Raw genomic sequence first — 57,671 nt, 5'->3', positions numbered from 1 at the left:
TATTTGCTTGTGGACCTTCGCCAATGCTTCGTGCGCTTGAAAGTTATCCAGCAAAGAAAGGTGTTTACTTGTCTCTTGAACAACGAATGGGGTGTGGCATTGGAGCGTGCCTCGCCTGCGTTTGTCATGTTCAAGGAGATGAAACAGGACTCGCTTATCGCAAAGTGTGCAGTGATGGCCCTGTATTCCGAGCAGGGGAGGTCGTTCTATGAGTCGATTACAGATTGAGCTTCCAGGTCTTCAGTTAAGAAACCCAATCATGCCTGCTTCTGGTTGCTTTGGATTCGGTCGTGAATACAGTCAGTTCTATAAGTTGGATCAGCTTGGCGCTATTATGGTGAAAGCAACTACAGCAGAACCCCGTTTCGGTAATCCGACACCGCGTGTAGCAGAGACCACATCAGGCATGCTTAACGCCATTGGTCTTCAGAATCCGGGACTTGAGAAAGTGATGAATGAGGAACTGCCCTGGCTCTCGCAGTATGATGTGCCAATCATTGCAAACGTTGCCGGATCAACGATTGATGACTATGTTTCAGTAGCAAAACGAATCTCAACCGCACCGAACGTTCATGCACTTGAATTAAATATTTCTTGCCCGAATGTGAAAGAGGGAGGGCTAGCGTTTGGAACTGTTCCAGAAACGGCTTATGAAGTGACGAAAGCGGTGAAGGATGTATCAAGTGTCCCTGTCTATGTGAAGCTTTCACCGAATGTAACGGATATCGTTCAGATGGCAAAAGTTGTTGAGAAAGCGGGAGCTGATGGACTTACAATGATTAATACGCTGCTTGGCATGCGGATTGATTTGAAAACGGGAAAGCCTATCCTTGCTAATGGTGCAGGTGGGTTATCAGGTCCAGCCATTAAACCTGTTGCCATTCGAATGATTCATCAGGTTAGTCAGCAGGTGAATATACCTATCATTGGCATGGGTGGAGTTCAGACAGCTGAAGATGTTGTAGAGTATTTCCTTGCTGGAGCAAGTGCAGTTGCAGTGGGTACAGCGAACTTTGTAGATCCATTCGTTTGTCCAACAATTATTGAAGCCTTACCTGCACTTCTTAATGAACTAGGTGTAGATCATATTTCAGAACTAACAGGAAGGAGCTGGAAAAAAGAATGGAACCTTCAATCATCCTCGCATTAGATTTCTCGAAAAGACAGGAGTTAGATCACTTACTATCAGCCGTTAAAGATGAAGAGCTTTTTGTAAAGGTAGGTATGGAGGCGTTCTATCTGTATGGACCTAAGCTAGTTGATGAATTGAAACAACGAGGTCATAGCGTTTTTCTAGATTTAAAGCTACACGATATACCAAATACCGTTAATAAAGCCATGAGGGGCCTTGCAGGACTAGGTGTTGATCTGATCAATGTTCACGCAAGCGGAGGCTCGCGCATGATGGCTGCAGCGATAGAAGGCTTAGAAGCAGGAACAAGTGCAGGAGAGAAGCGTCCAATGTGTATCGGTGTAACACAGCTAACGAGCACATCAGAAGAAATGCTTCGAAAAGAATTGCAAATTTCTTTGAACATGAAGGATAGTGTTGTCACGCTTGCAAATCTTGCGAAAAATAGTGGCCTTGATGGCGTCGTAAGCTCTGCCTTAGAAGTACCGATGATTAAAGATGCATGTGGCGACGAATTCTTAACTGTAACGCCAGGCATCAGACTTGAAGGCGATCTAGCAGGTGATCAGAATCGCGTCTGTTCACCAACAAAAGCTCGTGCACTAGGTAGTGATTACATTGTTGTCGGCCGCAGCATTACCGCTTCACCTGATCCATTAGCAGCCTACGTAAAACTCAAAACAGAATGGGGGATGACTCATGAAATCCATCGCTAAAGCACTACTTGATATCGAAGCCGTTAGCCTTCAGCCAAGGAAACCATATACGTGGTCATCAGGTCTTTTATCACCTATTTATTGTGACAATCGATTAACGCTTTCCTATCCAAGGGTGAGAAAAGAAATTGCTGAAGGACTCGTGGCGATTATTAGAAATCATTATCCTGAAGCAGAAGTCATTGCTGGAACGGCTACGGCAGGTATTCCCCATGCAGCATGGGTTAGTGATCACCTTGATTTACCAATGGTATACGTGAGAGGGAGCGCTAAAGGGCATGGGAAAGGAAATGTAATTGAAGGAAAAGTATCAAAGGGACAAAAAGTTGTAGTGATTGAAGATCTCATATCAACAGGTGGAAGTGCAATTGATGCAGTTAAGCAATTACAATCTGCTGGTGCAGAAGTGCTTGGCGTAGCTGCAATCTTTACATACGGAATGGAAAAAGGAAGAGAGCAGTTTGCGACAGAGCAAATTGCGTGGCAAACGCTAACCAATTTCGATGAATTGTTAACAAGCGCTGTTGAAACAGGTATGATTGAACAAAGAGAGGTTCAATCACTGCTTAACTGGCGTGACAATCCTGCTTCGACAGAATGGCTTGAGCAGCTGAAAAACCTCTCCGTTTAGGAGGGCTATGATGAGGAAAATGCAAGGAGAAGAGTTTGATTCGCTCGTATCCTTTTTTGATGATATGGCGAGAACAGAATGGCTTGGTGGTGTACACGATGAATTAAAGAAAGCTTCCGGTTCATGGGAAGATTTATCCGTTCTCGACGTTGGATGTGGAACAGGAAGACTATTGCTTCGCGGAGTAGAGGAAGCGAAACAGCTTTCAGGTATTGATCTATCTTCTGAAATGGTGAAGGCAAGCAAACAGAACTTTTTCTTTATTAATCGATCAAACAAAAGTCATTTTTCAGAGGGGGATGCTTGTAATCTCTCTTTTGAAGACAATACGTTCGATTTGTCATTGTCTACTTGTGTCATGTTTCTCTTACCAGAGCCTGAGGCAGGGATGAAGGAAATGATCCGCGTTACAAAAGATGGTGGAAGGGTTATCATGTTAAATCCATCTCTTCAAATGGATCAAATGGCTGCTTTTAAGTATGCAAAAAAGCATCAGATGAGCGGTTTTGAGCAAACATCGCTGTTAAAGTGGTCAAACGTATCAACGAAAAGACATCGCTATACACCAGAACAACTTAGCGAGAAACTAAAAGGACTTGGTGCTAAGGAAACGAAGCACATAGAAGTGCTTGATGGATTAGCGATTATTACGGTTGCAGAATTATAATAGATAAAAGAGGCTGGGACATAAGTAAATAACCATGAGAAAGACCCGAACAATTCATTTGAATCAGATCGGGTCTTTCGTAATTTACAGATAGGAAACAACCGCTTCGCCAACATACTTCGCTTTCCGCGGGCACGGCCTCAGTCTCCTCAGAAAGCAAAAAACGCTTTCCTGCGGGGTCTCTCGTGCTGTTNAGGAGTCTACGTATGTTGGCTACGCTAAGGTCTTACTCTTAACATTCAATATTCGCGATTTCCTTCATGTATTTTAGTTTTGTCACAGCCTCTTTTTGTTGGGAGAATTAACTCTCTCTAATAGTAACAATATCTACGAAAAGAACATAAAAAAGAGGGGCTTATCGCTACACAATAGCGATAAGCCCCTCTTTGATAAAAGCTATTTTTTCATTTTGAAAATAAGATCTTGATCTGGTGTTACATAGAGCGTGTTTTGCTGGTCATATGTGACAAACCCTGGTTTTGCTCCATTAGGCTTTTTCACGTGACGAACTTCTGTGTAATCGACCGGTACAGAACCAGACTCACGTGCCTTACTGAAATAAGCTGCTAAGTTCGCTGCTTCTTTCAGCGTTTGTTCTGAGTATTCTTTGCTTCGAATAACAACGTGAGACCCAGGAATATCCTTCGTATGAAGCCACGTTTCACTTCTAGCAGCGAGTTTATTTGTTAAATACTCATTCTGCTTGTTGTTTTTCCCTACAAGAATTTCAGTTCCATCTGTTGACTCATAAAGATCGAGCTGAGGTTTCGTTGGTTTGGATTTCTTCTTTTTGCGGCGTTTCTTAATATACCCTTCCTCTTCAAGCTCCTCGCGAATTTCTTCAATATCACGTGGAGAAGCAGCCGTTAGCTGCTGAATAAGCTGGTCAAGGTAAGCAATTTCTTGATGAGCCATTTCAATTTGTTCTTCTAGTACAGAGATGGAATTCTTCGCTTTGTTGTACTTCTTAAAATAAGCTTGAGCATTTTCAGATGGTGATTTTTGAGGATTTAATTCAATCTCAATCATTCCACCATCTTCATCATAATAGTTCTGTACGGACACCTGTTTATCACCGCGTTTTACCATATGCATGTTCGCAGTTAAAAGCTCACCGAGCAATTGGAATGTATCTGCTTCCTGTGCCTGTTTAATAGTGCGTGACAACTTTTCGATTTTCTTCTCATTTTTCTTTAGTTCATTCGAAAGAAAACGTTCAAGGTCATTCGACTGTTGTTTCACACGATCGCGATCAGCTTTGCCGTAATAAAAGCGATCAAGAAGTTCACTGCTTGAGTCGAACGTACGTGACTCGCCGCTTAAATGCGTTAGTGGCACAACAGAGAAATATTCTTTCGACGCAGTTACCATTTGTGGCGTGTAGTGGTGATCACCTAGCTGATTGAACACATCGAAAAAGGCTTGTGGAAGTGTAGTGCGATTTGCAAGACCGGCTCGATGAATTACTTCATTCGCAATAAGTGGTGACACCCCTCCAAATGCTTGGACAAGTTGCTTACTAAGTTTACCGGCATTAAAGTCAATCTGTCTTAGAAAGTCATCTGTACTTAATCCGAATGGTGATACTTTATTCTGTGCTGGTGGCGAGACATAGTCCTGTCCAGGAAGCACTGTCCTATGTCGGTTAACAGATGGAGAAAGATGTTTAATGCTATCAAGGATCATGTTTGATTCATTTAATAGAATAACGTTACTATGACGACCCATAATTTCAGCGACCAATGTTCTTGTCGTTAAATCGCCTAAATCATTGCGAGCTTTAAACGTCACATGAATAATTCGTTCGTTATCGATTTGTTTGATTTCTTCAATAATGCTTCCTTCAAGATGTTTTCTAAGGAGCATGCAAAACATTGGAGGTTCCTTCGGGTTTGCATAGGATTCCTTCGTTATTTGTATTCTTGCATAAGATGGATTTGCTGAAAGAAGGAACTGATGGTTTTTTCCTCCAGAGCGAATGACGAGCAATAAATCAGTCCCATAAGGCTGATAGATTTTCGTCACTCGTCCACCTTTTAACAATTCATTTGTTTCGTGTGCAACGGCTCTCATAACCATTCCGTCAAAAGACATATTGTTCACCTACATTCCTATCAATAGACATCGTTCTTAGTATAGCATTTTTTTAAGCTTGTCTGAATATAGATGAACTAAAAGCGAGATAACGTGCAGGATCGGGGTGTAATTCATGAACTGGTATAACATGACGACAAAGGAAGTAGCCGAAGAATTAGAAACAGATCGTGAGAATGGCATACGTTCAGACGAGGCGGTCAAGAGAAGAAAGGTCTTTGGACCAAATCAATTGGACGAGGCAGAACGACCGTCGATGATTCTAATGTTTCTAGCACAGTTTAAGGATTTCATGGTTGTTGTATTGCTAGCAGCAACGCTTATTTCAGGTTTGCTTGGGGAATACCTGGATGCGATTGCGATCATTCTAATTATTCTTGTGAATGGAGTGCTCGGATTCGTACAAGAACGTAAAGCTGAAAAGTCACTACAAGCGCTGAAACAATTATCCTCACCCAAAATGAAAGTATTGCGAAATGCTCAGTGGATCACAGTACCCGCAAAAGAAGCTGTCATTGGTGACGTAGTAAGGATTGAAAGTGGAGACCGTATTGGAGCGGATGTACGCTTCCTTACATGTCAGGATTTATTAATTGAGGAGTCCGCTCTTACAGGTGAGTCTTTACCAGTAAATAAACACCCAGAACCGATAGGAGATGATCACCTAGGACCGGGTGATCAACATAACATGGGATTTATGGGGACCCTTGTAACGAAGGGAAAAGGAACGGCTATTGTAACTGCAACCGGCATGAAAACGGAGATGGGAAAGATTGCCCATTTGATTCAATCGGCAGATACGATGGAGACTCCATTACAGCATCGTCTTGAGCAGCTAGGTAAAATTCTTATAGCTGCGGCATTATTATTAACCGCGTTAGTCGTAGTGCTTGGTATTATTCAGGGGCGTGATGTATATAGCATGTTCTTAGCGGGAGTGTCACTCGCTGTTGCAGCGATTCCTGAAGGGTTACCCGCGATCGTAACGATTGCGCTCGCGATCGGAATGCAAAAGATGAGTAAGCGGAAAGCGATTGTAAGAAAGCTCCCATCAGTAGAAACACTAGGCTGTGCGACGGTGATCTGTTCAGACAAAACCGGTACATTAACTCAGAACAAAATGATGGTAACGAAGCTATGGGCAGGTGGTGAAACGTGGGACGTCACTGGATCAGGTTACGAGCCATACGGAGATTTTTTTAAGGGGAATACGCGCGTCTATTCAGATGAAGAACGTTCATTAAAACAGCTTCTAACATTTGGTCTCCTTTGTAGCAATGCAAGAATTGTTGAACAGAAAGGTGACTATGTATTAGACGGTGATCCAACAGAAGGCGCTCTCGTTGCTGCTGCGATGAAGGCTGGATTGACAGATGAAGTAAGGGAAGAAGAATTTAAAATCATTCAAGAGTTCCCTTTTGACTCGAATCGAAAAATGATGAGTATGATTGTGGAAGACACACTTGGAAAAAGGTATGTAATTGCAAAAGGGGCTCCAGATATCGTTCTTAAACAATGTGAATCTCTTCTTTGGAACGAGAAGAAAGCACCTCTTCGTAAAAGCTACGAGCGGCAAATACAAGAGCAGCTTACCAACTTTGGAGAATCTGCTCTCAGAACGATTGCTGTGGCATTTAAACCGATCCAGAATGAAGAAAAGATGCTTCACAGCGTACAAGCTGAATCGAGATTAACTTTTGTTGGTTTAGAAGGGATGATCGATCCACCGAGAGAAGAAGTTAAGCAAGCTGTAGCTGACTGTAAAACAGCCGGCATTAAAACAATCATGATTACAGGAGATCACGTGACAACAGCGACAGCGATAGCTCTTGATCTAGGTATTCTTCCTGAAGGTGGGAGAGTGATAGAAGGAAATAAACTTTCCTCCATGACAGTTGAAGAGCTTGAGAGTCAGGTGGAAGAGATTTATGTATTTGCTAGAGTGTCACCTGAACACAAATTAAAGATTGTCAAAGCTCTCCAAAATAGAGGACATATTGTTGCAATGACTGGTGATGGCGTAAATGATGCACCAGCCATTAAAGCATCAAATATTGGAATTTCGATGGGGCAGTCTGGCACGGATGTATCAAAAGAAGCTTCCTCTCTGATCCTTAGTGATGATAATTTCGCTACAATTCGAGCAGCAGTCGAAGAAGGGCGAAACATCTATGAAAATATAAGGAAATTTATTCGTTACCTGCTCGCTTCAAATGTAGGTGAGATACTAGTGATGCTGTTTGCCATTCTGTTAATGCTCCCACTCCCGCTTGTACCTATCCAAATTCTCTGGGTGAACCTTGTGACAGATGGACTTCCAGCTATGGCGCTCGGGCTTGACCCAGCTGAAGGAAACGTTATGAGAAGAGATCCACGTAAACCAAAAGAAGGTGTATTTGCTAGAGGCCTTGGATGGAAAATTATTTCACGAGGTATTATGATAGGAGTGTGTACACTAGCAGCGTTTATGATTTGCTATGGTGAGAATCCAGATGATTTGGTTAAAGCTCAAACAGTCGCATTTTCGACTCTTGTACTTGCTCAGTTAATTCACGTCTTTGACTGCAGAAGTGAACGGTCTGTCTTTCATCGAAATCCTTTTGAGAACAAAGCCCTCGTTCTAGCGGTGCTTTCTTCTGTAGGATTACTGCTCGCCGTTATTTATTATGAACCACTTCAACCTATCTTCCATACTACGTACCTCTCTATGAGAGAATGGATGTTAATTATTGTTTTCTCTTGTATCCCAACGTTTCTTCTAGCAGGATCAGCCGTATTTAAGAGAAAACATCGTTTGAGCAGAGGATGAAAAAGATCCTCTGCTTTTCCATGTGACCGCTTAGTCTAAAGAAAGATATCCCTTTGTTTCAGTTTGATGAAGTGGTACAATTGGTTAGAATAGCAATTGGATGTGATAAAATGATTAAAAGTATGACTGGATATGGAAGGGCATCTTATGAACACAACGATGTTCAACTAACTATCGAAATAAAATCCGTGAATCATCGATACTTCGATGGCTCATTTCGCATGCCTAAAGCGCTACTGTCTTTAGAAGGAGATATAAAAAGAGCAATCCAAAGCCACCTATTACGCGGGAAAGTCGACTTGTATGTAACAATAGAAGGCACTGGGTTTAACTCGAAGAAAGTGACGGTAGATTGGGAGTTGTTTGATCAGTACATAACAATAGTAAAACAAGCTAAGGATCGCTATAGCTTAACGGATGACTTTACTACCTCACAATTTCTTCAACTGCAGGATGTGATTCAAGTGCAGGTGACTGAAAGTAATGTTGAACAATTTGAAGACGTGATTTTTCGTACGCTTAGTGAAGCCCTAGAGGCTCTAGTTAAGATGAGATGTAAAGAAGGTGAAGCCCTCGACCAGGATATTCGTGAGAAGTTATCACGACTGCAAGAAGGCATCTTATCCATCTCGGAACTTTCACATGAAGTAACGGAATCCTTTGAGAAGAGAATTCGTAGTCGATTAGAAGGATTTAGTGAACTCGAGTCTGTCGATGAAGGGCGTATTTTAACTGAAGTTGCTCTTCTTGCTGATAAAGCAAGCGTAGACGAAGAAATCACTAGGCTACGTAGTCATCTAGCACAATTCCATGATATTCTTGATAATGATGGTGTCGTAGGAAGGAAGCTTGATTTCTTAGTACAGGAAATTAATCGGGAGCTGAATACGATCGGTTCCAAGTCTTCACACCATAAGATTAGCCAGCACGTGGTTGATCTTAAGAGCGAAGTGGAAAAGATCCGTGAGCAGGTTCAAAATATTGAATAGACTGTGCGACTTGTTTAAAATCACCTTACTGGTGTAAAAATAGAATCGAGATTCCCGGGAGGAAAGACCATGAGTATTAAATTAATTAATATCGGATTTGGGAACATTGTTAATGCAAATCGAATTGTCTCTATTGTTAGTCCAGAGTCGGCACCAATTAAACGAATCATTACAGTTGCGAGAGATCGCAATATGCTTGTAGATGCAACGTATGGACGAAGAACACGCGCTGTTATTATCTCTGACAGTGATCATGTTATTCTTTCAGCTGTTCAGCCTGAAACAGTAGCTCAACGTCTTGGTACTAAAGATGAGCTATCAGACGAGTAAGATCGATAAAGTGGAGGTTAGTATGGAAAAAGAACGTGGATTATTAATTGTTCTTTCTGGCCCTTCAGGAGTTGGAAAAGGAACGGTAAGAAAAGCTTTTATGCAGAACGCGGAGGAAGTACAGTATTCAATCTCTGTCACAACCCGTAAACCTCGTGAAGGTGAGGTTAATGGAGTAGATTACTTTTTTAAATCACATGAAGAATTTGAAAATATGATTGAAAATAATAAACTACTCGAATACGCTCATTACGTAGGAAATTACTATGGCACCCCGGTTGATTATGTGGAAGAAACACTGCAATCAGGGAAAGATGTTCTTCTAGAAATTGAAGTACAGGGAGCTAAGCAAGTAAGAAAGCATTTTCCTGAAGGAGCATTTATTTTCTTAATGCCACCAAGTCTTTCGGAACTTCGGAACCGCATCGTTAATCGCGGAACAGAATCAACTGATTTGATTGATAACCGCATGGGTGTAGCGAAGGATGAGATTGAATTAATTGATCAATATGACTATATCGTCGAAAATGATCAAGTTGAGTTAGCTTGCGAGCGAATTCATGCTATCATTACAGCAGAGCACCTAAGACGTGATCGCCTTGCACATAAATATAAGAATGTAACGGAGGTTTAATTATGATTTTATATCCATCGATTGATTCACTTATGGACAGAATTGATTCAAAGTACACACTAGCAACGCTTTCGGCTAAGCGAGCACGCGTTATTCAGCAGACTGGTAACGTTTATGTAGATCGTCCAAAGTCGGTTAAAGCTGTTGGTAAAGCACTTGAAGAAGTAATGGACGGCAAGCTACTTGCTGACGGAATGATAGAAGATTGATGCTCTAGTAACAACCTATGTGAATAGGTTGTTATTTTTTTCTTACTTTGCGCCACGTTTATTTTTGGCTCATTTTCGCTGCGAGAGTCAGAGACCTTTCAGCAGAGCTGAAAGGCGAGTGAAACTAAGGTTTCACTCGAATGAACCAAATATAGAGCGGTAGATTTTAGACAATGATACAAAGAGAAACAAAGACAACCATAACTATATTATGTTAACTATTGAGATGGAAGGTGATGTTTGATGAGTCTCAGAGGAAAGAAGATATTGCTGTGTGTGAGTGGGGGTATTGCTGTTTTTAAGGCTGCGGCGCTTACTAGTAAATTATATCAAACGGGTGCTGAGGTTAAGGTGTTGATGACAAATTCGGCAACTGAATTTGTTACGCCTCTTACTTTTCAAACGCTATCTCGAAATGAGGTATACCTAGACACATTTGAAGAGAAAGAGCCATCGTCTGTTGCTCATATCGATGTTGCTGACTGGGCAGATCTCGTTCTAATTGCTCCTGCAACTGCTAATATGATTGGTAAGCTAGCGAATGGGATAGCCGATGATATGATGTCTACAACCTTACTTGCGACAGAGGCACCTGTGTGGGTTGCTCCTGCAATGAATGTACATATGTATGACCATCCTGCTGTAAAGAAGAACATGGATACATTAAGGTCATTTGGGTGTCATTTTCTTGAACCTGGAGAAGGGTTGCTTGCATGCGGCTACGTTGGTAAAGGGCGTATGGCAGAACCTGAAGATATCCTTTCAACGCTTGAAACGTACTTTTCAAGCGATAGGAACGATTTAGACGGTAAGCAAATTGTTATTACGGCAGGGCCAACGCGAGAAGCAGTAGATCCAGTGCGCTATTTTACAAATTACTCATCAGGCAAAATGGGGTTTGCGCTAGCTGAACAGGCAGCCAAACGAGGAGCAGACGTTACGTTAATTGCAGGACCAGTATCACTTCCAACCCCAGAAAACGTGAAGAGAATTGACGTTGTTACTGCGGATGATATGTTCCAAGCGGTTATTAAAGCGGCGGATTTAGCGGATGTTGTTATTAAAGCAGCCGCTGTAGCTGATTATCGTCCTGCTCAAGTTGCAACTGAGAAAATGAAAAAGTCTGACGATGCGATGGCGATTGAAATGGAACGAACGAAAGACATTTTGTGGACGCTTGGACAAATGAAAACAAATCAAATCCTAGTCGGGTTTGCTGCTGAATCTGAGCGGTTGGATGAGTATGCCAAGAAAAAACTAGAGAAGAAGAACCTGGATCTTATATGTGCAAATAACATTAAAGCAGAAGGGGCCGGGTTTAATAAAGATACGAATGTCATGACGCTAATGAGAAGAGACGGTGAGCGTGTTGAACTTCCGCTTCAGTCTAAGCATGAAGCGGCTAATCGCATTTTAGATGAAGTGAAACGATTGGACGTGAACCATACATGATTGCAAAAGTCATAGTCGACGTACCGGCGAATCAGACTGATCGCCTGTTTGATTATGCAATTCCAAAAGAGTGGGAAGAAATGATAGAACCTGGTATGCGTGTTGTTGTGCCGTTTGGACCGAGAAAAATCCAGGGATTTGTTATTTCTGTTGTGAGTGAATCTGAACACGCTAAGTTAAAAGAAATTAGTGAAGTGAAAGATGTTACCCCGGTTTTGACGAGAGAATTATTGGATCTTGGGTTCTGGTTAACAGAAAAAACACTATGTTATGCCGTTTCTGCTCTTCAGGTCATGCTTCCTGCTGCGATGAAAGCGAACGTGACGAAAACGGTTGTGCTTGGAAATAAAGTGAATCATGAGGCAGCATGGGTTAGAATGATTGAAAATAGTGGTTTGAAATGGGATGAGTTTCTCTCTCATTTTAGCCATAAGGAATTAAATCGTGCCATCAAAAATGACGAGCTTGAAGTGCGATATGATGTGAAAGAGAAAACGGCACCGAAAACAATTCTCTCCATTTCTGCTGCCCTTACAAAAGATGAACTTCGAAACGAGAAAGAGAAAATGGGGAACCGAGCCATGAAACAGCAGGATATCATTAGCTTTTTTCTCGATAACGATGGAGCTATTTCCTATAAAGAGCTAATGGATGTATTGGATACAACGCGTTCTACCATTAAATCTCTCGTTTCTAAAGCGATTTTGAAAGAAGAAGAAGTCGAGCTTTATCGAGATCCTTATAAAGGACGGAGTTTTAAGCCATCAGAAGCAATGGAACTGACAGATCTTCAAAAAAATGCGATTTCTCCTATCCTAGAAAGCCTTGAGAATCGTCAACATGGAACGTTCCTTATTCATGGAGTAACAGGAAGTGGCAAGACGGAGATTTATCTACAATCAATTCATCGCGTTCTCGAGCAAGGAAAGGAAGCCATTGTCCTTGTTCCAGAAATCTCATTAACACCTCAAATGGTGACCAGGTTTAAAAGTAGGTTTGGGTCAGAAGTTGCTGTCCTTCACAGTGGATTGTCACGAGGTGAAAAGTACGATGAGTGGCGTAAAATTCATCGTAAAGAAGTAAAAGTAGTCGTTGGGGCGCGGTCTGCTGTTTTTGCTCCATTTACGAATCTTGGTATTATCATAATTGATGAAGAACATGAAAGTAGCTATAAACAAGAGGAGAATCCTCGTTACCATGCAAGAGACGTTGCTATCAAAAGGGGTGAACATTACCAATGTCCGGTCGTTTTAGGTAGTGCAACTCCGTCACTAGAATCGTATGCGAGAGCCTCTAAAGGGGTTTATACTCTGATCGAACTACTCGAACGCGTTAACAAGCAGGCGATGCCGGAAGTCTCGATTGTTGATATGAGAGAAGAACTCCGGTCAGGAAATCGATCAATGTTTTCAAATGAACTGTACGATAAACTGAAGGTACGACTCGAGAAGAAAGAACAAACGGTGCTCTTTTTAAATAGACGGGGATATTCTACGTTCGTTATGTGTCGCGATTGTGGGTTTGTTGTTGAATGCCCTCATTGCGATATTAGTTTAACGTACCATAAGATGAACGGCACAATGCGATGTCACTATTGTGGACATGAAGAACGATTCCCGAGTCAATGTCCTGAATGTGAAAGCGAGCATATTCGTTTCTTCGGTACGGGAACACAGCGTGTGGAAGAAGAGTTAACGAAAATATTGCCAGAAGCACGCGTGGTTCGAATGGATGTTGACACAACCAGGCGTAAAGGATCTCATGAGAAGCTTTTAAATCAGTTTGGAGAAGGAAAGGCTGATATTCTACTCGGTACACAGATGATTGCCAAAGGCCTTGATTTCCCAAATGTTACGCTCGTAGGAGTTCTTGCTGGTGATGCAATGCTTCACTTGCCCGACTTTCGAGCTTCAGAGAAAACATTTCAGCTTCTTACACAGGTGAGCGGTCGAGCAGGTCGTCACATCCTTCCTGGTGAAGTTATTGTGCAGTCTTATACGCCAGAGCATTACAGTATTGAAATGGCAGCGGATCACGATTTCCAGTCGTTTTACAAGCGAGAGATGGTTACAAGAAAACAGTTTGGCTATCCGCCTTTTTATTTTCTTGCGATGGTAAACGTGTCACATGAAGAATTAACAAAAACCGTAGATGTGACAGAGAAAATCACAAGCTTTTTGAAGAGTAAGCTTTCAAATGCAAGTGTTGTGCTAGGTCCGGTAGCATCTCCAATTCCTAGGATCAAAGATAGATATCGCTATCAATGCATGATAAAATACAAAACTGAACCGAATTTAAATGATCATCTTAAAGAAATACAAAAGCATTATTCAAAAGACATTAGCCGTGGAGGATTGCAGCTGACAATCGATACACAGCCTTATATGATGATGTAAGTGTGAAAGGGAGAATAACGTTGGCCATTAGAGAAATAGTAATGCACCCAAATGAGGTGCTTGAAGTAAAATGTAAGCCCGTTGATACGTTTGACAAAGAGCTACATGCACTGCTTGATGATATGTTTGAAACGATGTATGACGCAGAAGGAGTAGGGCTTGCTGCGCCACAAATTGGCATTGATCAACAAATTGCTGTCGTGGATACACGAGAAGAAGAAGCACTGGAATTAATTAACCCTGAAGTAATAAAGTCGTCAGGTAAAGAAGTTGATCTAGAAGGTTGCCTTAGTTTTCCTGGATTGTTTGGTGAGGTAGAGCGTCCGTTTCGAATCACTCTGAAAGCTCATAATCGCTTTGGTAAAGAGTTTAAGTTAAAAGCGGAAGGGTTCTTTGCAAGAGCCATCCAACATGAAATCGATCATTTGCATGGCGTTCTTTTCACTGAGAAAGTCATTCGCTACATCGATCCAGAGGGAGCTGAAGAATAAGTATGACGAAGATTGTATTTATGGGAACGCCAGATTTCTCTGTTCCTGTACTTGATATGCTAGTTGAAGAAGGATACTCGATTGTCGGCGTTGTCACACAGCCTGATCGACCAAAAGGTAGAAAGAGAGTAATGACACCTCCTCCAGTTAAAGTTGCAGCAGAAAGGCTCGGTCTACCTGTTTTGCAACCTGAGAAAGTAAAAGACAGTGAGCAGCTCCAGCCTATCCTGGATTTACAGCCTGACTTAATTGTTACCGCAGCTTTTGGACAAATCCTTCCGAAACAGCTGCTTGATGCGCCTAAACATGGGTGTATTAATGTCCATGCATCACTTTTACCTGAACTACGAGGTGGAGCGCCAGTTCATTATTCCATTCTGCAAGGAAAGAAAGAAACGGGTATTACCATTATGTATATGGTAGAAAAGTTAGATGCAGGTGACATTTTAACGCAATCCGTTGTTCCAATTGAGGAGCGTGACAATACAGGTAGCCTACATGATAAATTAAGTGTATCAGGCTCTGAATTACTGAAAGATACGCTTCCTAAACTATTAAATGGTGACATTAGTCCGGTGAAGCAAAATGATTCAGAAGCAACTTTCGCCCCGAATATTAAGCGTGAGCAAGAGAAAATTGATTGGGCAAAATCTGGCGAAGAAATCTACAACCATATTCGTGGGTTACATCCGTGGCCAGTTGCTTTCACTCATTATGAAGGCAAGGTCATGAAGATCTGGTGGGGTGAAAAAATCGAGAGTACATCAGATGCAGAGCCAGGAACGGTTCTATACACAGATTCTGACGGTCCTGTTGTAGCTACTGGAAACTCAACTGCAATTAAACTGACTGATATCCAACCAGCTGGAAAGAAACGCATGACATCCGCTCAGTATTTACAAGGGCGTACATTCGAGAAAAATGAAAGATTTGGTGAATAAAATGGCAAATGTAAGAGAAGCAGCACTTGATGTAATTGAAAAGATTAATAAAAATCAGGCTTATAGTAACCTTTTATTAAATGAAACGATTAAGAAGCACCAGCTTAGCCGAAAGGATACTGGTCTATTAACTGAAATTGTGTACGGTACGATACAAAGGAAGCAGACGCTCGATTTCTACCTTGACGATTTCCTTGCAAATAGGAAACGAATTCAAACGTGGGTGATCTCTCTTTTACAATTATCTCTTTACCAAATGATCTATCTGGATCGTGTACCTGATCGTGCAATTATTCATGAAGCTGTCGAAATCGCTAAAAAGCGTGGTCATAAAGGCGTTAGTGGAATGGTGAATGGGGTTCTTCGCAACACCCAACGAAAAGGACTTAGAAATCCTGAGGAAATTGAAGACGTTGCTGAGCGTATCTCAATCGCTAAAAGTCATCCACTTTGGCTTGTGAAGCGTTGGATTGATCAGCTCGGTGTCGAAGCAACAGAAGCAATGTGTGATGAGAATCTTCTAGCTCCATATGTGACAGCACGAGTAAATGTATCCAAAACATCTATTGATCAAGTTATGACCGATTTAGAAAAAGAAGGCGTACAAGCTGTCCCAGGTAGCCTTTCAGAGGACGCAATTAAAGTCCTTGAAGGGAAACTACTAGAAACAAGCGTTTACAAGCGCGGTGATTTAACGATTCAAGATGAAAGTTCCATGCTTGTAGCAAGAGCGCTCGGTATTGAGCCAGGACAGAAAGTTCTCGATGCTTGTGCAGCTCCTGGTGGGAAGTCAACTCATATTGCAGAACGATTAAACGGATCTGGACATGTAAATTCCCTTGATCTTCATGCACATAAAGTGAAGTTAATTAAGAAACAAGCACAACGTCTTAATTTACGTGCAATCGAAGCAGAGACGCTCGACAGCAGAAACGTAGCAGAGAGGTTTAAAGCAAAATCCTTTGATCGTATTCTTGTAGATGCACCGTGTACAGGATTCGGTGTTCTTCGAAGAAAACCTGATATTAAATGGTCGAAGCAAGAGGAAGATATCAATCGCATCACGAGTGTACAAAAAGGAATTCTTGAAGCTCAGGCAAGTCTTGTAAAACCAGGTGGAAAATTGGTTTACAGTACGTGTACAATAGAAGAGGCGGAAAACCAAGAAGTGGTAAAACAATTCCTGGCAGACCACCCGGAATTTAAGCTAGATGAGACGCTTATTAATCGATTGCCTGATAAGGTAGCAGAGTATTGTGATGGTGGAGAGCTTCAACTTCTTCCACATTACTTTGGTACAGATGGCTTTTATATTGCATGCTTAGTTAAAAAATAGGGCTATTACGAAGAGATTGTAGCGGTTGATTCCGCTCTGAAGTGTGGCTTTACTATATGGCCCCTTCCAAAAGCAACTTTTAGAAAATAGCCAAGAATAAATAACCGGCGCTGGCGGGTTGCTTCATAGGAAGCAATTTTCGCCGCGTCATTATTGTAGAGGAGACGGGGTGACCACATGCAAGCTGTAACATTGACAGACCAGGGACAAGTAAGGGCATACAATGAAGACAGTACGAATGCAGTGAAGAATAGCCTGGGAGAATATCTAGTTGTTGTAGCGGACGGAATGGGTGGCCATAAAGCTGGTGATGTTGCTAGTGCGCTGGCTGTTGAATCGCTTCAACTTAGCTGGAAAGAAGAAGAAGCTGGCTTTCGACCGGGAAGAGCGGAAGCATGGCTCCTACATACCATCCAACAAGCAAATGAGACGATTCTATCTTTGTCAAAAGAGAAACCGCAGTATGCCGGAATGGGTACGACGATTGTAGCGGCAGTATGTACCAATGAGTTTATTACAATTGCGCATGTCGGAGATAGCCGTGCGTACTTGATTGGACATGATGGTCTTTCTCAAAAAACAAGTGATCACTCTCTTGTAAACGAACTGGTCAAAAATGGGCAGCTTTCAGAAGAAGAAGCAGAAGACCATCCAAGAAAAAATGTGTTACTTCGCGCACTTGGGACGGATATGAATGTGAAGGTTGATGTTCATACGTTTGAATGGGATGAACAAGATGTAGCACTCTTTTGTTCAGATGGTTTAACGAATAAAGTGTCAGATACAGAGCTTCAAGATGTGTTGAATTCAAATCAATTGCTAAAGGAGAAGGTAGCTAAACTTATTCGTTTAGCAAATGAGGCAGGCGGAGAAGATAATATCACTGCAGCTATTGTTGAGAACTCACCTTCTTCAGGAAGTGAAGTCTAATGTTAGGAAAGCACATAAATGGACGTTACAAACTACTAGAAATTATTGGTGACGGTGGCATGGCGATTGTGTATAAAGCTACTGATCTAATCCTTGATCGTACTGTAGCTGTTAAGTTGCTTCGCCCTGAGTTCTCTCAAGACAATGATTTCATTAAACGGTTTCGTAGGGAAGCAGAGTCTGCAACAAGTTTAGCTCACCCAAATATCGTTTCTATTTATGATGTTGGAGAAGAAGAAGACATTTACTATATCGTAATGGAGTATGTTGAGGGAGCTACCCTTAAGCAGAAAGTCCGTGACCGCGGTGCATTACCTATAGAAGAAGCTGTAGATATTATGAAACAGATGACTTCTGCTATTGACCATGCTCATGAAAATCACATCATACACAGAGACATTAAACCTCATAATATATTGATTGATGAATATGGGGAAGCGAAAGTAACGGACTTTGGTATCGCAATCGCTATGACGTCAGCTACAATCACTCATACGAACTCCGTGCTTGGCTCTGTCCATTATTTTTCACCTGAACAGGCACGTGGGGGATTGGCTAACGAGCGATCTGATATTTATTCTCTTGGGGTTTGTTTCTATGAAATGGTCACAGGGGTACTTCCTTTCTCGGGTGATTCTCCAGTATCTGTCGCTCTTAAACATTTGCAAGATCGATTCCCTAAACCAAGTTTAATTAATACGTCACTACCTAGAAACATTGAGAACATCATTTTGAAAGCAATGGCGAAAGAACCCTCCCAGCGTTTTCAAAGTGCACAAGAATTATTTGACGCACTGGAATTGGCGCTTGATCCAACGAAGGTTTATGATAAGCCCATAGAGTCAACGGAAGATGAAGAGACCAAAATTCTAGCTCCTGTAGTCTCTAATCGCTCCGAAAAAACACAAGAAGTAAAACCGATGGGACCCGTTCAGAAGCAAGAAGTTGAGCCAGAGAAAAAGAAAAAGAAAGCTGGAAAAATAACAGCGATCGTATTTTTAATTCTACTGCTTCTTGGTGGAGCTGGTGCCTTAGCCTTCATCTTTATGCCAGGTTTATTCTATGTTAGTGATGTTGAAGTACCAGACGTTACCGGTTTGTCATACGAAGAAGCAAGAACGACGCTCATCCAAGAGAAGCTCGATGTAAAGAAAGAAGAGCAATTTGACGATGAGGTAGAGGAAGATGACGTGATCAGTCAAGATCCTGGTACAGGTATTATGGTGAAAGAAAATAGTACAATAACCCTCTACGTTAGTATGGGTGCTGAAAAGACAGAGCTTGAAGACTACATTGGTAAATCAAAAGACGAAGTGGAAGCACTGTTAGAGAAACAAGGTTTTACGAATGTGAAGTTTGAAGACGAGTATCGCGACGAACCTGTAGGTGAAATTTACGATCAAAACCCTGAAGCAGGCAAAATGGTTCTTCCTACCGAAGATCGCATTATTATCTGGTATAGCCTTGGACCAGAACCTGCTCTTATGCAAGATATAACAGGTTGGACCAAAGAAGAAGCTGAGGCTTATGCTAGTAAGAAAAGTTTAACGATTGTATACGAAGAGGCTGAATATAGTGATTCAATCGATGAAGGAAGTGTTATGAATCAATTCCCTGGTGCAGCAGCAGAGGTTGATGAAGGTGACGAAATTAGGCTAACTCTTTCCAAAGGGAAAGAGCCCGAACCTGAACCTGAACCTGAACCTGAACCCGAGCCAGAACCCGAGCCAGAATCTGAGCCTGACCCTGACCCAGAGAATGATCCAGATCCAAAGCCAGAACCTGAGCCGTCTCCAGAAGATCAGGCAATTATAGTCCCTAACTCATTCACGTTTGATGTGAAAGAGGGCGAAGAGCATCTAATTGAAATTTTATATACAGATTCAACAACAAAAGGTGAAGAAATTTCGGAGAAAATCACAGAAACAAAAGAATTTAATTTTGATTTAACGATTTATCCAGGTGAAGAAGCATCTTATAAAGTTCTTGTTGATGGCGAAGAGAAAAAAGAGAATTCGAAAACAATAACGTATGATCAAGCTAAACAAAAATACGGAAAAAACGAGTAAGGAGTCCTACATGGCAGATGGAAGAATTATTAAAGCATTAAGCGGCTTTTACTACGTGCAGGATGAAGCGAATAAAGAAATTTATCAGTGCAGGGGAAGAGGGAATTTCCGTAAAAGGAAAATCACCCCACTTGTTGGAGATTTTGTTGTGTATGAAGCAGAAAACAAGACAGATGGATATATTCTTGAGGTGAATGAACGAGAAAATGAATTAGTTCGTCCTCCTATAGCGAATGTCGATCAGGCTTTTCTAGTTTTCTCAGCCACACAGCCTACTTTCAATACACAGCTTCTTGATAAATTCCTTGTGCATATTGAAGCAAGTGATATTAAGGCGATTATTTGCATCTCAAAAATTGATCTTGTTTCAGAGTCAGAAGAAAATGAAATTCTTGCTTATGCAGAGAACTATAGAGACATCGGATATGATGTACTTGTTTCTTCTGCCCAAAGTCTATCAGGCGTGTCTGAAATAGAGCCTCATTTTCAGGAGAAAGTTACCGTGTTTGCAGGTCAGTCTGGCGTTGGTAAGTCTTCTCTATTGAATGCAATTAAACCAGAACTGGATCTTGATACGAGTGATATCTCAACACATCTTGGGCGAGGTAAACATACTACGCGTCACGTTGAGCTTATTCCGTTTGGATCAGGCCTTGTCGCTGATACACCTGGATTTAGTTCTTTAGACTTCAGAGGCATTGAAGCGGATGATTTGTGGCTTTACTTTCCTGAGATTAGAGATAAAAGCAATGAGTGCAAATTTAGAGCGTGTACTCATCAAGCTGAGCCAGGATGTGCTGTGAAAGACGCGGTTGAAAGCGAAGAAATCAAAGCTTACCGCTACGATCACTATTCTTCTTTCTTTCAAGAGATTAAGGACCAAAAACGGAGGTACTAATATGATTAAAATTGCACCCTCAATTCTGGCTTCGGATTTTGCCAGGTTAGGTGAAGAAGTGAAAGATGTTGAAGCTGCTGGTGCTGATTATATCCATGTTGACGTGATGGACGGGCATTTTGTGCCAAACATTACCATTGGCGCACCAATTGTACGTGCACTTCGACCTGTTACAACGCTTCCTCTTGACGTACACCTAATGATTGAAAATCCTGATCTTTATATTGAGGAATTTGCGGACGCAGGTGCAGATATCCTAACGGTTCATGCAGAAGCATGTCCACATTTGCATCGTACAATTCAGTTGATAAAGAGTACAGGCACTAAAGCGGGGGTAGTGATTAATCCAGGAACTCCCGTAGAAGCTATCAAACATGTTATTGAAGACGTAGATCTAGTTCTTTTAATGACAGTCAATCCAGGTTTTGGTGGTCAGGCTTTCATTGAAAGAGTTCTGTCTAAGATAACAGAGACGAAACAATTGGCAGCGTCTCTTGGAGTCTCACCTGAAATAGAGGTGGACGGTGGTGTGAACGCTGAAACAGCACGGTTATGCATTGAGGCTGGCGCAACGGTATTAGTGGCAGGATCAGCCATATATAATCAATCTGATCGAAAAGCAGCAATTGATCAGATTCGCCACTCATAAAGCAGCGGGGCTATTCCCGCTGTTTTTTTGTAACACTCATAGGTTAGATTAAATCGTCAATTCGTTAATAGGGAAGACGATGTTAATGGGGGATTAACTCTTTATGAAGAAAAATTATAAACTCGTACTGCTTGTTGAAATTGCTCTAATGGCAGCAGTCGGTGTTATTCTTGATTTATTATCGCTCCGTCTTTGGCCAAATGGTGGTTCAATTTCGCTTGCTATGGTTCCAATTTTCCTAATTGCTTTTCGAAGGGGAGCCGGTCCTGGACTTATTACTGGTTTACTAGTTGGTATATTACAGCCACTCCTTGTTGCGCCATTTTATGTGCATCCAATTCAGTTCATCCTTGATTATCCTGTCGCCTTTATGCTAGTTGGATTAGCAGGGCTGTTTCATGTTTCTGTTGACACGAGTCAAAGGAAGCGTCTTGTTATGATCGCGATCGGCTGTGTTGTAGGTTCGCTTTTACGATTAGTGAGTCATTTTATTTCTGGTGTGGTCTGGTTTGGTGATATGGCTCCAGAAGGTACACCTGTGGCTCTTTATTCTTTCCTCTATAATGCATCTTATCTCCTTCCGACAGCAGCGGTTTCTATAGTTGTACTCGGTCTCCTTTCAAATGCTGCTCCTAAGATGGTGCATTACGAATGAAGTCAAAAGAAATATACATTGTGGCAGGAGGACCTTTAGAAGATCTTCCTCGGAATTTGCTTGAAGAAAAAGATGTTCGCTGGATAGGTGTCGATCGAGGCGTCTATACGCTATTACAGAATGATATTCTCCCTGAACATGGCTTTGGAGATTTTGATTCTGTTACGTCTAGTGAAAGAGCGTGGATGGAATCATACAACCTTCCATTCACGGTTTACCCTTCTGAGAAAGACCATACGGATCTTGAGATAGCGCTAGATTGGGCCATTAATGAAAATCCTGAAGCGATTACGATGTTTGGCGTTACGGGAGGCAGACTTGATCATAGCTGGATGAATGTCCAAATGTTAATTAAGGGTGTTAAATCAAACGTGAGCCTCGCGTTAGAAGATCGGTTAAACCGTCTCGAAATGAAAAAGCCGGGCTCTTTTGTAGTTAAAAAAGATACTCGTTTTCCATACATGTCATTTCTCGCATTTACACCTGAAGTAAAGGGATTAACGCTTAACGGATTCCGATATCCGCTAGGGAATCAAACCATTTCTTGGGGCTCAAGTCTTTGTATAAGTAATGAACTGGTTGAGGAAAAAGGGTCTTATTCATTCACTGAAGGCATACTATTGGTGGTAAGAAGTTCGGACGCCGAACAGCAGCTTTAGGTACTATTTTATTTTCGGCGAATATAATAGTAATGCATCTTATATTCTCATATTGTTCATCCGGAGGTCCATCTTTGACTTTCTGAGGAGGGGGAAATATGAAGTTCTATACGATTAAATTACCAAAGTTTCTCGGTGGTTTTGTGAGGGCTGTTCTGGGGTCTTTCAAAAAGAATGAGTAGCAACAAAAAAAGCACCCAAAAGGGTGCTTTTTTGTTAGTTATTATACGCGTTCAACTTTACCTGATTTAAGAGCGCGAGCAGAAACATAAACCTTCTTTGGTTTACCATCTACCATGATACGTACCTTTTGAAGGTTAGCACCAAATTTACGTTTTGTTGTATTCAACGCGTGAGAACGCTTGTTACCAAACGTAGTCTTTCTTCCAGTGATTGCACATTTAGCCATTATTTCAACCTCCTTACTGTCCTACATTGCACAAAAAGTGCAGGATAAATCCTCCACTATAGTATCACGTAGGTTTAGTGAATGCAAGATGTTTAACTAGTGATATCAAGAAAAAAACTTAACAGTAAAAGCTGTCTATAATAGAGGTTTTGAAGGATGAACTTTTATTATGACTAATATTGTAGTAAAATAACGTTAGCTCTGCAAATTATTTATTTCACTTATAACATTTATCTTGAATGCTGAATTAGGATAGACTGATCATCAGGTTAGCACCCAAATCGCTAAGGGAGGAAATATAATGGCAATTGAAATGAAAACCCAATACGGACAAATTGATATTTCGACGGAAGTGGTAGCTGCGATTGCAGGTGGCGCGGCGATTGACTGTTATGGTATCGTAGGTATGGCTTCACAGAAGCAACTGAAAGATGGCATAACTGAACTTTTGGGAAAAGACAACTTTAGCAGAGGGATTGTCGTTCGAAAAGACGAAGACGATCTTAACATTGATATGTATATAATTGTGAGCTACGGTACGAAAATTTCAGAGGTTGCTCATAATGTTCAAACGAAAGTAAAGTATCAGCTTGACCAGATGCTCGGACTTTCAGTGGATTCAGTAAACATCTACGTTCAAGGGGTCAGGGTGACCAACCCTTAAGTGGAGTTAGGAGGAACAGTTTGTGACGATTGAAAAGATTAACGGTAAAAAGTTTGCGCATATGGTTCTTGAAGGGGCAAATAACCTTTCAAAGAACGCTAAGATGGTTGATGCGTTAAACGTATTCCCTGTGCCAGATGGCGACACAGGAACGAATATGAATTTAACCATCACATCAGGCGCAACAGAAGTCAAAACAAGTAATTCTGATAAAGTGGGAGAAGTAGCTTCCCTTTTTGCAAGAGGATTACTGATGGGGGCACGCGGTAATTCAGGCGTTATCCTTTCACAATTATTTAGAGGCTTTTCAAAAGCAGTGGAAGGCAAATCTGAGATTACCTCAGTAGAACTTGCTGCTGCTCTTGAAAATGGTGTGGATTCAGCATATAAAGCTGTTATGAAACCTGTTGAAGGGACTATTCTAACGGTTGCGAAGGATGCAGCAAGAAAAGCTGTAAAATCAGCCAAAAAGATGCCAGACGTGGTTGAGTTGATGCAAGAAGTTGTGAAAGAAGGAAAAGCGTCGCTTAACAGAACTCCAGACCTTCTCCCTGTATTAAAAGAAGTAGGGGTAGTGGATTCAGGTGGACAGGGTCTTCTTCTTATTTACGAAGGGTTCTTAGCTGTGCTTGAAGGCAGAGAAACGCCAGATTCTTCCGTAGACGAAGAAAAGATGGAAGAACTAGTTCGTGCAGAGCACCACAAGAGTGCGCAGGGACATATGAAGACAGAAGATATTGAATTCGGGTACTGTACAGAATTCATGGTTCAATTCGAGGGTGAAAAGCTTAAGCATTCTCCATATGATGAGGAAGCGTTCCGTAATGAACTTGATAAGCATGGCGACTCCCTACTAGTCGTATCTGATGACGATATCGTTAAAGTACATATGCATACAGAATACCCAGGCGAAATTATGACGTATGCACAGAATTACGGTAGCTTAATTAAAATTAAAATTGAGAATATGCGCGAACAGCACACAACGATCCTTAACCAAGAACAATCTGCTCCGGTTAAGAAGGAGAAACCTGCTGAACGTAGTAAGTACGGAATTATTACTGTTTCAATGGGAGATGGCATCGCGACTTTATTTGAAAGTCTCGGAGCAAGCTATGTAATCCCTGGCGGACAGACGATGAATCCAAGTACAGAAGATATTATTAGAGCTATTGAAGAAGTGTATGCAGAGAATATTATTATTTTACCGAATAACAGTAATATTGTTATGACAGCACAGCAGGCAGCTTCTGTAGTGGAAGAGAATGTTATTGTAATTCCTTCCAAAACAGTCCCACAAGGAATTTCAAGTTTGCTTGGTTTTAACCCTTCCGTTGATCCAGATGCAAACGAGGAAACGATGAAAGATAGCTTATCTGCTGTGAAATCTGGTCAGGTGACATTTGCTGTAAGAGATACGAAGATTGATGGAATTGAAATCGCTAAAGATGATTTCATGGGAATATCAGACGGCAAAATTGTCGTATCTGAACCTGGTCGATTAGAAGTTGCAAAAGCATTGCTTCAATCGATGGTAACGGAAGAAGATGAGATTGTAACGATCATCTTTGGTGAAGACACAGATCAGAAAGAAGCAGAAGCTTTGGTTGCCTATGTTGAAGAACAGTTTGAAGATGTAGAAGTTGAGCTTCATGAAGGAAATCAGCCGGTTTATGCTTATATTTTAGCAGTCGAGTAATTCATAATGACGGAAAAAGAAACGTGGCATGTGCCAGGTTTTCTTTTTCTGTAAAGCTATGTTAGCTCATATTGTTGATTTTAGTGAAAGGTCACCACAGGGCGAAAAGAGCCAAAAATCACCACTGTTCATTAACATAGCCATTTGTAAAGACGAATTGCATTTGAAGAAAGGTGGAGTCAATGTGAAGTTTCGCAGTGTTTTTGACATTATTGGTCCTGTTATGATTGGCCCTTCTAGCTCCCATACTGCTGGAGCAGCAAGAATTGGACGAGTTGCAAGGCACCTCTTTGGGCGTGAACCGAAAAGCATAACGATTTCACTTTACGGTTCCTTTGCAAGAACATACAAAGGACACGGTACTGACGTAGCATTAATCGGTGGCGTTCTTGATTATGACACTTTTGATGAGCGAATAGTGAATGCGCTTTCAATAGCAAAAGAAAAGGAAATCAAGGTTCGATTCATCGAAGAAGATGCTATTACAGATCATCCAAACACCGCTCGAGTTTCTCTAAAAGATGATCATGGAGAGATCGAGTTAGTTGGTATTTCGATCGGTGGCGGCAAAATAGAAGTAATTGAGCTAAATGGATTCGCGCTTGGACTTTCAGGAAATAGTCCGGCTATACTGGTTGTACATAATGATCGTTTTGGGGCCATTGCAGGTGTGTCAAATACGCTTGCCAAACATGAAATCAACATCGGTCATATGAATGTATCGAGAAAAGAAAAAGGTAAAGAAGCGCTAATGACCATTGAAGTTGATCAAAACATTCCACAAGTCGTTCTTGATGAAGTGGAGCTGTTACCAAATATCATTCAAGTTGCTAAAATAAGTGACTAACAGATCAAGGAGGAATGGCAATGTTTCGAAATGTAGCAGAATTAGTAGAGTTAGCTCAATCAAAGAATGTGCCGATTTCTGAGATTATGATTGCTCAAGAAATGGATTTTAGAGGCAGTACACGTGAACAAGTTTATAATCAAATGAAGAATAACCTCGAGGTAATGGAACAAGCCGTGGAAAGAGGGATCAAGGAAGATGTGCGCTCTCATTCAGGGTTAACTGGAGGGGACGCTGTTCTCCTTCAGGAATATATGAAAACAGGCAATTCTCTTTCAGGCCATATGATGCTTGATGCCGTTAGTAAAGCCATTGCAACGAATGAAGTGAATGCGGCAATGGGTACGATATGTGCAACACCTACTGCAGGTTCTGCAGGAGTTGTTCCTGGCACACTATTTGCTATTCGTGAGAAAGTTAATCCAACCGAAGAGCAGATGGTTAGATATTTATTTACTTCAGGAGCATTCGGTTTTGTCGTTGCAAATAATGCATCGATTTCTGGCGCGGCAGGTGGCTGTCAAGCAGAAGTGGGTTCAGCAACTGGTATGGCTGCTGCAGCCATTGTAGAATTGATGGGTGGAACGCCAGAACAGTCATCTCACGCATTTGCTATTGCTCTTAAGAATATGCTTGGTCTTGTTTGTGACCCTGTTGCTGGTCTTGTGGAAGTTCCATGCGTGAAACGGAATGCAATGGGGGCATCTAATGCTCTTGTAGCTGCAGATATGTCACTTGCTGGTATAACAAGTCGTATTCCATGTGATGAAGTGATCGATGCGATGTACAAAATCGGTCAAACGATGCCATCTGCTCTGCGTGAAACAGCTCAAGGTGGTCTAGCTGCAACGCCTACTGGTCGCGAGTTAGAAGCAAAAATATTTGGAGTATCTCTTGATAGGAAATGAGTGAGAATCAATGGACGATCGGATCACACAAATAAAAGGGATTGGTGATGAGAAAGCTGCTTCTCTCTCATCAATCGGTATAAATAAAATCACAGACTTAATTGAATATTTTCCATTTCGCTATGAAGATTATGAGCTAAAAGATCTTGCGGATGTTAAGCATGAAGAACGCGCAACTCTGGAAGGGAAAGTTCATAGCGAGCCGGTCGTTCGCTTTTTTGGCAAGAAAAAATCACGTTTGTCTGTCAGGCTGTTAGTAGGGAAATTCCTCATAACAGCCGTTTTTTTTAATCGTGCGTTCTTAAAGAAACAGTTTACGCTCGGACAGATCGTGACAGTGACCGGTAAATGGGATCAGCATAAAATGACCCTTTCTGCCAATGAAATCACGTTCTCATCCCACAATCCAGATGGAACGATTGAACCGATCTACCCTGTTGGCGGAGATGTAACAGTTAAGGCGATGAAGCGATACATCCAGCTTGCTCTGAAGCAATTTGGTGATCACATTGAAGAAAACCTTCCCGTACAAATGCTTGAACGATATAAGCTAATGCCGAGGAAATCTGCTGTTATGATGATGCATTCACCTGATTCTCATGAAGGTCTTAAACAGGCAAGAAGACGCTTTGTGTATGAAGAGTTGCTTCAATTTCAATTAAAAATGCAGATTTTCAGAAAAAGAGAGCGCGAAAGTACACAGGGAGCTGCGCAACGGTATGAGAAAGAGAAGCTTGATGAGTTTATTCAAAGCCTTCCATTCCCACTAACGGGTGCACAGAATCGGGTTGTCGGAGAGATTCTAACCGATATGGAAAGTACTTATCGTATGAATCGCTTACTACAAGGTGATGTTGGATCGGGAAAAACCGTTGTAGCAGCAATAGGATTATATGCTAGTTATCTTGCGGGTCATCAGGGAGCGCTTATGGTGCCAACAGAAATTCTAGCTGAACAGCACAATGAATCATTTCAAGACCTTCTTGGCGATCGATTGAATGTTGAACTTCTTACAGGATCTGTGAAAGGGAAAAAGAGAAGAGAGATTCTAGAGCGACTCGCGCTTGGAGAAGTTGACCTTTTAATAGGGACGCATGCTTTGATTCAGGACGAAGTGGTATTTAACAACCTTGGACTCGTAATTACAGATGAACAACACCGATTTGGTGTTGGTCAAAGAAGGGTTCTAAGAGAAAAAGGTCTGAGTCCTGATGTTCTCTACATGACTGCAACTCCAATTCCAAGAACCCTTGCCATTTCGGTTTTTGGGGATATGGATGTTTCAACCATCGATGAAATGCCAGCCGGACGAAAGCCAATCGAAACGTATTGGGCGAAGCCAAGTATGCTGACACGCGTCATTGATTTTGTGAAAAAAGAGTTGGATCAGGGTATGCAAGGCTATGTGATATGTCCGTTAATAGAAGAATCAGAGAAGCTTGACGTTCAGAATGCGATTGACGTTCATTTTCAAATGCAAACTGCTCTTCCTGATTATCAAGTTGGGTTAATGCATGGACGTTTGAGCTCAGACGAGAAAGAAGCAGTAATGGATGAGTTCAGTAGAAATGATGTACAACTTCTCGTTTCAACAACCGTAGTGGAAGTCGGTGTAAACGTTCCTAACGCAACGATCATGGTCATATACGATGCTGAGCGCTTTGGACTAGCTCAACTTCACCAACTTCGTGGACGTGTTGGTCGAGGTAGTGAACAATCATATTGTGTGTTGCTTGCAGATCCTAAATCCGAAGTTGGTAAAGAGCGAATGCAAATTATGACGGAATCAAACGATGGATTTGTTTTGTCACAGCGGGACCTTGAACTACGAGGACCAGGTGACTTTTTTGGTCGAAAGCAAAGCGGTTTGCCTGAATTTAAAGTAGCGGACCTTGTTCATGATTACCGCGTTCTTGAAGTAGCGCGAAATGATGCTGCTGCACTCGTTGATTCCAGTGCATTCTGGGAAGATGAGACGTATAGTAGTCTTAGAAACTACCTAACCAATCAAGGCGTATTGAGCGGGGAAAAGCTTGATTAGCTTGCATAATCAAACGCCTCGGTATATACTACCTTTTAGGACCTAGTCATAAGACTGAGATAAAGAGGATCATTCGATCCTCTTTATCCGTTTATTAATGCTAGATAGGCGGCGGTAGTGAATGAAAAGGAGTAAAAAAGATCGGCAGGAGCAACTAAAGGAAACGATTGAGAGTACGCCTTTTATTACAGATGAAGAACTTGCAGATAAATTTAATGTAAGTATCCAAACAATTAGGCTTGATCGACTTGAACTTTCCATACCAGAATTGAGAGAACGTATTAAATATGTTGCTCAGCAACAGCTAGATGAAGTCAAAGCATTACCAATTGATGAAGTAATTGGTCAAATCATCGATTTGCAACTGGATGAGAGTGCAATTTCAATTCTAGACATTCGACCTGAGCACGTGTTTTCAAGAAATAAGATTGCTAGAGGACATCATTTATTTGCACAAGCAAATTCGCTTGCGGTTGCAATTATTGATGATGAACTAGCTCTGACAGCGAAAGCAAATATTCGCTTTTCAAGTCAGGTAAAAGAAGGTGAACGAGTGGTAGCTAAAGCAAGCGTCACCGAACAAAGCAAAGACAGAACAACGGTGGAAGTGAATAGTTTTGTTCACAATGAGAATGTCTTTACTGGTGAGTTTGTTATGTATCGCTCCACTAAATCCTGAAGGGAAGATTTATTATGAGACTTGCGATAGATGCAATGGGTGGCGACAATGCGCCAAACGCTATTGTTGATGGCGTATATGAAGCAATTGAAGCTTTTCCCGATCTTTCAGTAACGATTGTTGGAGACGAAGAAAAACTTAACCCGCTTCTTAAAGGGAATAAAGATCGTGTTGCTGTTCTACACACAGAAGAATACATAACATCTGAGGATCAGCCAGTAAAGGCTGTCCGAAGAAAGAAAAATGCCTCAATGGTGCTTGCAGTCAATGAAGTGAAAGAAGGACGAGCAGATGCGGCTATTTCTGCTGGGAATACTGGGGCATTGATGGCAGCTGGTTTGTTGTACGTAGGCCGTATTAAAGGGATCGATCGTCCTGGCCTTGCACCTACCCTTCCAACTATTGACGAGAAAGGATTTGTCCTTCTTGATGTAGGCGCAAATATGGATGCGAAACCAGAACACTTACTTCAATATGCTCATATGGGTTCGATCTACGCGGAGAAAGTTCGCGGAGTTAATAATCCACGTGTAGGTCTATTGAACATAGGAACAGAAGAAGGAAAAGGAAATGAACTAAGTAAAGAAGCATATGCGCTTCTCCAAGGTAGCGGTCTTAACTTTGTTGGGAACGTCGAGTCACGAGATATACTAGGCAATGAAGCTGATGTTGTCGTATGCGATGGATTTTCTGGCAATCTGGTGTTGAAAACGATTGAGGGAACAGCGCTTACCATGTTTAAAATGTTAAAAGAAGAGCTAACTAGTTCATTAACAAGTAAAATGGCAGCAGGCGTTCTAAAACCGAAATTGAAGAATTTAAAAAGTAAACTTGATTACTCAGAATATGGTGGTGCAGGACTATTCGGTCTTCGGGCACCGGTGATAAAAGCACATGGATCATCTAATGGTCGCGCTGTTTTTAGTGCTATTAAACAGGCGCGTATGATGGTGACTGGAAATGTTGTATCAGCTATTCAAACATCGCTAAAACAGGAAGGGGATCAGTAATGGGTAAAACAGCATTTTTATTTCCAGGACAGGGTTCACAGGCTGTCGGAATGGGACAAGCTTTTATGGAAGCTTACTCAGTATCGAAGGATGTTTTTACTGAGGCAGACAACCGATTAGATTTCGAATTAACAAAACTTATTATGAATGGACCGATCGAAACGTTAACAAGAACTGAAAATACACAGCCTGCGCTCGTAACAGCAAGCGTTGCTGTTCTTGAGGCTCTTCGTGAAAAAGGGATTACAGCAGACTACACGGCTGGTCATAGTCTCGGAGAATATTCGGCACTTGTTGCTTCTGGATCTCTTACTTTTTCAGATGCAGTGTTTGCAGTTCGAAACCGTGGACTATATATGGAGGAAGCCGTTCCTTCAGGTGAAGGCGCAATGGCAGCTATTATGGGAATGGAGCGAGAAGATCTACAACAAATCGTTGATGATGTTTCTGCTTCAACTGCTACCGTTCAACTTGCGAACTTGAATTGTCCAGGGCAGATTGTTATTTCGGGTGCTAAAGCAGGCGTTGAAAAAGCTTCGGAAGTTGCGAAGGAAAATGGCGCAAGACGAATCATTCCATTGCAAGTTAGTGGACCATTTCATTCAAGTTTAATGAAGCCCGCAGCTGACAAGCTTTCAAGTATATTAGCAGGTATTGAAATTAAAGATGCTTCGATTCCTGTTATCGCAAACGTTACGGCTGAACCTTCTACTTCAGCAACAGATATACATGATCAACTTCTAAAACAAATTTATTCACCGGTTCTATGGGAAGATACGGTACGTAAACTTATGGATCTTGGTGTGGATACCTTTATTGAAGTTGGACCTGGAAATGTTCTATCTGGTTTAGTGAAGAAGGTAAATCGTCGTGCAGCTGTTCATGCAGTTGGAACACCTGAACAGCTTGATCAACTAATTGAAAAGTTAGGGGAGGAATAACGAATGTCGGATAACAAAACAGCACTTGTTACAGGTGCTTCTCGCGGAATTGGACGAGCAATTGCTCTAGAACTTGCGGCACAAGGCATGAATGTAGCTGTAAACTATGCTGGAAGTGAAGCGAAAGCGATGAACGTCGTTGAAGAAATTAAGGCAGCAGGCGGACAAGCCATTGCAATTAAAGCAAACGTTGCTAGCATGGAAGAAGTACAGAGTATGATAAAAGAAGTTGTAGGCACTTTTGGTAGCCTTGAGGTACTTGTAAACAATGCTGGTATTACACGTGATAATCTTCTTATGAGAATGAAGGAAGAGGAATGGGACGCAGTCATTGACACGAATTTAAAAGGCGTATTCAATTGTACAAAATCAGTAACGCGACAAATGATGAAGCAACGCTACGGCAGGATTGTTAATGTCGCTTCTGTTGTTGGTGTTGCTGGTAATGCTGGTCAAGCGAACTATGTGGCTGCTAAAGCAGGCGTTATTGGATTAACAAAAACAACTGCAAAAGAGCTAGCAAGCCGTAATATCACGGTAAATGCTCTTGCGCCAGGGTTTATTGAAACAGACATGACTGATGAACTTTCGGATGACGTGAAAAGTGGCATGAAAGGCCAAATTCCTCTTGGAAGACTTGGTGCTGCTGAAGATATTGCGAAAGCTACGAAGTTCCTAGTATCTGACGATGCTAATTACATTACAGGACAAACGCTTCATATAGACGGCGGCATGGTGATGTAACTTTTTCATCAGCATCTAGTTTTTTTGTTTTATATATCCTATAATAGCTTGAGGGGAGGTGAGTCTAATGGCAGATACACTAGAGCGTGTAACAAAGATTATTGTTGATCGTCTTGGAGTTGAAGAATCTGAGATTAAACCAGAAGCTTCTTTCAAAGACGACCTTGGTGCCGATTCCCTTGATGTAGTGGAATTAGTCATGGAACTTGAAGATGAGTTTGATCTGGAAATTTCTGATGAAGATGCTGAGAAAATTGTAACAGTTGGCGATGTAATTGATTACATAAACAGCCATCAATAATCTTCAGGATATACCTGAAGTTGTGGAGTAAGCCCCGCTGGCCGGGGCTTTATTCCCTTTCAAGTAAGAGAATTTCAATCAACTAAGATGTCATTGATAAGTCGTGGAGGTATCTATGTCCAAATCTAAACATTCACCAAAAACGAGAGCAAGACGTTACAAACCTAAGCATTCACGACAACTCGTGGTTGGAGACGCGACTAGATCGCAATTCGCTGCATTTCAAGAGGAAATTGGTGTATCGTTCGAAAATGAGCAGCTGCTATTTCAGGCTTTTACCCATTCATCCTATGTGAATGAGCATCGACTGCATCCGCAAATGGATAACGAACGTCTTGAATTTCTTGGAGATGCTGTACTTGAGCTCACAATATCAAGATACTTATATGAGAAATATCCGAACATGAGTGAGGGGCAACTAACAAAGCTTAGAGCTGCTATAGTATGCGAACCATCACTTGTTCAATTCGCAAACGATTTGAATTTTGGACATCTTGTTCTTTTGGGCAAGGGGGAGGAAATGACAGGAGGTAGAATGAGACCTGCTCTACTCGCTGATGTGTTCGAATCATTTGTTTGCGCACTGTATCTTGATCGTGGTCTTGAAGTAGTCTTTGAATTTCTTGAGAAGTTTGTCTATCCAAAGATTAATGCCGGTGCTTTTTCTCATGTGATGGATTATAAAAGCCAACTTCAAGAAGTCATTCAACGTGAAGGCCTTGGAGGAATTGATTATGTTATTACCGACGAAAAAGGCCCAGCCCACAATAGAGAGTTTTCTTCAAAAGTCATGTTGAACGGAAATGATCTTGGTGTTGGAATCGGACGCTCAAAGAAAGAAGCCGAACAAATGGCTGCTCAAAAAGCACTTCTGAATTTAAAAGAACGTAATGAAAAAGAATCCTGAAGCTTCAGGATTCTTTTTCATTACAATTTAGTTAATCATGATACGCGCATTTTACCAAGCTCAGCTAGTAACGCTTGCATTTCTGCAACGCTTAGAGAACTTTTCTTATTCACCATGACGTAAATTTCATGAATATCTTCATATGAAGATAGATCGAATGATTCTGGTTGAATCATTCCAGCGTTGATTACCTGCATTTTTTCTTTAATACCTTCGACCATAAATGCAAGATTTTCTTCTGATTTAATTGAAAGATCCATGAATACCACCTGCCTTATTCGTCATTTAAAACGAAAGGTAACACATTGTGTTATTTCGTTATGTAGTGAGAAAGGCGACTCCAAGATAACAGAGTCGCTTTCCTAATTGTAACATGTCTTCGCTCGGTATCGTAGAGGGCATTGTTTTATGATAAAATAAGACAGTTAGCGAGAAAATGTATTACACTTGATTTGCATACATAGATGAAACAGATGAGGGGGAAAGATGATGTTCCTCAAACGATTAGATGTAGTCGGCTTTAAATCATTTGCCGATCGTATTTCAGTTGAGTTTGTACCAGGAGTAACATCAGTTGTCGGACCAAATGGTAGCGGCAAGAGCAATATTAATGACGCCATTCGTTGGGTACTTGGTGAACAATCAGCCAAGTCACTTAGAGGCGCTAAAATGGAAGATATCATTTTCGCAGGTAGTGATACTAGAAAAGCTGTAAATCTTGCAGAGGTAACACTAACCCTTGATAATACAAATCAATACTTACCAATTGATTATAACGAAGTAAGCGTAACGAGACGTGTGTACCGTTCAGGAGACAGCGAGTACTTGTTAAATAACCAGACATGTCGCTTAAAAGATATTATTGAACTGTTTATGGATTCAGGTCTTGGGAAAGAATCGTTTTCGATTATTGGCCAGGGCAGAATTGAAGAGATTCTTAGTAGTAAGTCAGAGGAACGTCGGAAGATCTTCGAAGAAGCGGCGGGTGTTCTGAAATACAAAACACGTAAAGTTAAAGCGGAAAACAGACTTAAGGAAACAGCAGATAACTTACACAGAGTAGAGGACATTCTTTATGAGCTAGAAGATCAAGTAGAGCCCCTTCGAATGCAGGCATCCATTGCAAAGGATTACTTGCAAAAACGAGAAGATTTAGAGAAGTTTGAGGCTGCGCTCACTGTCCATGAAATTGAAGAATATCATAAGGCGTGGAAGCAGAAAACAGCAGAGCTTGACTCACTAAAGCATAAAGAGAGTACATTAGCTGTATCTGTTCAAGAAAAAAAAGATGAGCTTAGCAATGCTCGAGAAAAGCTTGATCGTTCAGAAAGTGATCTTGAAATGTATCAGCAAAAGCTTCTTGATACAAGTGAAGAACTTGAGAAACTTGAAGGTAAAAAGGAAGTTCTAAAGGAACGGAAGAAAAATGCACACCAAAACCGGACGAATCTCAAAGAACGTATAACCTTTTTAAACGAGAAAAAGAGTTACTATGAAAAAGAGATTGAGCATCATCGAAAAAGGTTTGAACAGCAAAGAAAAGAACTTGGTGATCTGAAAAGCAAACTAAAAAAAGAAACAGAGCTTCTTTCTGATATTGAACAAGATATCGAAGTAGAGCTTGATCGAATGAAGTCTGACTATTTCGAGCTTCTTAATGAACAAGCTTCAATTCGGAACGAAAATCGCTACCTTCAAGACCAGCTGTCAGTTCTTAAGCAACGTAAACAGCGCTTAGAGGGTGATAACTATAAATATATTGAAGAGCGGAGTTCCGTTGACGATAAGAAGAAAAACCTTACAAGTGAACTAACTGAATCAAAAAAACAGCTCGAAGCACATGTGTCACATTTCTATAAAAGCAAACATGATGTGGAAGAAAAGAAAAAATCCCTAAGTGATAAAGAATCAAAGCTTTATCAAGCTTATCAATATATCCAACAGTATAAATCGAAGAAAGAAATGCTTGAAGAAATGCAAGACGATTATGCTGGATTCTTTCAGGGTGTTAAAGAAGTATTGAAAGCGCGAGAAGAGCTTGAAGGTATTGAAGGGGCGATCGCTGAGCTTATCACCGTTCCTAAAGAAGTAGAAACAGCTCTTGAAACGGCACTTGGAGGAGCTATGCAAAATGTTGTTGTGCGTGATGAAGCAGCTGGACGCAAAGCCATTTCTTTCTTAAAGAAGAATCGTTCAGGTCGAGCAACGTTTCTGCCATTAACTGTTATTAAATCTAGAAAGCTGTCTGGATATGATCTTGAGCGTATTAAACAACACGACGCTTTCGTAGGGATAGCTTCTGAACTCGTTCAATACGACTCGAAGTATGAAGCTGTAATTGAAAATCTATTAGGATCTGTTCTAATTGCAAAAGAATTAAAGGGTGCAAATGAGCTCGCTAAAATCATGCAGTACCGAACGCGTATCGTTACACTTGAAGGCGACGTTGTGAATCCAGGTGGATCGATGAGTGGAGGAAGTGTTAAACAAAAATCGTCTTCTCTTCTTAGTCGACAGCGTGAACTTGAACTGCTTGAGAATAAACTCGGTGATATGCAACAAAAAACAGAAGTAGTTGAGCAAGAAATTAAACAAGATAAAGCAGAACTAGGTGAACTCGAAGAGAAGCTCGATGCTATGCGAGAAAAAGGAGAAAATCTAAGGCTACAAGAGCAATCTCTCCTTGGGGACTTAAGAGCGATTGAAGGTGAAGAACGAAATACGAATGAGCGTCTTCAGCTTTATGATCGGGAGAAAAAGGCAATCGATGAAGAAGAAGAAACACACGAGAATCGAAATGTTTACCTTTCTGATCGTTTGGAAACAATCACGAAGCAGGCAGCTTCGTTAGAAGAGAATATTGAGAACCTGACGGCAAAGAAGCAAACCCAGCAATCGTCTCGTGAAACGATCCAAGCGGAAATTACTGAGTTAAAAGTGAAAGTAGCAGAACATCAGCAATCTTTCCAGAACCAAAAAGAGACGCTTGATCGATTAACAACAGAACAAAATGAAACGATTGAGCAACTTAATGAAACTGTTGAAGAGCACACTCTTTTATCTGAAGCCATGTCTTCTAATTCGAATGGGGAAGAAAAGCTTGATCAGAATATCCTTACCTATCGAGCGCAGAAAGAAGAGCTTCTAACAGCACTCCAGCATGAACGGGAAGTAAAACTTGCTTTGCAGAAAGATATTTCAGATATTAGTGGCAACCTTGATAAATTAGTAGCTGAAGAAAAGCAATTGTCTGGTCTTATGCAGGCTGTAGAAGTGCGAATTAATCGCCTCGATGTAGAACTTGAAAATCGATTAGCTATTTTGAGTGAAGAATATGAGTTAACGTATGAAGCAGCGAAAGAAAAGCATGTTTTAACAGTAGAGCCTGAGGAAGCAAAACGAAAGCTGAAACTGATTAAAATCGAAATCGATGAACTTGGTACAGTGAACCTTGGAGCTATTGATGAATACGATCGGGTGAACGAACGGTTTACGTTCCTTAGTGAGCAACAAACGGATCTTCTGCAAGCAAAAGAGACCCTTTATCATGTTATTGATGAAATGGACGAAGAGATGAAGAAGCGTTTCCAAGAGACGTTCGAAAATATTCGCCATCACTTTCAAATTGTATTTAAGGAGTTGTTTGGCGGAGGGAAAGCTGATCTTGTCTTAACGGATCCAGAAAACCTTCTAACAACTGGTGTTGATATTCTTGCGCAGCCTCCGGGGAAAAAGCTTCAGCACTTGGCGCTCCTTTCAGGGGGAGAACGAGCATTTACTGCTATTGCTCTTTTATTCTCAATATTGAAAGTGCGTCCTGTACCTTTCTGTGTACTAGATGAAGTAGAAGCTGCACTTGATGATGCGAATGTTGGCAGATTTGCTAAGTATTTAAAGCAGTTTAGTGAGAAAACACAATTTATTGTTATTACGCATAGAAAAGGTACGATGGAAGAGTCAGACGTGCTCTATGGGGTAACGATGCAGGAGTCAGGTGTGTCAAGGCTCGTATCGGTTAGACTGGAAGAATCGAAACAATTACTATCGCAATAATTAACAAGGGGGATCATTCATGAGTTTTTTTAAGAAGCTAAAAGATAAATTCACAACACAAACAGACGACGTTACAGAGAAGTTTAAAGGCGGTCTCGAGAAGACGAGAACTTCTTTCTCCACAAAAATGAACAATCTTGTAAAGAACTATCGGAAAGTGGATGAGGATTTCTTTGAGGAGCTTGAAGAGCTTTTGATTAGCGCTGACGTTGGCGTAGCTACTGTAATGGATCTCATTGATGTGTTAAAAGATGAAGCGAGAACACGTAACATTAAAGATACCAAAGAACTTCAGAGTGTTATTTCGGAGAAACTAGCTGAGTTGCTTCATAAATCTGAAGAAGATGGTTCCCTAAATGTACAAGAAGACGGTCTATCCGTATTCCTATTTGTTGGGGTTAACGGAGTGGGGAAAACGACGACGATCGGCAAACTAGCTCATAAGTTTAAACAAGAAGGTAAAAAAGTTGTATTAGCTGCAGGAGATACGTTCCGTGCGGGTGCAATCGAGCAATTAGACGTGTGGGGTGAACGAGCAGGAGTAGATGTTATTAAACACCAGGCGGGCTCAGATCCAGCGGCGGTTGTATTCGATGCTGTTCAATCTGCTAAATCAAGGCAGGCGGATATTCTTCTTTGCGATACAGCAGGACGACTACAAAACAAAGTCAACTTAATGAATGAACTTGAAAAGGTAAAGCGTGTGATTCAACGTGAAGTGCCTTCTGGTCCTCATGAAGTCATCCTCGTTCTTGATGCAACTACAGGACAGAATGCTATGAGTCAGGCCAAGCAGTTTGGTCAATCAACTGACGTCTCTGGTATCGCGCTAACAAAGCTTGATGGTACTGCAAAAGGCGGTATTGTTCTCGCAATTCGACATGAGCTTGATATACCTGTTAAACTCGTGGGGCTAGGTGAGCAAATAGACGATTTACATGAATTTGATGCAGATACATTTGTGTATGGTTTGTTCTCATCAATCATTGAAGAAGAGGAAGAAAACGAGGAATAAAACAACTTGAAAATGTGTTAAGAAAAAATCTTGACAAATAAAATGACGCATAGTAATATAATTAACGTAAAGGTGATTACCTTAACAAGGGGCTGTTAACAATGCTAGAAAAAACGATGAGAATTAATTCGTTATTCGACTTTTATCAGTCGCTTTTAACACCAAAACAACGTAATTATATGGCATTGTATTATCTAGATGATTACTCTCTTGGCGAAATCGCGGAAGAGTTTCAAGTTAGCCGTCAGGCTGTTTATGATAATATTAAGCGAACAGAACAAATGATAGAAGAATATGAAGCAAAACTGTTACTATTCGAGCGATATATCAAACGGCAGGAGCTATTAGAACAGCTCAGAAACACAGTGAAACGTGAGCATGAGAATTCAAACGCGCTGTCATTGATTGACTCTCTTGAAAAACTGGATTAGGAGGCGGCGAACATGGCATTTGAAGGGTTAGCCGACCGACTGCAAGACACCCTGCAGAAGATTCGCGGTAAAGGGAAAGTAACGGAAGCAGACGTAAAAGAAATGATGCGTGAAGTAAGGCTCGCTTTACTTGAAGCAGACGTTAACTTTAAAGTCGTAAAACAGTTTATTAACAAGGTTAAAGAGCGTGCAGTTGGACAAGAAGTAATGAAAAGTCTGACGCCTGGACAGCAGGTCATTAAAGTTGTTAATGAAGAGCTGACAGCGCTTATGGGTGGCGAGCAGAGTAAAATCGCCGTATCAAGTCGCCCGCCTACTGTTATTATGATGGCCGGTCTTCAGGGTGCAGGTAAGACGACAACTGTCGGTAAGCTTGCAAACCATCTACGTAAAAATCATAATCGCAAACCATTGCTGGTAGCGGCGGACATTTATCGTCCTGCGGCAATCAACCAGCTTGAAACATTAGGCAAACAGCTCAGCATGCCGGTGTTCTCAATGGGTGATCAAGTTAGCCCGGTTGAAATTGCTTCCAAAGCGATTGAAAAAGCGAAAGAAGAACATCTTGACTATGTCATTATTGATACAGCAGGTCGCTTGCATATTGATGAAGATCTGATGCAAGAGCTAAAAGATGTAAAAGAAGCTGTTACACCTGATGAAATTTTCCTTGTCGTCGATTCGATGACAGGACAGGATGCCGTGAATGTAGCTGAAAGCTTTAATGATGCCCTTCATATTACAGGTGTCGTTTTAACGAAGCTTGATGGTGATACCCGTGGTGGTGCTGCGCTTTCCATTAAGGCTGTGACAGACAAGCCAATCAAGTTCGCAGGTATGGGAGAGAAGCTTGATGCTCTCGAACCATTCCACCCTGAACGGATGGCGTCACGCATTCTAGGAATGGGAGATGTGCTAACACTCATTGAGAAAGCACAAACTTCTGTTGATGAAGATAAAGCGAAAGAGCTTGAGAAGAAGATGCGAACGATGAGCTTTACGTTCGATGATTTCCTTGATCAGCTCGGTCAAGTTCGCAGCATGGGACCGCTAGATGAATTGATGGACATGATTCCTGGTATGAATAAGAAAGCCATGAAGAATGTAAGTGTTGATGAGAAGCAAATTGGTCGAGTAGAGGCCATCATTCAATCGATGACAACACGTGAGAAAGAAGAACCTGATATCATTAATGCGAGTCGCAAAAAAAGAATAGCCGTTGGAAGTGGTACAACTGTGCAAGATGTCAATCGTCTCTTAAAGCAATTTGATGAGATGAAGAAAATGATGAAGCAGATGACCAACATGTCTAAAGGCGGCAAGAAAAAGGGTAAAGGCATGAATTTCCCATTCATGCAATAAAATCGAAGTAAATTTTTCTCTTTACAAGAGTATAAATTTATGATATTATATTTATTTATGTGAACATTTTTTGGAGGTGAAATACATGGCAGTTAAAATTCGTTTAAAGCGTATGGGTGCTAAAAGAGCTCCTTACTATCGCTTAGTTGTTGCTGATTCACGTGCACCACGTGACGGACGCTTCATCGAGGAGATCGGAACTTACAATCCGGTTGCTAATCCAGTTGAAGTGAAAATCAACGAAGAGAAAGCTCTTGATTGGATGCTTAAAGGCGCTAAGCCTTCTGATACAGTACGTAACTTATTCTCCACTGCAGGACTTATGGAGAAGCTTCACAACGCAAAAAACACAAAGTAATTTAACACCTTAGAGGAGGCTTTCTTGAAAGCCTCCTTTGGTGTATCTAGGTCCATCATTTTATTAAAGGTGGGAGATTATAATGGAATCCCTGGTAGAAACGATTGTAAAAGCTCTTGTGGACCATCCTGAAGATGTTCGGATCGAGAAAGAAGAAACAAACAGTTTGGAAATATACAAACTTCACGTTCATTCTAATGATACGGGTAAAGTCATTGGGAAGCAGGGGAAAGTTGCGAGATCAATTCGAACGGTGATGAACGCCGCTGCTGTTCAGTCCAATAAACGTGTACAGTTGGAGATACTTTAGGGGGGAGATGAAACTCCTCTTTTTTTGTTCGTTTTAGTTCTTTTTACAAGACTCTTTTCTAAAAGATAGTTGCTTTTGAAAGAATTTTTATATAAAAAACCACACTTCGCTAATTGGAGCGGAAGGATGCTCGACTCCTGCGAGACTAGCGGGACAGGTGAGACCCCGCTGGAGCGGAATTAACACACGCTTCTCCCTAATGAAGACCTGGCTAGTTTCTATTGCCTGTTTTTAGCATGTAAAAAACAGTACCTATTTACATATGGAGGGACAGCGCTATGAAAATCATTGTAACGTATGAAGTGAAACAGATACTAACCGAAGAAAGCCGGGCTTCGTATCTAGAAAAATGGCAGAAAGAGTACGATTCTCTCCTGCAAGAGAAGGAACATCTTCAATTTGAAATGAAACGATTACAAAAAAAGCGTCCTTCTGATCAAAAATGGATAGCAGATCAATTTGATAAAGAATTAAAAACAAGAGCTGAACAGATGTCATTTCTTGATTTTAAAATGGATCAACTCGATCAGCTCTCTATAGGCTCTGAAATTCATGATGGAGAAATACAATCTGTTCAGGAACTTCAAATCGGGGATAAGTGGCACGGAAGAGAACAAAAAGGTAAAATAGTTATAAAAGATGGGATCGTTGAAAGCATCGTCCCTGACTCAACAGGAAAGGATATCATGATATGACAGAATGGCTTAACGTAGGCAAGATCGTAAATACACACGGCGTACGAGGAGAAGTACGCGTTATTTCTAGAACCGATTTCCCCGAGGAGCGTTATGAAATAGGCAACAAGCTATACTTATTTAAAGATGACGAGCCTGTCGCATTAACGGTTTCATCTCACAGAAAACACAAGCAGTTTAACTTGCTTACATTCGAAGGGTATCACAATATAAACGACGTAGTGCATATGAAGGAAGGCATTTTGAAAGTAAAGGAAGATCAAGGCGGAAAGCTTGGGAAAGAAGAATTCTACTACCGCGATATCATCGGTCTTGAAGTTCACACTGAAGACGGCGAATACCTCGGTAAAGTGAAGGAAATCCTTTCACCAGGAGCAAATGATGTATGGGTTGTTCAAAGTGTGAACGGTGGTAAAGATCTTTTGTTACCGTACATCGAACAAGTCGTAAAGAACGTTGATTTAGATAACGGTAGAATTACCGTTCATTTAATGGAAGGACTTCGTGATTAGCATGAAGATTGATGTTCTATCATTGTTCCCGGAAATGTTTACTGGCGTTTTTAATCACTCTATTCTAAAACGAGCGCAAGAGAGCGGTACTGTAACGTATCAGGTGACAAACTTTCGAGACTATAGTACGAACAAACACAAAAATGTGGATGATTACCCATATGGAGGCGGTGCAGGGATGGTTTTAACGCCACAACCTGTTTTTGATGCCGTTGCAGACCTTGCTAGTGACAAAAAGCCTCGTGTTATTTTGATGTGCCCTCAAGGAGAGCGATTTACTCAGAAGAAAGCAGAGGAGCTAGCAAAAGAAGATCATCTTATTTTTGTTTGTGGTCATTATGAAGGCTACGATGAACGAATCCGTGAGAATCTCGTAACGGATGAGATTTCTATTGGAGATTTTGTCTTAACTGGCGGTGAACTTGGGAGTATGGTTGTGATTGATAGTGTAACAAGACTGTTGCCTGGTGTGCTTGGCAATGATACCTCTGCACCGATGGATTCGTTTAGTAGTGGGTTGCTAGAGCATCCCCATTACACACGCCCGTCTGAATACAACGGGATGAGTGTGCCTGATGTCCTGCTTTCAGGGAATCATGCAGCTATTGATAAATGGCGTCTTAAAGAATCGCTCAAACGCACATGGAATAGAAGACCTGATCTACTTCAAGAGAAGGAACTAACAAAAGAAGAACAGGCATTACTGCAAGAAATTATGAGTGAAAACGACTGATTTCTTCCTTGTAATCTAAATAACGCTATGCTATGATATCAGTTGTGGCATAAGTCACGTATTACGATGTTCCGCTGTAATGAAAGCTTATTTATAAGAGCATCTGTGTGGAAGGAGGGTTACTTGATGCACAAGTTAATCCAGGATATCACAAAAGACCAACTTAAGTCGGATCTTCCTACTTTCCGACCAGGAGATACTGTTAAAGTTCACGTTAAAGTTGTCGAAGGCACTCGTGAGCGTATTCAGTTATTCGAAGGTGTTGTGATTAAACGACGTGGTGGCGGAATCAGCGAAACGTTTACAGTTCGTAAGATTTCTTACGGTGTAGGAGTTGAGCGTACATTCCCTGTACATTCACCAAAAGTTGCTAAGCTTGAAGTTGCTCGTCGCGGTAAAGTTCGCCGTGCTAAGCTATACTACTTGCGTGCACTTCGTGGTAAAGCCGCTCGTATTAAAGAAATTCGATAAAGTAACACTTGGAAAAGGAGCTTGCACAGTCAGGCTCCTTTTTTCTATTGTAAAAACTCATATGAAATTAAAAACACATTATGGTAGAATATAGCGGTACATACAGGTTTCTTAGCGTATGTTTATGGGGAATTAATAGTCAAAAAGACCTTGTAGGAGGAACGAGCATGAATAGCTCTAAATCAGCTGAGAAAAAAGACTCATGGGAATGGATCCGTGCTCTTGTCATTGCTTTTATCCTAGCAGGAGCCGTACGCTATTTTATTTTCGCTCCAATTGTAGTAGATGGTGAAAGCATGATGCCAACGCTTCAGGACCGTGATCGAATGATTGTAAATAAGATTAGTTATAATATAGGTGATGCTGAGCGTTTTGATATTGTCGTTTTCGAAGCGCCGGAAGGTAAAGATTATATTAAACGAGTAATTGGCCTACCAGGTGATACGGTTGAATACAAAGAAGATACTCTTTATGTAAATGGTGAACCAATTGAAGAACCGTACCTTGAATCGTTCAAGAACGATTTGCTAGATGGGAACTTAACATACGATTTCGACTTATCAGGAGTAACAGGTCAAACAACAGTTCCTGAGGGGCAACTTTTCGTAATGGGAGACAATCGTCAGCACAGTAAGGATAGTCGTTCAATTGGATTCGTTCCAATAGAAAAAGTAGTAGGAGAAGCGAACGTAGTCTTCTGGCCTCTAAATGATATTCAAGTAATGGAATAGAAAGAATAGGGTGAGATAGTATGACGATTCAATGGTTTCCTGGACATATGGCAAAAGCACGCCGGGAGATTACCGAAAAGCTTAAGATGATAGATGTTGTAATTGAACTAGTTGACGCAAGAATTCCTCTTGCTTCGCGTAATCCGATGATTGACGAAATAGTTTCATCTAAACCAAGATTAATCTTGCTTAACAAAGCAGATATGGCCGATGATCAGAAAACAAATGAGTGGAAGCACTACTTTCAGTCGCTTGGCCATAAAGCACTGCCGATCGATTCGCAAACAGGTAAAGGTGTGAAAGCCATCCCGGGTGCTGCTAGAGAGCTTATGAGTGATAAGATTGATCGTATGATTGAGAAGGGGATGAAACCCCGTGCTGTACGAGCTCTTATTCTTGGTATTCCAAACGTAGGTAAATCAACACTCATTAATCGACTTGCGGGTAAAAAGATTGCCAAAACAGGCGATCGACCTGGTATTACAAAAAAACAACAGTGGATTAAAGTTGGCGATGAAATGGATCTTCTTGATACACCAGGGATTTTGTGGCCGAAATTTGAAGATCAGCAAACAGGATATAAGCTGGCCGCTACAGGCGCGATCAAGGATGAAATTCTAGATTTTCAGGATATTTCTGTTTTCGTTCTTAAATTTCTAAGCATTCATTATCCAGATCGATTAATGGATCGATACAAGCTTGAGTCAATTCCTGAAGATGTTGTTGAACTATTTGATGAAATAGGCAAAAAACGCGGCTTTTTAATGAGCGGAGGCTGGATTGATTACGACAAAACAGCTGAAACTGTTCTTCGAGAGCTACGAAGTGGGAAACTTGGCGACGTAACGCTAGAAACGCCCGAAAGGTAAGGCCAACAGTGCCTTGCCTTTTTTATTGGTTGTTTTCGTAAACATTGTTGCTATAGCGAGTTAATTTCCACTCAAGTCTGCTTGCTTTCCGCGGGGCGGGACGCTTGAGCCTCGTCACCGCTAACGCTCCTGTGGGGTCTTACCTGTCCCGCTAGTCCTGCAGGAGTAGAGTATCTTTCCGATTCAATTATCCAGGTGTGGTGTTTGTTCAATAATTGTTTCAAAAGCAACAACCTTTTAGAAAAGAGCCTAATATAAAGAGAAGAAAGAGGGAGACGATTGAAAGAAAACTGGTCAATTAAAGAAATAAGAGAAAAAATGAAGAAAGGATATTCAGAAGAGGAATGGGAAGCGTTTAAGAAGGATAAACGTAAAGGGGTAGAGCAGCTAGTTGCGAGAGAGAATAAGAAAAAGCAAGAAAAGCAGAAACTGATTGATATGAATGTCGATATGAGCGTGTTTGAAGCCCGTTATAGAGGCGATGGATATAAATCAATAGCGGGAGTCGATGAGGTGGGTAGAGGACCTCTAGCGGGTCCTGTTGTTGCTTCAGCCGTTATATTAAATCCTGACGTAACTATCCTTGGTTTACAAGATTCCAAAAAACTTTCCGCACGGAAACTCGATGAGCTGTTTGAAGAAATTCAGGAGCATGCTATTGCAATCAGTGTGGGTGTAATGAGTGCAAGCGAAATTGATGAGCTAAACATATACCAAGCAACAAAACAAGCGATGCAAAAAGCGGTTGAAGGTTTAAATGTGCAAGCGGATTTGCTACTAGTAGATGCGATGCAATTGCCGGTTCCAACGAAACAAGTATCATTAATTAAAGGGGATGCAAGAAGTGTTAGCATTGCTGCAGCATCAATAGTTGCAAAGGTTACGCGAGACCGAATGATGACAAAATTAGCAGACAAATACCCTTATTATGGATTCAATCGTCATGTTGGATATGGAACGAAAGAGCATTTAGCAGCCTTAGACGAACACGGTGTAACTGAAGTTCACCGCAAGTCTTTTGCACCAGTACGAGAACGTCTTGGCATGCTTTAGTATGATTGTTGCGAAATAGATGATACTATACCTATTCCAGAAAGAAGGAGCAATCATCAGTGAATGATCCAGGACATCCAGAAAAAAATAATTCGTTTTATGAAGAAGCAAGCGAAGAGTTTGGTGTTTACACACCAGCTGCAGCAAGAGAACTTTCTATCACAGATCACCAAAAGAGAGAGCAACAGGAAGGTTCACAACCGAAAAAGTCAGGTAGAGATGAACAGGAAGACGGGAGATAACCCGTCTTCCTGTTCTTTTAACGAAATTGGTACACCGGAGTTGTTATTGAGACTTAAAGAAGTTTTTTACCCAATCATTAAAGCGCTTCCAATACTTTACTGTAATAAAAGATGAGTGACTTTTTGCAAAAGGGTAGACAATCGGTGTGAATATTCTATACAATGAAAACGTCGTCAAAGATTTGATTGACTAGGATAGGAGGATGAGAGAATGAATATCCATGAATATCAAGGAAAAGAAGTCCTAAGAAGCTACGGGGTATCAGTCCCTAACGGACAAGTCGCATACTCCGCAAAGGAAGCTGTGGACGTTGCAAAGCAATTAGAAAGCAGTGTTTACGTTGTGAAAGCTCAAATCCACGCAGGTGGTCGAGGAAAAGCTGGCGGTGTTAAGATTGCCAAGAACCTTGATGAAGTTCGTACATATGCCGAGGAAATTCTCGGAAAAACGTTAGTTACTCATCAAACGGGACCAGAAGGTAAGGAAGTAAAGCGCTTACTTATCGAAGAAGGTTGCGATATTGACAAAGAATATTACGTTGGTCTTGTACTTGACCGCGTCACTTCACGAGTTGTCATGATGGCATCTGAAGAAGGCGGTACTGAAATTGAAGAAGTAGCTGAGCATAGTCCTGAGAAGATCTTCAAAGAAGTAATCGATCCTGCAGTTGGCCTTCAAGGTTATCAAGCTAGAAGACTAGCTTTCAATATGAATATCCCGAAGAAACAAGTAAACAAAGCAGTGAAATTCATGCTTGGTTTATATAAAGTATTTATCGAGAAAGATGCATCCATTGCAGAGATTAATCCACTTGTTACAACTGGTGACGGCAATGTAATGGCGCTTGATGCAAAGTTAAACTTTGATCCGAATGCACTTTATCGTCACAAAGATATCCAAGAACTTCGTGACCTTGATGAAGAAGATGCGAAGGAAATTGAAGCTTCTAAATATGAACTAAGCTACATTGCTCTTGAAGGTAACATTGGTTGCATGGTTAACGGTGCTGGCCTTGCTATGGCAACAATGGATATTATCAAGCATTATGGCGGCGATCCCGCTAACTTCCTTGACGTTGGGGGCGGTGCGACTGCTGAGAAGGTTACTGAAGCCTTCAAAATTATCCTCTCCGACAAGAACGTTAAAGGTATCTACGTTAACATTTTTGGTGGTATTATGAAGTGTGATGTAATCGCTGAAGGTGTAGTAGAAGCTACGAAACAAGTTGGACTAGAAATTCCACTTGTCGTGCGTCTTGAAGGTACAAATGTTGATCAAGGAAAGCAAATCCTGAAAGATTCAGGATTAAATATTACCGCTGCAGAGTCTATGGCTGACGGCGCGGAAAAAATTGTTTCATTAGTTAAGTAGAAAGGCGGGACTAGGAATGAGCGTATTCATTAATCAAGATACAAAAGTCATCGTTCAAGGGATTACTGGATCAGTTGGTTTATTTCATACACAGCAAATGCTTGAATATGGTACGAAGATTGTTGGTGGCGTAACGCCAGGAAAAGGCGGCACTGAAGTAGAAGGCGTTCCTGTATTCGATACAGTTGAACAAGCTGTTCAAAAAACTGGTGCAAATGCCTCAGTTATCTATGTTCCTCCTGCTTTTGCTGCAGATGCAATCATGGAAGCTGTTGACGCTGAGATGGACCTTGCTATTTGTATCACTGAGGGTATTCCGGTAATTGATATGGTTAAAGTAAGTCGTTATATGGAAGGAAAGAAAACACGTCTTGTTGGACCGAACTGTCCAGGTGTGATTACTCCTGAAGAATGTAAAATTGGCATCATGCCTGGATACATTCATAAGAAGGGTCACGTAGGTGTCGTTTCTCGTTCTGGTACGTTAACGTATGAAGCTGTTCATCAGCTTTCAGAAGCTGGAATTGGTCAGTCTACGGCTGTAGGTATCGGTGGAGATCCGGTTAACGGAACAAACTTCATCGACGTATTGAAAGCATTCAATGAAGATGACGATACGTATGCAGTCATTATGATTGGTGAAATTGGTGGTACTGCTGAAGAAGAAGCTGCTGAATGGGTTAAAGCAAACATGACAAAGCCTGTTGTTGGATTTATCGGAGGCCAAACGGCACCTCCAGGAAAGCGCATGGGTCATGCTGGTGCGATTATTTCTGGCGGTAAAGGTACAGCCGAAGAGAAGATTAAAACAATGGAGTCATGTGGGATTAAAGTCGCACCAACTCCTGCAGTTATGGGCGATACACTGATCTCTGTTCTAGAAAACAAAGGTTTACTTGAGAAGTGCACAACACATAAGGCTTAATGGTAATAGCTCCCGTTCGGGAGCTATTTCTCTTATACATAACAAATTGCTTTCAAAATTTTGTTTCTGATAGGAGAGATCACTGTTTGATAACGTTTAGAAGCCGGTTAATACAGTTGCATCAGTGTCAAGGTACGGACTGGAAGCTGCTTCAATCATTTCTCATATTTGACCCAACGCTTCAAAGCATATATGATATGTCTGCTGCTCAGTTAACGCGGTTTGGACTATCAAGTGGACAAGCCATTCTACTATATGAAGATCTTCATATAAGGAAGCCGTGGAGAATATCTCATGTTAAAGCAGGCGATATTAGAGCCATAACAAGATTTGATGAAGCATATCCTGAAAGGCTTTCTCATATTTATGATGCACCATGGGTGATTTATTGTTTAGGGAACACAAAGCTTCTGAGTGAGATAAAATCTTTAAGTGTTGTTGGTTCTCGGAATCATTCGCCAAATGCCGAAGCGATGATGAAACATATACTAACGCCAATTGTATCAAGTGGGTGGACGTTAGTCAGCGGTCTTGCCCTTGGCATTGATACATTTGCACACCAGCTTGCGCTTGATCATCGGACAGGAACAATAGCTGTTCTTGGTGGTGGATTCAAACATATCTATCCTAAAGAAAACCAATTGCTTGCTTCCATTATTGCTCAAAATGGTCTTCTTCTATCAGAGTACCCACCTAATCGTCGACCTGAAAAACACCAGTTTCCTGAGCGCAATCGGATTATAAGCGGATTATCTGCTGGGACACTGATTGTGGAAGCTAGAAAGCGAAGCGGATCGTTGATTACAGCTGATCAGGCGATGGAGCAGGGACGAGACGTATTTTGTTTACCTGGAAGAATGACAGATCTGCATGCAGAAGGGACTAATCGTCTCATTCAGCAAGGGGCAAAGCTTGTTATGGAAGCGAATGATATTTTGAACGAATTATCGAATATTCACGAAAATCAAACTAGCACTATTTGACAAACGAGTTTTGACTATTTAATAATAAGGAAGATTTTAAAATATACCTCAATGGGGGGAGGAAACGTATTGTGGCAGATTATCTAGTTATTGTTGAATCTCCCGCTAAAGCAAAAACAATTGAAAAATATTTAGGGAAGAAATATAAGGTGAAAGCCTCATTAGGTCACGTCATTGACCTGCCAAGAAGTCAGATGGGCGTTGATGTGGAGAATAACTATGCACCTAAATATATAACAATTCGCGGGAAAGGCCCTGTACTTAAAGAAATTAAAGATGCTGCTAAAAAAGCAAAGAAAGTCTATCTCGCAGCTGACCCCGATCGCGAAGGGGAAGCAATTGCGTGGCATCTCGCTCACAGTTTAAAAATTGATGAGCAAGCCGAGTGCAGAGTAGTATTTAATGAAATTACAAAAGACGCAGTAAAAGATGCGTTTAAACAGCCTAGACCGATTAATATGGATCTTGTTGATGCTCAGCAAGCGCGCCGTGTTCTTGATCGTCTCGTTGGTTACAACATAAGTCCTTTATTATGGAAGAAAGTGAAAAAAGGATTAAGTGCTGGTCGTGTTCAATCAGTAGCTGTTCGTCTCATCATTGAAAGAGAGAAAGAAATTCAAAACTTTGAAGCAGAAGAGTACTGGAAAATCAAAGCCTCTTTTGAAAAAGACGGGGAGCAATTTGAAGCTGGTTTCTATGGTGTAGATGGTAAGAAAGCTGAGCTCCACTCAAGAGAAGATGTGGATAATGTATTAAAACGCATCGAGGGAGATCAGTTCAACATACAATCGGTTCAAAAGAAAGAACGTAAGCGGAACCCTGCTAATCCATTTACAACGTCTTCTCTTCAACAAGAAGCAGCACGAAAATTAAATTTCCGTGCAAAGAAAACAATGATGTTAGCACAGCAGCTTTATGAAGGGATTGCGATCGGTAAACAGGGCACAGTTGGTTTAATTACGTATATGAGAACAGATTCAACAAGAATCTCTGAAACGGCAAAAGAGGAAGCAAAAGAATATATCGAAGGAAAGTACGGCGAGACATACTTATCTGGTAAAAAAACTGCTAAGAAACAATCTGGTAAATCTCAGGACGCCCATGAAGCTGTCCGTCCTACTTCCGTTATGCGTGATCCATCTGAAATGAAAGCGTACTTGAAACGAGATCAATTACGATTGTATAAATTGATTTGGGAACGCTTTGTTGCAAGTCAAATGGCACCTGCCATTATGGATACAATGAGCGTTGACCTTGAGAACAATGGTACGATTTTCCGTGCTACCGGTTCAAAGGTGAAATTCAAAGGATTTATGAAAGTGTATGTAGAAGGCAATGATGACAACAAAAAGGAAGAAGATAAGATGCTTCCTGATCTTGAAGAAGGTATGAATGTTGATTCATCAGAAATCGATCCTACTCAGCACTTTACACAGCCGCCACCAAGGTATTCAGAAGCTCGTCTTGTGAAAACGATGGAAGAGCTCGGTATTGGGCGCCCATCCACATATGCGCCTACGCTTGACACAATTCAGCGAAGAGGCTATGTTGCACTTGAGGATAAGAAGTTTGTCCCTACTGAGCTTGGAGAAATTGTCCTTGAGCTTATTCTAGAGTTTTTCCAGGACATTATTAATATCGAATTTACTGCTGGTCTTGAAAATGATCTTGACAAAATTGAAGATGGAGATGCAGAATGGATTTCTGTCATCAACGAGTTCTATCAAAATTTTGAGCAGAAATTAAAAGTTGCAGAAGAAGAAATGGAAGAAGTCGAGATCAAAGATGAGCCTGCTGGAGAAGATTGTGAGAAATGTGGTTCTCCAATGGTGATCAAGATGGGCCGTTATGGTAAATTCATGGCTTGCTCGAACTTCCCGGACTGCCGAAATACGAAACCAATCTTAAAAGAAGTTGGCGTTACTTGTCCTAAATGTAAAGAGGGTAACGTTGTTGAACGTAAAAGTAAGAAAAATCGTCTTTTCTACGGCTGTGATCGATTCCCAGAATGTGATTTCCTATCATGGGATAAGCCAATCAAACGACCATGTCCTAAATGTGGCGATTTGCTTGTGGAGAAGAAGACGAAGAAGAAAAAAGAAATCAAATGTGTAAACTGTGATTTCATCGAAGAAGAAAACTAGTAAGGAGTTTTAGCAATGAGTAATCATGTTACGGTTATAGGAGCCGGACTAGCTGGAAGTGAAGCTGCATGGCAACTGGCAAAAAGAGGCGTAGATGTTCACCTTTATGAGATGCGTCCTAAGAAACAAACGCCAGCTCATCATACTGATAAATTTGCCGAGCTTGTTTGTAGTAACTCGCTACGTGCAAATACACTAACAAATGCTGTTGGAGTATTGAAAGAAGAAATGCGTAAGATGGATTCAGTTATTATTAAATCTGCGGATGAATGTGCAGTTCCTGCTGGCGGTGCGCTAGCAGTCGATCGCCATGAATTCGCAGCTAAAGTAACTGAGAATGTGAAAAACCATCCGAATGTGACTGTTTTTTCTGAGGAATGCACAAAAATTCCCGATGGTCCAACAATTATTGCAACTGGACCTTTAACATCAAAGGACCTATCTGATCAATTAAAAGCGCTTAGCGGCGAAGAGTACTTATACTTCTATGATGCAGCGGCGCCAATTATTGAAACAGAAAGCATTGATATGAATAAGGTTTATAAAAAATCCCGTTACGATAAAGGGGAAGCAGCTTACTTAAACTGCCCAATGACAGAAGAAGAATTCAACACGTTTTATGAGGCGCTCATATCTGCTGAAACGGTTCCGCTTAAAGAATTTGAGAAGGAAATCTTCTTTGAAGGGTGTATGCCGATTGAGGTAATGGCTCAAAGAGGACAGAAAACTATGACGTTTGGTCCGCTTAAACCAGTTGGTCTTGAAGATCCTAGAACAGGAAAGCGTCCTTATGCTGTAGTTCAATTAAGACAAGATAATGCTTCAGGAACACTTTATAACATTGTTGGTTTCCAAACACATCTTAAATGGGGTCCGCAAAAAGAAGTAATCCGTCTTATACCAGGCCTTGAGAATGCAGATATTGTAAGATACGGTGTTATGCATCGAAACACGTTTATCAATTCTCCGAATCTATTGAAAGCAACATATCAGTATAAGGAGAGAGAGAACTTGTTTTTTGCTGGTCAAATGACAGGTGTTGAAGGGTATGTAGAATCTGCTGCTTCAGGATTAATTGCTGGGTTTAATGCAGCCCGCTTTATGAATAATGAAGAGCCTGTGGTCTTCCCGGAAGAAACAGCTCTTGGTAGCCTAGCAAATTATATTACGACGGCGAACCCTGATAACTTCCAGCCAATGAATGCGAACTTTGGATTATTTCCACCGCTCGAAACGCGAATTAAAAGTAAGAAAGAGCGCAATGAAACAATCGCTAATAGAGCGCTAGAAACAATTCAGAATTTTGTAAAAAGATTGTAAATTCCTATTGCTTAGGCTTCTAGATTGTGATACGATTTAGAAGCCTTTTGAGGTGATTACTATGAATAACAATCAGCAAGCTCATATTCAGTCATTTTCTGAATATCTTCAGATTGAAAAGAATTGTTCACCACATACGATCTCAGGTTACTTACAGGACATTGAACACTTTAAGTCTTTTATGAAGCAGCAGACTATCGATGTCCTTGCTGCTGTTTCTTATGTAGACGTTAGAATTTATTTAACGGAACTTCATGAGAGAGGCTATGCAAGGAAAACGGCTGCGAGAAAAATCTCGACGTTAAGAAGTTTGTATCGCTTTCTACTAAGGGAGAACATCGTACAGATCAACCCTTTTACAATGAGTTCACTGCCGAAGCAGGAAAAGCGGCTTCCGCAGTTTCTCTATGAGCAGGAATTGAGTCAGTTGTTTGAAGCGCCTGATTTGACTACACCACTAGGACAGAGAGATAAAGCACTGCTCGAAGTACTATATGCGTGTGGCATTCGTGTTAGTGAATGTGTAGCGCTTGATGTAGAAGATATTGATTTTGCGATTGGCACAATTTTTGTTACTGGTAAAGGGCGCAAAGAACGGTACGTACCAATTGGTAGTTTTGCTATAGATGCAATCAAAGAGTATATTAACGGTGGGCGTTCCGACCTCCTTTCGTCAGCAAAGGAACCTACAAAGGCTTTGTTTTTGAACTTTAGAGGTGCTAGAGTAACAGCAAGAGGTGTCCGCACAATCCTTGATAAGATTGTAAAAGACGCTTCATTGCATGTACATATAAGCCCGCATGTGATGAGACACACATTCGCAACACATTTGCTGAATGAAGGAGCCGACTTACGTTCGGTTCAGGAACTTTTAGGGCATTCGAATCTTTCGAGCACGCAAATTTATACGCATGTCACAGGTGATCGATTGAAAACGATATACATGAACCATCACCCAAGAGCATAATTGCTCGGGAGGAGGAACTTATGGGAGACTTTCATTCAACAACGATTTTTGCAGTACGGCATAACGGTGAATGTGCAATGGCAGGAGATGGCCAGGTAACATTCGGGAATGCTGTCGTAATGAAACATACAGCTAAAAAAGTTAGACGACTTTTCCATGGCAAAGTAATTGCAGGTTTTGCAGGGTCAGTAGCAGATGCTTTCACCCTTTTTGAGAAGTTTGAAAGCAAGCTTGAAGAATATGGTGGTAACCTTCAAAGAGCTGCGGTAGAACTCGCTAAAGAATGGCGAAGCGACCGAGTGCTCAGAAAGTTAGAAGCTATGCTTATTGTGATGAATAAAGATGAACTACTCCTTATTTCTGGAACAGGTGAAGTAATTGAACCTGATGACGGCATCCTTTCCATTGGGTCAGGCTCTAATTATGCGCTTTCGGCAGGCAGAGCACTTAAACGATACAGCGAGAATAAAAGTGCGGAAGAGATTGCGCGAGCATCTATGGAAATAGCTTCAGAAATTTGTGTTTATACAAACGATCAGATTATCGTAGAAACCATTTAGTATCAAAACTGTATCTTTTGGAGGAGATCGTATGTCTAATCCATTAACACCAAGACAAATTGTTGAAAAACTTGATCAGTATATCGTTGGTCAGAATGATGCCAAGAAAGCTGTAGCGGTTGCACTAAGGAATCGATATCGCCGTGGTCTATTAAGCGATAAACTGAAAGATGAAGTAAATCCGAAGAACATCTTAATGATTGGTCCTACTGGCGTAGGGAAAACAGAAATCGCAAGACGATTGGCTAAACTTGTGAATGCTCCTTTCATTAAAGTAGAAGCAACGAAATTTACTGAAGTAGGGTATGTCGGACGAGACGTTGAATCAATGGTTCGTGATCTTGTGGAGACATCAATCAGACTTGTCAAAGAAGACCGAATGGAACAGGTGAAGGGCAAAGCGGAGGAAAATGCAAACAAGCGTATTGTAGAACTACTTGTACCTTCTAGTAAAAAGCAAACGCAATACAAGAATCCGCTTGAAATGTTATTTGGTAACCAGGGCCAAGAGGAGTCTAACTCCCAGACCACTTCAGATGATCAATCGATCGCTTCAAGAAGAAAGCAAATGGCACAGCAACTTGCTCTTGGAGAACTTGAAGATCGTATGATTACAGTTGAAGTTGAGGAACAAAATAATTCAATGATGGATATGTTCCAAGGCGCTGGCATGGAACAGATGGGTATGAACATGCAGGATATGCTTGGCAATTTCATGCCTAAGAAAAAGAAGAAGCGTAAGTTACCAGTTTCTGAGGCACGAAAAGTCTTAACTCAGGATGAAGCTGCTAAACTGGTGGATATGGATGAAGTAGCGCAGGATGCTGTTTCAAAAACGGAACAATCGGGAATCATTTTCATTGATGAAATCGATAAAGTTGCAGGAAAGAGCCAGCAATCTGCAGATGTTTCTAGGGAAGGCGTTCAAAGAGACATTCTACCAATCGTAGAAGGATCAACTGTAACAACGAAGTATGGTCCAGTGAAAACAGACCACATCTTGTTCATGGCAGCTGGCGCATTCCACATGTCTAAACCGTCTGATTTAATTCCGGAGCTCCAAGGGAGATTTCCGATTCGCGTTGAGCTTAATAGCTTAAACATAGATGACTTTAAACGCATTTTAACAGAGCCTGATAATGCACTTGTGAAGCAGTATACAGCGCTGTTAGAAACAGAAGGTATAAAAGTTGAATTTTCAGACGATGCTATTCATAAAATTGCTACAATTGCCACGGAAGTAAATCAAGATACTGACAATATCGGTGCACGTAGACTTCATACAATTCTAGAAAAACTTCTAGAAGATCTCTCGTTCGAAGCGCCGGATATTAATCTTGAAAGCATTACAATTACACCAGAGTATGTTGAGGAGAAGCTAGCTTCAATCGCGAAGAACCGTGACCTCAGCCAGTTCATCTTATAACACTTGCAGGAGGAAAAAACTATGGATTTACTTGAAAAAACAAGAAAAATTAATGGAATGCTACAGAAATCAGAAGGACCAGTTAACTTTACAGATATGGCGGAGACGCTTCGTGACGTTATCATGGCAAATGTTTATGTCGTTAGCCGTAGAGGGAAGCTACTTGGAATCGCGATCAATCAAGAAATCGAGAACGAGCGCATGAAAAAGATGTTCTCTGAGCGTCAATTTCCTGAAGAGTATACACAAAACCTTTTCAACATTAATGAAACGTCTTCTAACCTCGATATTTCGAGTGAGTACACAGCGTTTCCAGTAGAGAACCGTGACCTATTTGAAAAAGGTCTTACAACAATTGTACCAATCGTTGGTGGCGGCAGCCGTCTAGGTACACTGATTCTTTCTCGTTTAAGCGATTCTTTCTCAAATGATGACTTATTGCTAGCGGAGTATGGTGCTACAGTAGTAGGTATGGAAATTCTACATGAGAAAGCAGAAGAAATTGAAGAAGAAGCAAGAAATAAAGCTGTTGTTCAAATGGCGATTTCTTCTCTTTCTTACAGTGAGCTTGAAGCAATTGAGCACATCTTCGAAGAACTTGAAGGCAATGAAGGGCTTCTAGTTGCTAGTAAAATCGCTGATCGTGTAGGGATTACTCGTTCAGTTATCGTGAATGCACTTCGTAAGTTAGAGAGTGCCGGCGTTATTGAGTCACGCTCACTAGGTATGAAAGGGACGTATATTAAAGTCCTTAATGATAAATTCTTGGTGGAGCTATCAAAACTTAAAACACAATAACACTAACGCTCCGGTTTAACCGGAGCGTTTTTATGTCTCTAATACTATAGGTACTTGTGGATTTTGTAATTTAAACTTGCGGCATTAAATTCTATATGTTATATTAATCAACGGTGTTAATCACACACGCTTGTTGATTTGGGAAGTGGTGCTGCGACTGCAGTTTTTCTCGGATACGATGCAAGCGGAGGCTAAAAAAACCATTAGGAGGAACACAATCATGGCAGTAATCTCTATGAAACAGCTTCTTGAAGCTGGGGTACACTTCGGTCACCAGACTCGTCGTTGGAACCCGAAAATGAAACCTTACATCTTCACTGAAAGAAACGGTATCTACATTATCGATCTTCAAAAAACAGTGAAGAAAGTCGAAGAGGCTTATAACTTCGTTCGTGACATCGCTCAGGACGGTGGTAAAGTTCTTTTCGTAGGTACAAAAAAGCAAGCGCAAGATTCCGTTAAGGATGAAGCAATCCGTGCTGGTCAATACTTCATCAACCAACG

At 41.2% G+C, this 57,671-nt stretch carries 60 protein-coding genes (2 of these 60 only partly in view); 57 read left to right on the top strand and 3 right to left on the bottom strand.

The features are described from left to right. The 5 genes in view from AB986_RS05550 to AB986_RS05530 are tightly spaced (at most 10 nt apart) and all read left to right on the top strand, a layout consistent with a single transcriptional unit that may run on beyond the window. Nucleotides 1–212, top strand: the 3' end of a protein-coding gene (locus tag AB986_RS05550) for a dihydroorotate dehydrogenase electron transfer subunit (RefSeq protein ID WP_048309859.1). The gene continues 556 nt to the left of window position 1, outside the view; only the last 212 of its 768 coding nucleotides appear in the window; its start codon lies beyond the left edge, outside the window; the stop codon is at nucleotides 210–212. Continuing rightward, nucleotides 209–1,150, top strand: a complete 942-nt coding sequence (locus tag AB986_RS05545; RefSeq protein ID WP_048309858.1) for a dihydroorotate dehydrogenase — start codon at nucleotides 209–211, stop codon at nucleotides 1,148–1,150. Before AB986_RS05550 ends, AB986_RS05545 begins: the two co-directional genes overlap by 4 nt. After that, nucleotides 1,123–1,848, top strand: a complete 726-nt coding sequence (gene pyrF, locus AB986_RS05540) for an orotidine-5'-phosphate decarboxylase (protein WP_048309857.1) — start codon at nucleotides 1,123–1,125, stop codon at nucleotides 1,846–1,848. The genes AB986_RS05545 and pyrF overlap by 28 nt, the downstream gene beginning before the upstream one ends. Beyond that, complete coding sequence (pyrE, locus tag AB986_RS05535) at nucleotides 1,832–2,479, top strand: orotate phosphoribosyltransferase (RefSeq protein WP_048309856.1); 648 nt, start codon at nucleotides 1,832–1,834, stop codon at nucleotides 2,477–2,479. The genes pyrF and pyrE overlap by 17 nt, the downstream gene beginning before the upstream one ends. Before the next feature lie 10 nt (nucleotides 2,480–2,489). Then, nucleotides 2,490–3,146, top strand: a complete 657-nt coding sequence (locus tag AB986_RS05530; RefSeq protein WP_048309855.1) for a class I SAM-dependent methyltransferase — start codon at nucleotides 2,490–2,492, stop codon at nucleotides 3,144–3,146. A 396-nt stretch (nucleotides 3,147–3,542) separates the two neighbouring features. On the opposite strand, the gene AB986_RS05525 is transcribed toward AB986_RS05530, so the two are convergent. Next, nucleotides 3,543–5,240 (bottom strand): Rqc2 family fibronectin-binding protein, encoded by a 1,698-nt coding sequence (locus AB986_RS05525; protein ID WP_048309854.1) that lies wholly within the window; start codon nucleotides 5,238–5,240, stop codon nucleotides 3,543–3,545. Between the two features lie 115 nt (nucleotides 5,241–5,355). On the opposite strand from AB986_RS05525, the gene AB986_RS05520 reads away from it, so the two are divergent. From AB986_RS05520 to spoVM, 17 genes are all read left to right on the top strand, one after another. Next, the gene (locus AB986_RS05520; protein WP_048309853.1) at nucleotides 5,356–8,049 is read left to right on the top strand and encodes a calcium-translocating P-type ATPase, SERCA-type; all 2,694 of its coding nucleotides are present in this window, start codon (nucleotides 5,356–5,358) and stop codon (nucleotides 8,047–8,049) included. Nucleotides 8,050–8,159: 110 nt separating this feature from the next. Continuing rightward, on the top strand, nucleotides 8,160–9,038 hold the full coding sequence (locus AB986_RS05515; RefSeq protein ID WP_048309852.1) for a YicC/YloC family endoribonuclease: 879 nt from the start codon (nucleotides 8,160–8,162) through the stop codon (nucleotides 9,036–9,038). Nucleotides 9,039–9,107: 69 nt separating this feature from the next. Further along, nucleotides 9,108–9,368, top strand: a complete 261-nt coding sequence (gene remA, locus AB986_RS05510; RefSeq protein ID WP_048309851.1) for an extracellular matrix/biofilm regulator RemA — start codon at nucleotides 9,108–9,110, stop codon at nucleotides 9,366–9,368. A gap of 22 nt (nucleotides 9,369–9,390) precedes the next feature. Continuing rightward, nucleotides 9,391–10,002: a guanylate kinase gene (gene gmk, locus AB986_RS05505; RefSeq protein ID WP_048309850.1), complete on the top strand. Its 612-nt coding sequence runs from the start codon at nucleotides 9,391–9,393 to the stop codon at nucleotides 10,000–10,002. A gap of 2 nt (nucleotides 10,003–10,004) precedes the next feature. Beyond that, nucleotides 10,005–10,211: a DNA-directed RNA polymerase subunit omega gene (gene rpoZ, locus AB986_RS05500; RefSeq protein WP_211201399.1), complete on the top strand. Its 207-nt coding sequence runs from the start codon at nucleotides 10,005–10,007 to the stop codon at nucleotides 10,209–10,211. 243 nt (nucleotides 10,212–10,454) lie between these two features. Further along, complete coding sequence (coaBC, locus tag AB986_RS05495) at nucleotides 10,455–11,663, top strand: bifunctional phosphopantothenoylcysteine decarboxylase/phosphopantothenate--cysteine ligase CoaBC (protein ID WP_048309849.1); 1,209 nt, start codon at nucleotides 10,455–10,457, stop codon at nucleotides 11,661–11,663. Beyond that, complete coding sequence (gene priA, locus AB986_RS05490) at nucleotides 11,660–14,059, top strand: primosomal protein N' (RefSeq protein WP_048309848.1); 2,400 nt, start codon at nucleotides 11,660–11,662, stop codon at nucleotides 14,057–14,059. The genes coaBC and priA overlap by 4 nt, the downstream gene beginning before the upstream one ends. A 20-nt stretch (nucleotides 14,060–14,079) precedes the next feature. Then, a complete protein-coding gene (gene def, locus AB986_RS05485; RefSeq protein ID WP_048309847.1) occupies nucleotides 14,080–14,550 on the top strand; it encodes a peptide deformylase in 471 nt (156 codons plus the stop codon). A 2-nt stretch (nucleotides 14,551–14,552) separates the two neighbouring features. Then, nucleotides 14,553–15,491, top strand: a complete 939-nt coding sequence (gene fmt / locus AB986_RS05480) for a methionyl-tRNA formyltransferase (protein ID WP_048309845.1) — start codon at nucleotides 14,553–14,555, stop codon at nucleotides 15,489–15,491. Nucleotide 15,492: 1 nt separating this feature from the next. After that, nucleotides 15,493–16,827, top strand: coding sequence for a 16S rRNA (cytosine(967)-C(5))-methyltransferase RsmB (rsmB, locus tag AB986_RS05475; RefSeq protein ID WP_048309843.1), 1,335 nt, complete (start codon nucleotides 15,493–15,495; stop codon nucleotides 16,825–16,827). Nucleotides 16,828–17,004: 177 nt separating this feature from the next. Continuing rightward, nucleotides 17,005–17,757 carry a Stp1/IreP family PP2C-type Ser/Thr phosphatase gene (locus AB986_RS05470; protein WP_048309842.1) on the top strand — a complete coding sequence of 251 codons (753 nt, stop codon included), beginning with the start codon at nucleotides 17,005–17,007 and terminating at the stop codon, nucleotides 17,755–17,757. Further along, nucleotides 17,757–19,826: a Stk1 family PASTA domain-containing Ser/Thr kinase gene (gene pknB / locus AB986_RS05465; RefSeq protein WP_048309840.1), complete on the top strand. Its 2,070-nt coding sequence runs from the start codon at nucleotides 17,757–17,759 to the stop codon at nucleotides 19,824–19,826. Before AB986_RS05470 ends, pknB begins: the two co-directional genes overlap by 1 nt. Before the next feature lie 10 nt (nucleotides 19,827–19,836). Continuing rightward, a complete protein-coding gene (rsgA, locus tag AB986_RS05460) occupies nucleotides 19,837–20,724 on the top strand; it encodes a ribosome small subunit-dependent GTPase A (RefSeq protein ID WP_048309839.1) in 888 nt (295 codons plus the stop codon). Between the two features lies 1 nt (nucleotide 20,725). Then, complete coding sequence (gene rpe / locus AB986_RS05455) at nucleotides 20,726–21,373, top strand: ribulose-phosphate 3-epimerase (RefSeq protein ID WP_048309838.1); 648 nt, start codon at nucleotides 20,726–20,728, stop codon at nucleotides 21,371–21,373. 103 nt (nucleotides 21,374–21,476) lie between these two features. Next, entirely contained in the window at nucleotides 21,477–22,028 is a 552-nt protein-coding gene (thiT, locus tag AB986_RS05450; protein WP_048309837.1) for an energy-coupled thiamine transporter ThiT, read from the top strand. After that, a complete protein-coding gene (locus tag AB986_RS05445; RefSeq protein WP_048309836.1) occupies nucleotides 22,025–22,687 on the top strand; it encodes a thiamine diphosphokinase in 663 nt (220 codons plus the stop codon). The genes thiT and AB986_RS05445 overlap by 4 nt, the downstream gene beginning before the upstream one ends. A 98-nt stretch (nucleotides 22,688–22,785) precedes the next feature. Next, nucleotides 22,786–22,869 (top strand): stage V sporulation protein SpoVM, encoded by an 84-nt coding sequence (spoVM, locus tag AB986_RS05440; protein ID WP_048309835.1) that lies wholly within the window; start codon nucleotides 22,786–22,788, stop codon nucleotides 22,867–22,869. Nucleotides 22,870–22,910: 41 nt separating this feature from the next. On the opposite strand, the gene rpmB is transcribed toward spoVM, so the two are convergent. Continuing rightward, nucleotides 22,911–23,099, bottom strand: coding sequence for a 50S ribosomal protein L28 (gene rpmB, locus AB986_RS05435; protein ID WP_136945560.1), 189 nt, complete (start codon nucleotides 23,097–23,099; stop codon nucleotides 22,911–22,913). A gap of 298 nt (nucleotides 23,100–23,397) precedes the next feature. Here rpmB and AB986_RS05430 point away from each other — a divergent pair, with 298 nt between their 5' ends. The 11 genes from AB986_RS05430 (at nucleotide 23,398) to rnc (ending at nucleotide 33,837) form a co-directional block, all read left to right on the top strand. After that, entirely contained in the window at nucleotides 23,398–23,760 is a 363-nt protein-coding gene (locus tag AB986_RS05430; RefSeq protein ID WP_048309833.1) for an Asp23/Gls24 family envelope stress response protein, read from the top strand. A gap of 22 nt (nucleotides 23,761–23,782) precedes the next feature. Beyond that, the gene (locus AB986_RS05425; protein ID WP_048309832.1) at nucleotides 23,783–25,459 is read left to right on the top strand and encodes a DAK2 domain-containing protein; all 1,677 of its coding nucleotides are present in this window, start codon (nucleotides 23,783–23,785) and stop codon (nucleotides 25,457–25,459) included. 184 nt (nucleotides 25,460–25,643) lie between these two features. Further along, nucleotides 25,644–26,306 carry an L-serine ammonia-lyase, iron-sulfur-dependent subunit beta gene (sdaAB, locus tag AB986_RS05420; protein ID WP_048309831.1) on the top strand — a complete coding sequence of 221 codons (663 nt, stop codon included), beginning with the start codon at nucleotides 25,644–25,646 and terminating at the stop codon, nucleotides 26,304–26,306. Nucleotides 26,307–26,326: 20 nt separating this feature from the next. Beyond that, entirely contained in the window at nucleotides 26,327–27,214 is an 888-nt protein-coding gene (gene sdaAA / locus AB986_RS05415) for an L-serine ammonia-lyase, iron-sulfur-dependent, subunit alpha (protein ID WP_048309830.1), read from the top strand. Nucleotides 27,215–27,224: 10 nt separating this feature from the next. Beyond that, a complete protein-coding gene (gene recG / locus AB986_RS05410; RefSeq protein ID WP_048309829.1) occupies nucleotides 27,225–29,255 on the top strand; it encodes an ATP-dependent DNA helicase RecG in 2,031 nt (676 codons plus the stop codon). Between the two features lie 121 nt (nucleotides 29,256–29,376). Then, nucleotides 29,377–29,934, top strand: a complete 558-nt coding sequence (fapR, locus tag AB986_RS05405) for a transcription factor FapR (protein ID WP_048309828.1) — start codon at nucleotides 29,377–29,379, stop codon at nucleotides 29,932–29,934. A gap of 14 nt (nucleotides 29,935–29,948) precedes the next feature. After that, nucleotides 29,949–30,944, top strand: coding sequence for a phosphate acyltransferase PlsX (gene plsX / locus AB986_RS05400; RefSeq protein ID WP_048309827.1), 996 nt, complete (start codon nucleotides 29,949–29,951; stop codon nucleotides 30,942–30,944). Further along, the gene (fabD, locus tag AB986_RS05395) at nucleotides 30,944–31,885 is read left to right on the top strand and encodes an ACP S-malonyltransferase (protein ID WP_048309826.1); all 942 of its coding nucleotides are present in this window, start codon (nucleotides 30,944–30,946) and stop codon (nucleotides 31,883–31,885) included. Before plsX ends, fabD begins: the two co-directional genes overlap by 1 nt. 3 nt (nucleotides 31,886–31,888) lie before the next feature. After that, a complete protein-coding gene (gene fabG / locus AB986_RS05390; RefSeq protein WP_048309825.1) occupies nucleotides 31,889–32,629 on the top strand; it encodes a 3-oxoacyl-[acyl-carrier-protein] reductase in 741 nt (246 codons plus the stop codon). Between the two features lie 67 nt (nucleotides 32,630–32,696). After that, on the top strand, nucleotides 32,697–32,930 hold the full coding sequence (acpP, locus tag AB986_RS05385; protein ID WP_048309824.1) for an acyl carrier protein: 234 nt from the start codon (nucleotides 32,697–32,699) through the stop codon (nucleotides 32,928–32,930). Nucleotides 32,931–33,045: 115 nt separating this feature from the next. Continuing rightward, nucleotides 33,046–33,837 (top strand): ribonuclease III, encoded by a 792-nt coding sequence (gene rnc / locus AB986_RS05380; protein ID WP_084006403.1) that lies wholly within the window; start codon nucleotides 33,046–33,048, stop codon nucleotides 33,835–33,837. Between the two features lie 35 nt (nucleotides 33,838–33,872). Here the strand turns inward: rnc and AB986_RS05375 are convergent, their stop codons facing one another. Next, nucleotides 33,873–34,097 carry a DUF1128 domain-containing protein gene (locus tag AB986_RS05375; protein WP_048309823.1) on the bottom strand — a complete coding sequence of 75 codons (225 nt, stop codon included), beginning with the start codon at nucleotides 34,095–34,097 and terminating at the stop codon, nucleotides 33,873–33,875. A 229-nt stretch (nucleotides 34,098–34,326) separates the two neighbouring features. Between AB986_RS05375 and smc the strand changes: the two genes are divergently transcribed. From smc to rpsB, 24 genes are all read left to right on the top strand, one after another. Then, the gene (gene smc, locus AB986_RS05370) at nucleotides 34,327–37,890 is read left to right on the top strand and encodes a chromosome segregation protein SMC (RefSeq protein ID WP_048309822.1); all 3,564 of its coding nucleotides are present in this window, start codon (nucleotides 34,327–34,329) and stop codon (nucleotides 37,888–37,890) included. A gap of 19 nt (nucleotides 37,891–37,909) precedes the next feature. Then, nucleotides 37,910–38,905 carry a signal recognition particle-docking protein FtsY gene (ftsY, locus tag AB986_RS05365; protein WP_048309821.1) on the top strand — a complete coding sequence of 332 codons (996 nt, stop codon included), beginning with the start codon at nucleotides 37,910–37,912 and terminating at the stop codon, nucleotides 38,903–38,905. Nucleotides 38,906–39,006: 101 nt separating this feature from the next. Continuing rightward, a complete protein-coding gene (locus AB986_RS05360) occupies nucleotides 39,007–39,336 on the top strand; it encodes a putative DNA-binding protein (protein WP_048309820.1) in 330 nt (109 codons plus the stop codon). A 12-nt stretch (nucleotides 39,337–39,348) separates the two neighbouring features. Then, the gene (ffh, locus tag AB986_RS05355) at nucleotides 39,349–40,698 is read left to right on the top strand and encodes a signal recognition particle protein (protein WP_048309819.1); all 1,350 of its coding nucleotides are present in this window, start codon (nucleotides 39,349–39,351) and stop codon (nucleotides 40,696–40,698) included. A gap of 85 nt (nucleotides 40,699–40,783) precedes the next feature. Then, nucleotides 40,784–41,056 carry a 30S ribosomal protein S16 gene (gene rpsP, locus AB986_RS05350; RefSeq protein ID WP_048309818.1) on the top strand — a complete coding sequence of 91 codons (273 nt, stop codon included), beginning with the start codon at nucleotides 40,784–40,786 and terminating at the stop codon, nucleotides 41,054–41,056. Between the two features lie 82 nt (nucleotides 41,057–41,138). Next, a complete protein-coding gene (locus AB986_RS05345) occupies nucleotides 41,139–41,366 on the top strand; it encodes a KH domain-containing protein (RefSeq protein ID WP_048309817.1) in 228 nt (75 codons plus the stop codon). Between the two features lie 278 nt (nucleotides 41,367–41,644). Beyond that, nucleotides 41,645–42,061 (top strand): YlqD family protein, encoded by a 417-nt coding sequence (locus tag AB986_RS05340; RefSeq protein WP_048309816.1) that lies wholly within the window; start codon nucleotides 41,645–41,647, stop codon nucleotides 42,059–42,061. Beyond that, nucleotides 42,058–42,573, top strand: coding sequence for a ribosome maturation factor RimM (rimM, locus tag AB986_RS05335; RefSeq protein ID WP_048309815.1), 516 nt, complete (start codon nucleotides 42,058–42,060; stop codon nucleotides 42,571–42,573). Before AB986_RS05340 ends, rimM begins: the two co-directional genes overlap by 4 nt. 1 nt (nucleotide 42,574) lies before the next feature. After that, complete coding sequence (trmD, locus tag AB986_RS05330) at nucleotides 42,575–43,306, top strand: tRNA (guanosine(37)-N1)-methyltransferase TrmD (protein ID WP_048310908.1); 732 nt, start codon at nucleotides 42,575–42,577, stop codon at nucleotides 43,304–43,306. A 126-nt stretch (nucleotides 43,307–43,432) separates the two neighbouring features. Beyond that, the gene (gene rplS / locus AB986_RS05325; protein ID WP_048309814.1) at nucleotides 43,433–43,777 is read left to right on the top strand and encodes a 50S ribosomal protein L19; all 345 of its coding nucleotides are present in this window, start codon (nucleotides 43,433–43,435) and stop codon (nucleotides 43,775–43,777) included. 167 nt (nucleotides 43,778–43,944) lie between these two features. Next, entirely contained in the window at nucleotides 43,945–44,508 is a 564-nt protein-coding gene (gene lepB, locus AB986_RS05320) for a signal peptidase I (RefSeq protein WP_048309813.1), read from the top strand. Nucleotides 44,509–44,528: 20 nt separating this feature from the next. Next, nucleotides 44,529–45,377, top strand: coding sequence for a ribosome biogenesis GTPase YlqF (gene ylqF, locus AB986_RS05315; RefSeq protein ID WP_048309812.1), 849 nt, complete (start codon nucleotides 44,529–44,531; stop codon nucleotides 45,375–45,377). Nucleotides 45,378–45,656: 279 nt separating this feature from the next. Beyond that, a complete protein-coding gene (locus tag AB986_RS05310) occupies nucleotides 45,657–46,430 on the top strand; it encodes a ribonuclease HII (protein WP_048309811.1) in 774 nt (257 codons plus the stop codon). 59 nt (nucleotides 46,431–46,489) lie between these two features. Continuing rightward, nucleotides 46,490–46,672 (top strand): hypothetical protein, encoded by a 183-nt coding sequence (locus AB986_RS05305; RefSeq protein ID WP_048309810.1) that lies wholly within the window; start codon nucleotides 46,490–46,492, stop codon nucleotides 46,670–46,672. A 211-nt stretch (nucleotides 46,673–46,883) separates the two neighbouring features. Next, nucleotides 46,884–48,044: an ADP-forming succinate--CoA ligase subunit beta gene (gene sucC, locus AB986_RS05300; RefSeq protein ID WP_048309809.1), complete on the top strand. Its 1,161-nt coding sequence runs from the start codon at nucleotides 46,884–46,886 to the stop codon at nucleotides 48,042–48,044. A 16-nt stretch (nucleotides 48,045–48,060) separates the two neighbouring features. After that, a complete protein-coding gene (gene sucD, locus AB986_RS05295) occupies nucleotides 48,061–48,969 on the top strand; it encodes a succinate--CoA ligase subunit alpha (RefSeq protein WP_048309808.1) in 909 nt (302 codons plus the stop codon). A gap of 86 nt (nucleotides 48,970–49,055) precedes the next feature. Continuing rightward, nucleotides 49,056–49,952, top strand: a complete 897-nt coding sequence (gene dprA / locus AB986_RS05290) for a DNA-processing protein DprA (protein ID WP_048309807.1) — start codon at nucleotides 49,056–49,058, stop codon at nucleotides 49,950–49,952. Nucleotides 49,953–50,023: 71 nt separating this feature from the next. Further along, nucleotides 50,024–52,096: a type I DNA topoisomerase gene (gene topA / locus AB986_RS05285; protein WP_048309806.1), complete on the top strand. Its 2,073-nt coding sequence runs from the start codon at nucleotides 50,024–50,026 to the stop codon at nucleotides 52,094–52,096. Nucleotides 52,097–52,111: 15 nt separating this feature from the next. Continuing rightward, nucleotides 52,112–53,416, top strand: coding sequence for an FADH(2)-oxidizing methylenetetrahydrofolate--tRNA-(uracil(54)-C(5))-methyltransferase TrmFO (gene trmFO / locus AB986_RS05280; protein WP_048309805.1), 1,305 nt, complete (start codon nucleotides 52,112–52,114; stop codon nucleotides 53,414–53,416). Nucleotides 53,417–53,477: 61 nt separating this feature from the next. After that, the gene (gene xerC, locus AB986_RS05275) at nucleotides 53,478–54,383 is read left to right on the top strand and encodes a tyrosine recombinase XerC (protein WP_048309804.1); all 906 of its coding nucleotides are present in this window, start codon (nucleotides 53,478–53,480) and stop codon (nucleotides 54,381–54,383) included. 20 nt (nucleotides 54,384–54,403) lie between these two features. Beyond that, a complete protein-coding gene (gene hslV / locus AB986_RS05270) occupies nucleotides 54,404–54,943 on the top strand; it encodes an ATP-dependent protease subunit HslV (protein WP_048309803.1) in 540 nt (179 codons plus the stop codon). A 31-nt stretch (nucleotides 54,944–54,974) separates the two neighbouring features. Continuing rightward, nucleotides 54,975–56,369, top strand: coding sequence for an ATP-dependent protease ATPase subunit HslU (hslU, locus tag AB986_RS05265; protein WP_048309802.1), 1,395 nt, complete (start codon nucleotides 54,975–54,977; stop codon nucleotides 56,367–56,369). A 21-nt stretch (nucleotides 56,370–56,390) separates the two neighbouring features. Next, nucleotides 56,391–57,167, top strand: a complete 777-nt coding sequence (codY, locus tag AB986_RS05260) for a GTP-sensing pleiotropic transcriptional regulator CodY (protein ID WP_048309801.1) — start codon at nucleotides 56,391–56,393, stop codon at nucleotides 57,165–57,167. A 220-nt stretch (nucleotides 57,168–57,387) separates the two neighbouring features. Then, nucleotides 57,388–57,671, top strand: partial view of a 30S ribosomal protein S2 gene (gene rpsB / locus AB986_RS05255; protein ID WP_048309800.1) — the 5' end (the start) only. 448 nt of this gene lie beyond the right edge of the window; only the first 284 of its 732 coding nucleotides appear in the window; the start codon lies at nucleotides 57,388–57,390; its stop codon lies off the right edge, out of view.

This window comes from Guptibacillus hwajinpoensis, from assembly GCF_001039475.1.
GTDB lineage: Bacteria > Bacillota > Bacilli > Bacillales > Guptibacillaceae > Guptibacillus > Guptibacillus hwajinpoensis.
Note: the sequence above shows the minus strand (reverse complement) of the source record. Positions and strands in the feature narration are given on the sequence as shown.

Bases quoted from the DNA above. Each gene is read 5' to 3' on its own strand.
- AB986_RS05545 (WP_048309858.1), top strand. From the start codon at position 209: ATGAGTCGATTACAGATTGAGCTTCCAGGTCTTCAGTTAAGAAACCCA.
- pyrF (WP_048309857.1), top strand. From the start codon at position 1,123: ATGGAACCTTCAATCATCCTCGCATTAGATTTCTCGAAAAGACAGGAG.
- pyrE (WP_048309856.1), top strand. From the start codon at position 1,832: ATGAAATCCATCGCTAAAGCACTACTTGATATCGAAGCCGTTAGCCTT.
- AB986_RS05530 (WP_048309855.1), top strand. From the start codon at position 2,490: ATGAGGAAAATGCAAGGAGAAGAGTTTGATTCGCTCGTATCCTTTTTT.
- AB986_RS05525 (WP_048309854.1), bottom strand. From the start codon at position 5,240: ATGTCTTTTGACGGAATGGTTATGAGAGCCGTTGCACACGAAACAAAT.
- AB986_RS05520 (WP_048309853.1), top strand. From the start codon at position 5,356: ATGAACTGGTATAACATGACGACAAAGGAAGTAGCCGAAGAATTAGAA.
- AB986_RS05515 (WP_048309852.1), top strand. From the start codon at position 8,160: ATGATTAAAAGTATGACTGGATATGGAAGGGCATCTTATGAACACAAC.
- remA (WP_048309851.1), top strand. From the start codon at position 9,108: ATGAGTATTAAATTAATTAATATCGGATTTGGGAACATTGTTAATGCA.
- gmk (WP_048309850.1), top strand. From the start codon at position 9,391: ATGGAAAAAGAACGTGGATTATTAATTGTTCTTTCTGGCCCTTCAGGA.
- rpoZ (WP_211201399.1), top strand. From the start codon at position 10,005: ATGATTTTATATCCATCGATTGATTCACTTATGGACAGAATTGATTCA.
- coaBC (WP_048309849.1), top strand. From the start codon at position 10,455: ATGAGTCTCAGAGGAAAGAAGATATTGCTGTGTGTGAGTGGGGGTATT.
- priA (WP_048309848.1), top strand. From the start codon at position 11,660: ATGATTGCAAAAGTCATAGTCGACGTACCGGCGAATCAGACTGATCGC.
- fmt (WP_048309845.1), top strand. From the start codon at position 14,553: ATGACGAAGATTGTATTTATGGGAACGCCAGATTTCTCTGTTCCTGTA.
- rsmB (WP_048309843.1), top strand. From the start codon at position 15,493: ATGGCAAATGTAAGAGAAGCAGCACTTGATGTAATTGAAAAGATTAAT.
- AB986_RS05470 (WP_048309842.1), top strand. From the start codon at position 17,005: ATGCAAGCTGTAACATTGACAGACCAGGGACAAGTAAGGGCATACAAT.
- pknB (WP_048309840.1), top strand. From the start codon at position 17,757: ATGTTAGGAAAGCACATAAATGGACGTTACAAACTACTAGAAATTATT.
- rsgA (WP_048309839.1), top strand. From the start codon at position 19,837: ATGGCAGATGGAAGAATTATTAAAGCATTAAGCGGCTTTTACTACGTG.
- rpe (WP_048309838.1), top strand. From the start codon at position 20,726: ATGATTAAAATTGCACCCTCAATTCTGGCTTCGGATTTTGCCAGGTTA.
- thiT (WP_048309837.1), top strand. From the start codon at position 21,477: ATGAAGAAAAATTATAAACTCGTACTGCTTGTTGAAATTGCTCTAATG.
- AB986_RS05445 (WP_048309836.1), top strand. From the start codon at position 22,025: ATGAAGTCAAAAGAAATATACATTGTGGCAGGAGGACCTTTAGAAGAT.
- spoVM (WP_048309835.1), top strand. From the start codon at position 22,786: ATGAAGTTCTATACGATTAAATTACCAAAGTTTCTCGGTGGTTTTGTG.
- AB986_RS05430 (WP_048309833.1), top strand. From the start codon at position 23,398: ATGGCAATTGAAATGAAAACCCAATACGGACAAATTGATATTTCGACG.
- sdaAA (WP_048309830.1), top strand. From the start codon at position 26,327: ATGTTTCGAAATGTAGCAGAATTAGTAGAGTTAGCTCAATCAAAGAAT.
- recG (WP_048309829.1), top strand. From the start codon at position 27,225: ATGGACGATCGGATCACACAAATAAAAGGGATTGGTGATGAGAAAGCT.
- fapR (WP_048309828.1), top strand. From the start codon at position 29,377: ATGAAAAGGAGTAAAAAAGATCGGCAGGAGCAACTAAAGGAAACGATT.
- plsX (WP_048309827.1), top strand. From the start codon at position 29,949: ATGAGACTTGCGATAGATGCAATGGGTGGCGACAATGCGCCAAACGCT.
- fabD (WP_048309826.1), top strand. From the start codon at position 30,944: ATGGGTAAAACAGCATTTTTATTTCCAGGACAGGGTTCACAGGCTGTC.
- fabG (WP_048309825.1), top strand. From the start codon at position 31,889: ATGTCGGATAACAAAACAGCACTTGTTACAGGTGCTTCTCGCGGAATT.
- acpP (WP_048309824.1), top strand. From the start codon at position 32,697: ATGGCAGATACACTAGAGCGTGTAACAAAGATTATTGTTGATCGTCTT.
- rnc (WP_084006403.1), top strand. From the start codon at position 33,046: ATGTCCAAATCTAAACATTCACCAAAAACGAGAGCAAGACGTTACAAA.
- AB986_RS05375 (WP_048309823.1), bottom strand. From the start codon at position 34,097: ATGGATCTTTCAATTAAATCAGAAGAAAATCTTGCATTTATGGTCGAA.
- smc (WP_048309822.1), top strand. From the start codon at position 34,327: ATGTTCCTCAAACGATTAGATGTAGTCGGCTTTAAATCATTTGCCGAT.
- ftsY (WP_048309821.1), top strand. From the start codon at position 37,910: ATGAGTTTTTTTAAGAAGCTAAAAGATAAATTCACAACACAAACAGAC.
- AB986_RS05360 (WP_048309820.1), top strand. From the start codon at position 39,007: ATGCTAGAAAAAACGATGAGAATTAATTCGTTATTCGACTTTTATCAG.
- ffh (WP_048309819.1), top strand. From the start codon at position 39,349: ATGGCATTTGAAGGGTTAGCCGACCGACTGCAAGACACCCTGCAGAAG.
- rpsP (WP_048309818.1), top strand. From the start codon at position 40,784: ATGGCAGTTAAAATTCGTTTAAAGCGTATGGGTGCTAAAAGAGCTCCT.
- AB986_RS05345 (WP_048309817.1), top strand. From the start codon at position 41,139: ATGGAATCCCTGGTAGAAACGATTGTAAAAGCTCTTGTGGACCATCCT.
- AB986_RS05340 (WP_048309816.1), top strand. From the start codon at position 41,645: ATGAAAATCATTGTAACGTATGAAGTGAAACAGATACTAACCGAAGAA.
- rimM (WP_048309815.1), top strand. From the start codon at position 42,058: ATGACAGAATGGCTTAACGTAGGCAAGATCGTAAATACACACGGCGTA.
- trmD (WP_048310908.1), top strand. From the start codon at position 42,575: ATGAAGATTGATGTTCTATCATTGTTCCCGGAAATGTTTACTGGCGTT.
- rplS (WP_048309814.1), top strand. From the start codon at position 43,433: ATGCACAAGTTAATCCAGGATATCACAAAAGACCAACTTAAGTCGGAT.
- lepB (WP_048309813.1), top strand. From the start codon at position 43,945: ATGAATAGCTCTAAATCAGCTGAGAAAAAAGACTCATGGGAATGGATC.
- ylqF (WP_048309812.1), top strand. From the start codon at position 44,529: ATGACGATTCAATGGTTTCCTGGACATATGGCAAAAGCACGCCGGGAG.
- sucC (WP_048309809.1), top strand. From the start codon at position 46,884: ATGAATATCCATGAATATCAAGGAAAAGAAGTCCTAAGAAGCTACGGG.
- sucD (WP_048309808.1), top strand. From the start codon at position 48,061: ATGAGCGTATTCATTAATCAAGATACAAAAGTCATCGTTCAAGGGATT.
- trmFO (WP_048309805.1), top strand. From the start codon at position 52,112: ATGAGTAATCATGTTACGGTTATAGGAGCCGGACTAGCTGGAAGTGAA.
- xerC (WP_048309804.1), top strand. From the start codon at position 53,478: ATGAATAACAATCAGCAAGCTCATATTCAGTCATTTTCTGAATATCTT.
- hslV (WP_048309803.1), top strand. From the start codon at position 54,404: ATGGGAGACTTTCATTCAACAACGATTTTTGCAGTACGGCATAACGGT.
- hslU (WP_048309802.1), top strand. From the start codon at position 54,975: ATGTCTAATCCATTAACACCAAGACAAATTGTTGAAAAACTTGATCAG.
- codY (WP_048309801.1), top strand. From the start codon at position 56,391: ATGGATTTACTTGAAAAAACAAGAAAAATTAATGGAATGCTACAGAAA.